Genomic DNA, 55,367 nt, shown 5'->3' on the forward strand with positions numbered 1-55,367 from the left:
CGGGACCTCCAGGGGCCTCGACCCCGCGACGCCGCAGGCGGCGCAATCGAACACGGCGCAATCAAACACAACGTTCGATAATGGTGGCGTTGGCGGTGCCGCCGCCCTCGCAGATGGTGAGCAGGCCGTAGCGGCCGTTGATCCGCTCCAGTTCGTTCAGCAGGGTGGCGAAGAGTTTCGCGCCGGTCGCGCCGAGCGGATGTCCCAGCGCGATCGCGCCGCCGTTCACGTTCACCTTCTCCGGGTCGGCGCCGGTCTCCTTCAACCAGGCCAGCACCACGGGGGCGAAGGCCTCGTTGATCTCGACCACGTCGATATCGTCGATGGTCAGGCCGGTCTTCTCCAGCGCCCACCGGGTGGCGGGAATGGGTGCGGTGAGCATGTACAGCGGGTCGGCGCCGCGGGCGCTGACGTGGACGATGCGGGCGCGCGGGGTGAGACCGTATTCCTGGACCGCCCAGTCCGAGGCGAGCAGGGTGGCGCTGGCGCCGTCGGAGATCTGCGAGGCGACCGCGGCGGTCAGCGGGCTGCCCTCCGCCAGCGCGGGCAGCGAGGCCATCTTCTCCAGGCTGGTCTCGCGCGGACCCTGGTCGATCCAGAAATCCCCCACCGGCACGATCTCGTTGTCGAACCGGCCCGCTTTGATGGCGGCGCGGGCGCGATCGTGGCTGCGCAGCGCCCACTGCTCCATATCCTCGCGGGTGATCCCCCACTTCTCGGCGATCAGCTGCGCGCCGCGGAACTGCGAGACCTCGCCGGTGCCGTAGCGGTGATCCCAGCCGCCTGCGCCGACGAACGGCGAATCGAAGCCGTACTCCTTACCGGCGATCATGGCCGCGGAGATCGGGATGGCGCTCATGTTCTGCACGCCGCCGGCCACGATGACCTCGGCGGTGCCGCTCATGATGGCCTGGGCGCCGAAGTTGATGGCCTGCTGGCTGGACCCGCACTGCCGGTCCACGGTGACGCCGGGGACCTCTTCCGGATATCCGGCGGTCAGCCACATCGTCCGGCCGATATTGCCGGCCTGCGGACCGACATTGTCCACGCAGCCGACAATCACATCGTCGACCCGGGCGGGGTCGATCGAATTGCGGCCGAGCAGGCCCTGCAACGCGGCCGCGCCGAGATCGGCCGGATGGACCTCCGCCAGCGCACCACCGCGCTTCCCGACCGGGGTGCGCACCGCATCGATCACATACGCCTCACGCAACGGTGCGTAGGGGCGGCGGGCAGCTGTTGCCATGGGATTTCTCCTAATCGGTGTGGCCCGGCACGGTGAGCCCGTCGAGCACGATGGTGAGGTACTGCTTGGCGAGCGTGTCGACGGTGAGCGACCCGCCGCCGGGCCGGTACCAGCGGACGGCCACCCAGACCGTGTCGCGCAGGAAGCGGTAGGCCAGGTCGATATCGAGTTCGGGACGGAAGCTGCCGTCGGCGACGCCGCTGGTGAGGACGCGGCGCCAGAGCTCGCGGAATTCGCGGTTGTAGTCGTCGATGTAGGCGAAACGTTCGGCGGCCCGAAGGCGTTTGGCCTCGGACTGGTAGATGGCGACCGCCGCATGGGATCGGTCGAATGCCTCGTAGGAGGCCAGCACCAGGGCTTCCAGCGTGGCACGCGAATTCAGCCCGGCGGCGACGATCTCGCGGTAGCGTCCGAACAGTTCGTCGAGGAATCCGCGCAGGATCTCGTCCACCATCCCCTCTTTCGAGGAGAAGTGGTGGTACAGGCTGCCGGAGAGGATGCCCGCCGCGTCGGCGATATCACGCACCGTGGTGGCGCGCACGCCCCGTTCGGCGAACAGTTCTGCCGCCATATCGAGTAGTTCGGTTCGCCGGGCCGATTTCGAGGGGTCGGGTGCGGTCACCCCGCCATGATACAACCAAGCATTTGCTTGGTCCATGGGCGGTGTGTGACCGGCGGGCCCGAGGTTTCCGGCTCCCCCCTCCCTGTCGGAGCCGGACCCCTCGGGCCCGCGTCGCGGAAGAGGTACGAACTTCGCACTGCTTCCGATCAATTGGACGGCCGATATCCGGAACCGGTTCCGCCGCATACCGAATTCCGGCAACCGAATCGGAGAACCGCCGATCGCCGCGAGACGGGCGGCAGCGGGCCCGGGCCCGGCACATACCGGAGGGCGCGCCGGTTCCGTCGGTATATTCGGCGGATGACGACGCCGTTCCCGCAGCGCCAGTGGGGTTCCCCGGAGAGCCCGCTGGCCCGTGCGGCAGACAGGTTCGCCGGCACGAAGTTCGGCTCCCGGGTGGTCCGGGCACTCACCCCGCTGGACCGGCGGGTACTCGAACGCACCGCCGCCCGCTACACCGTGCTCGGGCCGATCGGGGCACCGGTGATCCTGTTGACCACCACGGGTCGCCGATCGGGACAGCCGCGCACCCAGCCGCTGCTGTGCGTGCACGACGGTGCCACGCTCTACGTCATCGGCAGCAACTTCGGTGGCGCCCGCCACCCGGCCTGGACCGCCAACCTCCTCGCCGAGCCGAGCGCGACCGTGGCCATCGCGGGAGAACGCATTCCGGTCAGCGCCACCCGGGTCGAGGGCATGGCGGCGGAATCTATTTTCCAGCGTTTCGTCGAGATCACCGGCGCCTACGCCGCCTACCGGCACCGCACCGACCGCGAACTGCGTATCTTCGCGCTCACCCGCGCCTGACCCGCTTCTCCCGGACTCCGTCGTGCACGCGAACCCACTGCGGGCACAGCACCGCGTCCGGGAGTACCGAACCCGGCACACGAACCGCCGACCGGCGCGGGCGCGATCAGCAGCCGACACCGCAGTGGCCACCGCGAGGGCCTCCGGCGACGGCGCGCGCATGGGTTCTCCTCAGGCGCGCTGGCTGCTGATCGAGACCACCTCGCCGGTGAGGTAGGTGGTGTAGTCGCTGGCGAGCATCGCGATGGTGGCCGCGACCTCCCACGGTTCGGCCGCCCGGCCGAAGGCCTCGCGCTCGGAGAGCCGGTCGAGCAGTTCGCTGGAGCTGGTCTTGTCGAGGAAGGCGTGCCGGGCGATGCTCGGCGAGACCGCGTTGATCCGGACCCCCAGCTCGGCCGCCTCGACCGCGCTGCACCTGGTCAGCGCCATCACCCCGGCCTTCGCGGCGGCGTAGTGCGCCTGACCGTACTGAGCCCGCCAACCGAGCACGCTCGCGTTGTTGACGATCACGCCGCCGTGTTTCGCGTCACGGAAGTAGTTCAGCGCGGCCCGGGTGCAGCGGAAGGTGCCGTTGAGGGTGATGTCGAGGACGCGGTCCCACTGTTCGTCGGTCATATCGACCACCGGAGTCTCCCCGCCGAGGCCGGCGTTGTTGACGAAGATATCGACGCCGCCCAGCGCCGCGGCCGCCCCACGGACCAGTTCGTCGACCTGTTCGGTGCTGGTGACATCACAGACGATCGCGGCGACCTTGCGGTCGGTGAACTCCGCGGACAGTTCGGCACGCGTGGCCTCCAGCCGCCGTTCGTGCCAATCCGAGACCACCACATCGGCGCCTTCGGCGAGCAGCCGGCGAGCCGTCGCGGACCCGATCCCGGTACCGGCGGCCGCGGTGACCACGGCCCGGCGGCCGGTGAGCAGGTTGTGCGCCGGAGTCTGCGGGGGCGCGACCGACAGCGGCCCGCTCACTGCCGGGCCTCACGGGGAAGACCGAGCACCCGCTCGGAGATGATGTTGCGCTGCACTTCGTTCGAACCTCCGTAGATCGTGTCGGCGCGGGTGAACAGATACAGCCGCTGCCATTCGTCGAGATCGCCGTCCGCGGCGACGAGTCCGGCGGCGCCGCGCACCGCCATGGCGAGTTCGCCGAGCCCGCGATGCCAGTTGGCCCAGAGCAGTTTGCCCACCGAGGCCTGGCCGCCGTCGTCGGCGGTCTCGGCCATGGTGCGCAGGGCGTGGGCGCGCAGCACCCGCAGCCCCACCCAGGCACGATCTATCTTGTCCGCCAGCAGCGGGTCGTCGAGGGCGCCGGACTCGCGGGCCAGGTTCTCGATCGCCGCGAGTTCCCGGGCGAAGCGGATCTGCTGGCCGAGCGTGGAGATACCGCGTTCGACGTTCAGCGTGCCCATCGCGACCCGCCAGCCGTCGCCCGGTTCGCCCACGACCAGATCGGCGTCGGTGCGCGCGTTGTCGAAGAACACCTCGTTGAATTCGGAGGTGCCGGTGAGCTGCACGATCGGCCGGACCTCGATACCGGGCTGATCCATCGGCACCAGCAGATACGAAAGGCCTTTGTGGCGTTTCGAGCCCGGTTCGGTGCGGCAGACCGCGAAGCACCAGTCGGCCACATGCGCCAGCGAGGTCCAGATCTTCTGCCCGTTGATCGACCACTGGTCGCCGTCCAGGCGCGCGGAGGTGGAGACGGCGGCGAGATCGGAGCCGGCGCCCGGTTCCGAGTAGCCCTGGCACCACAGTTCGGTGACGGTGCGGATCCCCGGCAGGAAACGGTCGCGCTGGGCGTCGGTCCCGAAGGCCAGCAGGGTCGGGCCGAGCAGTTCCTCACCCACATGGGAGACCCGCGCGGGCGCGTTCGCCCTCGCGTACTCCTCGTGGAAGATGATCTGCTGCGCGACACTCGCGTCGCGCCCGCCGTACTCCACCGGCCAGCCCAGACAGGTCCAGCCGGCGGCGGCCAGCGCGCGGTCCCATTCCAGGCGTTCGTCGAAGGCCTCGTGTTCGCGGCCGGGTCCGCCCAGCCCGCGCAGTTCCCGGAATTCACCGCTGAGCTGCTCGTCGAGCCAGCTCCGCACCTGCTCGGCGAATTCGCCGTCGCGCAGGGCGGCCACGCTGGTCCGTTCGGCCGTAGGCCGCGCTCCGGCGGCGTGTTCGGCCGATTGCCGTCCGCCGTCGCGACCGGTACCGGATTCTGAGGTCTGGATAGCACCCACGCCGGTAGGATAACCTACCAAGCACTTGCTTTGTAGACCGCAACTCGCAGACCGCGCACCGCCCACGGCCGCACGACATCGAGGACACCCGTGACACCCCCTGCGCACACCCCACCGACGGATCGGACCACTCCCCTGGCCCTGCACGCCGCCGCCCAGAACTACGGCGCCGCGCCCGCGCTGGCCGACGGACCGGTCCGCCTCGACTGGACCCAACTGCTCGAACAGGTCCAGGACGTGGCACGCGCCCTGCTCGCCCGCGGCATCCGGACCGGGGACCGCGTGGGCATCTGGTCGCCCAACACCCACCACTGGGTGATCGCCGCGCTCGGCGCCCACTACGCCGGCGCGACGCTGGTCCCGCTCAACACCCGCTACGTCGCCGACGAGGTGGCCGATGTGCTGCGGCGGGTCGACGCCAAGGGCCTGTTCATCGCGGGCACCTTCCTCAACCGCGACCGGCTCGCCGAGTTGCGCGCGGCCGCGCCGGACCTGCGGATCGGCACCGTGATCGTGCTCCCGGTGGAAGGCACCGAAGAGCCGGTGCGGGACGCGCTGAACTGGTCCGAGCTGGCCGCGGCCGGCGCCGGAGTCAGCCGCGAGCAGGCGCGCGAGCGGGCGGAATCGATCAGCCCCGACGATCTGTCCGACATCCTGTTCACCTCCGGAACCACCGGCCGCAGCAAAGGTGTCCTGATCGCGCACCGGCAGACACTGTCCGCGGTCCGCGGCTGGACCGAATGTTCGACGCTTAACAGCGACGACAACTATCTGATCGTCAACCCTTTCTTCCACAGCTTCGGCTACAAGGCCGGAATCATCGCCTGCCTGCTCACCGGCGCGACCATGGTCACGCAGATCGTTTTCGACGTACCGACCACCATGCGGCTCATCGATCAGGAACAGATCACCGTCCTGCCCGGCCCACCCACCATCTACCAGTCGATCCTGGATTTCCCGGACCGCGGCGAGTACCGGCTGGCGAGCCTGCGCGTGGCCGTCACGGGCGCGGCGCCGGTACCGGTGGTCCTGGTGGAGCGCATGCGCCGGGAACTGGATTTCGATGTGGTGCTCACCGCGTACGGGCTCTCGGAATCCACCGGGTTCGCCACCATGTGCCGGGTCGACGACGACGCCGAGACCATCTCCGCCACCAGCGGCCGGCCCATGGCCGGATTCGAACTGAAACTCAGCGACGCGGGCGAGGTCCTGCTCCGCGGACCCAACGTCATGCTCGGTTATCTGGACGATCCGGAAAGCACCGCCGAAACGATCGACGCGGACGGCTGGTTGCACACCGGCGATATCGGCGTGATCGACGACCGCGGCTATCTGAAGATCACCGACCGGCTCAAGGACATGTACGTCAGCGGTGGATTCAATGTGTATCCCGCCGAGATCGAACAGTCCCTGGCCGGATTGGACGGTGTCGCCGTCGTCGCGGTGATCGGCGTGCCCGATACCCGGATGGGTGAGGTGGGCAAGGCCTATATCGTCCGGAAACCGGGTGCCGCGCTCAGCGAGGACCAGGTGTTCTCCTATGCCACCAGGGTGCTGGCCAATTTCAAGGTCCCGCGATTCGTCGAATTCCGCGACGAATTGCCCTACAACGCCAGCGGCAAGGTGCTCAAACGTCAGCTACGTGAGGAGAATTCGTAATGTCGGACGGCCCTGCCGCGAACCCAGCGAACGGTGACGGGAGCATTCCCTACGAACCCGATGTGGTGACCTACGAACGCCGCGGCGCGATCGCGGTGGTCACCTTGAACCGGCCCGGCTACCGCAACGCCCAGAACTCGGTGATGACCTACGCGATCGACGCCGCGTTCGAGCAGGCGGTGGAGGACCCCGAGGTCAAGGTCATCGTGCTGGCTGGCAACGGGAAGCACTTCAGCGCCGGCCACGACCTGGGCACCCCCGGACGCGACCATCATGTGAAGTACCCGAACAAGGCCGCGCTGTGGTGGGACCATATCGACCGCCCCGGCGGTGATCAGCGCTTCGCCCGCGAGATGGAGGTGTATCTGGGGATGTGCCGCCGCTGGCGGGAGATCCCCAAACCGACCATCGCCATGGTGCAGGGCGCCTGTATCGCGGGCGGCCTGATGCTGGCCTGGGTCTGCGATCTGATCATCGCCTCCGACGACGCGTTCTTCTCCGACCCCGTGGTGCGCATGGGGATTCCGGGTGTCGAATATTTCGCCCATCCGTGGGTGATGGGTCCCCGGGCCGCCAAGGAATTCCTGTACACCGGTGACCGGTTCGATGCCACGCAGGCCAAGGAGTGGGGCATGGTCAACCGGGTCGTGCCGCGCGCCGACCTGGAATCGGAGACCATGGCGCTGGCCGAGAAGATCTCCGCCATGCCGCAGTTCGGGCTGGCGTTGACGAAGAAAGCGGTCAACCAGTCCGAGGACCTCATGGGAATGCGCGCCGGAATGGATTCGGTGTTCGGACTCCACCATTTCGCGCACGCGCACAACGCCGAGGTCGGCACGGATTCCCTGGGCGGCATGAACGCCAGAACGATGAAAGCGCAGGCGAGCACAGCCGACGCGAAGAACACGGACGGGAAAGATTGAATGGATCTCGATCTCGACGAAGGCACCCGGGAATTCCAGCGGGAGGTCCGCGAATTCCTGGCCGCGAACGTGCCCGCGGAACCGCTGCCGTCCATGGACACCGAGGCCGGTTTCGCAGCCCATCGCGCCTGGGAAGGCACCCTGGCCGAGGCCCGGCTGTCGGTGGTGTCGTGGCCGCGCGAGTTCGGTGGGCGGGACGCGTCGCTGCTGGAATGGGTGCTCTTCGAGCAGGAGTACTACGCGGCGGGCGCCCCGGGCCGGGTGAGTCAGAACGGTATCTTCCTGCTGGCCCCCACCCTGTTCGAGCACGGCACCCCCGAGCAGTTGGAGCGGATCATGCCGCGGATGGCCCGCGGCGACGATATCTGGGCCCAGGCCTGGTCGGAGCCGGAGGCCGGTAGCGATCTGGCCGGTATCCGCTCCACCGCCCGGCGCACCGAGGGCGGCTGGGTGCTCAGCGGCCAGAAGACCTGGAGTTCCCGGGCGGCTTTCGCCGACCGGGCATTCGGCCTGTTCCGCAGCGACCCCGCCGCCGAGCGGCACCGCGGCCTCACCTACCTGATGTTCCCGCTCGACGCCGACGGCGTCACCGTCCGCCCGATCCCCCAGCTCGACGGGGAGCCCGGTTTCGCGGAAATCTTCCTCGACGATGTCTTCGTTCCCGACAGCGATGTGATCGGCGCCCCCAACGAGGGCTGGCGGGTCGCCATGAGCACCTCCAGCAACGAGCGCGGTCTCTCGCTGCGCAGCCCCGGCCGGTTCAGCGCGACGGCGCAACGGTTGATCGACCTGTGGACCGAACGCGGCGATACCGGCACCGCGGCCCGCGACGCGGTGGTGGACGCCTGGCTCGGGAGTGAGGCCTACCGGCTGCACACCTTCGGGACGGTCACACGGCTCGACGAGGGCGGCAAGCTCGGCGCCGAATCGTCGATCACCAAGGTCTTCTGGTCCGAACTCGATATCGCCATGCACGAAACCGCACTGGACCTGCTCGGACCCGAAGCCGAGCAGGCGAGCCGCTGGACCGACGGCTACCTGTTCTCGCTGTCGGGCCCGATCTACGCCGGCACCAACGAGATCCAACGCAACATCATCGCCGAGCGGCTCCTCGGCCTACCGAGGGGAAGCAACCGATGAAATTCGCGCTCAGCCCGGAGCATCAGGACTTCGGTGCCAGTATCCGCAAACTGTTCGAGTCCGGTTCCACGGCCGCCGCGGTGCGGGCGTGGAGCGCCGGTGATCCGGCGCCCGGCCGGGCACTGATCGAACAGCTGGCCGCCGCGGGAGCGTTCGGCCTGACCATCACCGAGGAGTTCGGCGGTCTCGACGCCGAACCACTGGACCAGGTGGTGGCCTTCGTCGAGATCGGCCGGGCCGCGGCACCGGGGCCGCTGGTGGAGTCGGCGGCTGCCGTCCCCGCGCTGCTCCAAACGCTCGCCGGCACGGACCCGGAACCGGCCCGGCGCTGGTTGCCGGGAATCTCCGAGGGCACGGTGTCGGCCACCGTCGCCTTCACCGGTACGGGTGGCCGGGCGATCGCCGTGGACGCCGACCGGGTCGATCTCGTACTGGTGGCCGACGGCGACCGGATAAGCACCGGGCGGGTCGGCGCGGCGGTTCGCTCGGTGGACCCCGCACGCCGGCTGTTCGCGGTCGAGGCCGATGAACTCCTCGCCGAGGGACCGCGGGCCGCGGAACCCGTCGCGGCCGCCTTCGACGCCGGCACCCTGGCCAACGCGGCCCAGCTGCTCGGTGCGGGCAAGGCGCTGCTCGACGCGTCGACCGACTACGTGAAGCAACGCAAACAGTTCGGTCGCCCGATCGGTGAATTCCAGGCCGTCAAACAGAAACTGGCCGATGTCCTCATCGGCCTCGACCTCGCCGAACCGCTGCTGCACCGGGCCGCGCTGACCACCGCGACGGCCAACCGGGCCCGCGACACCTCCGCCGCGGCCGTCGCCTGCGCCGACGCCGCCTACCGGGCGGCCCGCGCCGCCCTGCAGGTGCACGGGGCAATCGGCTACACCGCGGAATACGACCTGTCGCTGTGGCTGACCCGGGTCACCGCATTGCGCACCGCCTGGGGCACCCCGGATCTGCACCGCGGCCGGATCGCCGAGGCGCTGCGCACCGGGCCCGCCGCGGATCCGGCCGGCGCGCTCACCTGACCGGAGAACCGGCAGGCAGCGGCGAGAACGCCACGGTTGCACTGCCGGTATCCGTCCGAAACCACGGGAGAATAGATGATCAGCGAGGAACAGCAGGAGTTGGTGGCGGCGGTCCGGGGACTGCTGGCCAAACGTGACGCGCGAGCCGGTGTCCGTAAGGCCATGGACACCGACCTGGGCTACGACCCGCAGCTGTGGGCGCAGCTGTGCGAACAGGTCGGCGTGGCCGCGCTGGCCGTACCCGAGGAGTTCGGCGGGTTCGGCGCGGGCCTGGTCGAATCCCTGCTGGTGATCGGCGAACTCGGCCGGACACTCGCCGATGTGCCGATGCTGGGCTCGGCGGTACTGGGCGTGCAGGCGGTACTGCTCTCCGGTGACGACGAGGCCTGCGCGCGGCTGCTGCCCGAGGTCGCCGAGGGCCGCCGCACCCTCGCCGTCTGCTGGGCCTCGGCCCGTGGCTGGGACGATTTCGGGGTGCAGGCAGCGGGGGAAACCCTCGACGGTACGGCCCACTACGTGCTCGACGGCACCGTCGCCGACACTCTGATCGTGGTCACCGAAACCGGCCTCTTCGAGGTCGACCCGACCGCCGACGGTGTCGAGCGGCACCGGGTCGCCGCCATGGACCCCTCCCGTGCCCTGTCGGAGATCTCGTTCACCGCGACGCCTGCCCGCCGGCTGGGCGACGCGGACCCCGCCCCGATCATCGAACGTCTGCACCGCGTCGCGTGGGCCGCGGTCGCCGCCGAACAGGTCGGTGCGGCCGAATACTGCCTCGAGGCCACGGTCGAGTACACCAGGTCCCGGGTGCAATTCGGCCGGGCCATCGGCAGTTTCCAGGCCCTCAAGCACCGGATGGCCGATATGTACGTACTCGCCGAGTCGGCGAAATCGGCCGCCCTGGCCGCCGCCTTCGCGGTGGCCGAGGACGCGCCGTCGGCCGCCGAGGACGTCTGGGTCGCCCGTCGGCAGTGCTCCGAATCGTTCTCCACGATCGCCGCGGAAACCATCCAGCTGCACGGCGGTATCGCCATCACCTGGGAACACGACGCGCACCTGTACTTCAAGCGCGCCCACGGCGACGCCGAGCTCTTCGGCACCCCCCGCCGGCCGGCGGTCCGGAACTGACGACGGTTACCCCGCGGCTGCCCTTTCGGTTGCTTCCGCTATCCGCCCGAAGGCCTCCCCGGTGGACGTACCAGGAGCGGCGCAGTACCGTGGCCAGGGCGCCGAGCACCTGTGCCGACGGTCGCGGCCCGCGGGCCTGCTCCATCCGCACGTAGTACTCGACCGAGATACCGGCCAGCAGCGCGACTTCCTGCCGGCGCAGTCCCGGCGTACGCCGCCGGGCCGTCTCCGATAGACCGACATCGCGCGGACGGATCTCGCCGCGCCGGGCACGCAGGAACGCGGCGAGATCGGTGGCCTCGGTCATCGTTCCATTCTGATCCGTCCCACCGCGCCCAGCGTGGTACAGCCGATACCACTTTCGTCCGGGCCTCCCCCGCCCTGCGCGCCGATGACAACGTCGGCTCATGACGACGATCGCCTTGATCACCGGAGCCAACAAGGGCATCGGATTCGAAACCGCCCGGCAGCCGGCCGAGCGGGGAGCCACTGTATTGATCGGAGCCCGGGACCCCCACCGGGGCCGGGCCGCCACCGAGAAGCTGGCGGCCGAAGGTGCCGATACGCGGTTCATCCAGCTGGATGTGACCGATGCCGGATCGATCGCCGCGGCGGCGGACCGTATCGATTCGGAGTTCGGGCGTCTCGACATCCTGGTGAACAATGCCGGGATACCCGGCCGGCTCGACGGGGACGGCGCCCCTTCCTCGACTTCCCCGGACACCCTGCGGGAAGTCTTCGAGACCAATGTCTTCGCACCCGTAGCGGTCACCAATGCGGTGCTGCCGCTGCTGCGCCGGGCCGACGCTGCCCGGATCGTGAACACCTCGAGCGAGGTCGGGTCGATGACCATGGCCGCCGACCCGGCCGGGCCGCTGTGGCCGATGGCGGCCGTCACCTACCCCACTTCCAAGACCGCCCTGACCATGATCACCCTGATGTACGCGAAAGAACTGCGCGACACCGCCATCAAGGTGAACGCGGCGAATCCGGGCTATTGCGCCACCGATTTCAACGGCAACACCGGTTTCCGCACTGCCGCCCAGGGCGCCGAGCCGGTCGTGCACTTGGCGACGCTGCCCGCCGACGGTCCTACGGGACAGTTCTGGGGTTACCGCTGGGGTGCCGAGGACGGTGCCGAATACGGACCGCTGCCCTGGTGAGGTCCACGCGAAGGCGATGCCGTCACCACCGCCGCCACGGCGGACGGAAACCGCTCCGGTAGGCGCTCCTACCGGAGGGCGGCATCCATCCGCCTCATCGCGCGGTTCTGCCGCCGGGAAGCGGTAGCGAGTAACCATCGGAAAAAACAATTGCGCGGCGTGGGGAAGCCGTGCCAGAGTGACGGACAACAGCGAGTTGTGAGGGAGGTGGAGAACGTGACGGTCGCCCGGATTGCCGTGGCGCGGCGAACCGCACCGGTTCGTACCGCCCCGTCGTTCTCCCTTTCGAACTCCACTCGCTGAGCCCGGTCGGGCTCGGCGCCCGACGAAGGATCTCTTCCCAAATGGTCGACTTCGACCCACTCGTCCCTTTCGGCTGGACAGAAGCCGTAGCCGCGCAGTACCTCCCGCTCCTCGACCCCGATTGCGTACCCGCGCGCATCGTCCGAATGGATCGTGGCGAATGCGATGTGGTGACCCCGACCGGGCCGGCCCGGGCCACCTGCCCGCGCGCGGACTCACCGGTGAGCGGTCTGTGCACCGGCGACTGGGTGGGCCTGGACGCTCGTTCGCACGTCCGGGCACAGCTGCCCCGCCGTACCGCCATCACCCGTTCCGCCGCGTCCGGGCGCTCGGAGGCCCAGGTGCTGGCCGCCAATGTCGATACCGTGCTGATCTGCGCGCCCGCCGACGGCGACGTGGATCTGGGGCGAATCGAGCGGATGCTCGCCCTGGTCTGGGAGAGCGGCGCCCAGCCCGTGGTCGTGCTCACCAAGGCGGACACCGCCGAAGACATACCACTCGACGAGGTTCGTGCCGTGGCGCCGGGAGCGCCGGTGCTGGCGGTCAGCGCGACCACCGAACTCGGCCTCGATGTGCTGGTCGCGGTACTGAGCGGAACGGTGGCGCTGCTGGGACCGTCCGGCGCGGGTAAATCCACGCTGGCCAACGCACTGCTCGGCGCGGAGGTCTTCGCCACCGACACGGTGCGCGCGGCCGACAAGAAGGGCCGGCACACCACGGTGCACCGCGAGCTGCGGCCGCTGCCCACCGGCGGCACCCTCATCGACACTCCCGGGTTGCGGGGCGTCGGATTGTGGGACGCGGCCGAAGGCATCAGCCGGACCTTCAGCGATATCGAGCAGCTCGCCGCCGACTGCCGGTTCGCCGACTGCGCCCACGACGCCGAACCGGGTTGCGCGGTGCGCGCGGCCGTCGAATCCGGGGAAGTGCCGGAACGGCGGGTGCGCAGCTATCGCAAGCTGGGCAAGGAGAACGCCTGGATGGAAGCGCGATCGGACAAACGGCTCCAGGCCGAGCGCGACAAGGTCTGGCGGGGTCGCGCCAAGGAACAGCGGCGTATGTATCGCGAGCGCGGCTCCCGGCGCTGACCGCGCGGACAGGCGCCGTCCAAAGGACAGCGGCGGCCGCTTCAGTTCTTCTGAGCGGCCGCCGCGTACCGGAGGTCCGAGGACTCCGGCCACTTACTCCGGAACCTCGAGCAAGCCCTCGTCGACGGCCCATTTGATGGTCTTCTGCAAACGCTCACAGGTATCCGGCCGACCGGGCCCGTACCCCTTGGCGTTGAGTTCGGCGAAGACCGGACAGCGGGTGGCCGGGTTCTCGGCCCACTGCACCGAGGTCTGCCGGGAGCTGCTCTTACGGACCCGTACCTCGGCGTCGCAGGCCTGACACCGCAGCGGTGTCAGGCCGTCCTCCAGGTATCGCTGCTGGTCCACGACCGTCTGGGCCCGCACCGCGGCCTGCCGGGCGGGCTGGTCGGCGAAGTCGGGTGCTTTTGCCCAGCGGGTCATATCAGACTCCTGCCTCCGCTTGGTCGGCGTCCGCCGCGGCCGCCTCTTGTTCGCGTTTGCGCCGCAGGTTCTCTTCGACCTCGGCTTCCCATGCCTCGTTCGCCTTGGTGGTGTCGACCTCGAATTCGAACCGCTGGGTCATTTTCTCGGTCACATCGGCGACGTCGACATAGAACTGGTCGTACCAGCGCCGCAGCTGGTAGACCGGGCCGTCTTCTTCACAGAGCAGCGGATTCTCGACCTTGGACTTGTGCTTCCAGATCTCCACGTCCTGCAGGAAGCCGTCGCCGAAGAAATCGGCCATGGTCCGGGCGAGGTTCTGCGCGGTCTCGTCGTCGAGGCCCTTCGGCTTCTCGACGGTCAGCCCCCACTGCAGCATGAACGAATCCTGCGTCACCGGGTAATGGCAGTTGATCAGGTTGACCTTGATCTCGTAACCACCGTAGCTGTTGATCAGGGGGTTGATCATGTAGGAGGGGCCGAAGTACGACGCCTCCGATTTCAACAGCTGCTCGCCGGCGTATTTGGCCGCCATACCGACATCCGGGCGCCCCTTGGTCTCCAGGAACTGAGTGGCCACATGCCCCTCGAAAACGTTCTTGAAGTAGGTGGGGAACGCGAAGTGGATATAGAAGAAGTGGGCCATATCCACCACGTTGTCGATGATCTCGCGGCAATTCGCGCCCTCGATCAGCAACTGGTTCCAGGTCCACTGCGTCCAGCCGCTGTCGAGTTCCTCCACCGGGTTGCCGTCGGCATCGGTGTAGGGGCCCTCGATATGCGGGATGGTGACCTCGGGCGGCGGTTCGTTGCGCTCGTGGTCGTGCCAGACGAAGAGCTGACCGTTGCGCTCGAGGGTGGTCCAGCGACGAGTACGCGCCAGTGGCGGGACCCGCCGCGCGTAGGGGATGGACGTGCATTTGCCGCTCGCGCCCCAGCGCCAATCGTGGAACGGGCAGGCGACGTCGTCGCCCTTGATCTCACCCATGCTGAGATCACCGCCCATATGCCGGCAGTAGGCGTCGAGTACGTGCAATTCGTCGGCGCTGTCGGCCCAGATCACCAGTTTGGTGCCGAACGCTTGCACCGAATGCGGTTTGCCGTCCCGGAAATTCTGCGCCAGCCCCAGGCAATGCCATCCGCGCGCGTACCGGGTGGGAACCGAGCCGACGTCGAGCTCCCGCACCTTCGCACCGCCGCGCTGCGCCGGATCCGCCGCCGTGCGGGTCCCTCCGTGGTTACGCACGCTGCCTCCTCCGGGCCCATCGCTCGGCGACGGGGGGGTTACTGCCATCGCAATTCCTCCTCCTGCTGTACTAGAACACGTTACAAAACTGCCGTCCCGAACGCCAGCGATTCGCGCCACATCCAGCACATGTCGCATATTCGCAGCACACCGACACCGGTTCTCGACACGAACAAGAACCTGTTCTAGTCTCAGAGGTAAATTCTGCGCCGAGCAGATGACTACGGGTTAGCAAACGACCAGGCAGGAGCAGGGGCCGGAGATGACGCGAGAAGTGACGATGCGGGTCGAAGCGCTATTGCCCACGCTGCGCGCCCGCGCGCAAGAGGCGGAAGACCTTCGGCAGATTCCCGAGGAATCGATCAAGGACCTGCAGGAAGCCGGTTTCTTCCGGTTGCTGCAGCCGAAACAGTGGGGCGGGCACGCCGCGGACCCGGTCGTCTTCTACGACACGGTCCGCAAGATCGCCAGCGCCTGCGGCTCCACCGGCTGGGTCGCCGGGATCATCGGCGTGCACAACTGGCATCTGGCGCTGTTCGGCCAGGACGCGCAGGAAGAGGTGTGGGGCGAGAACACCGATGTGCGGATCTCCTCCTCCTACGCGCCCATGGGCGCCGGCACCGTGGTCGACGGCGGCTACCGGGTCAGCGGCTCGTGGGCCTGGTCCTCGGGCTCCGGGCACGCCGACTGGACCTTCGTCGGCGGACCGGTGATCAAGAACGGCAAACCCGTCGATTTCGGCAGCTTCCTGATCCCCCGCTCCGAATACGAGATCGACGACGTCTGGAACGTGGTCGGCCTGCGCGGCACCGGTTCGAACACCCTCGTGGTGAAAGACGTTTTCGTACCCACCCACCGGTTCCTCAGCTACAAGACCATGAACGACCTGAAATCGCCCGGCCTGGAACGCAATACCGACCCGGTGTACAAGATGCCTTGGGGCACCATCCACCCCACCACCATCTCCGCGCCGATCGTCGGTATGGCCTACGGCGCCTACGAGGCCCACGTCGAGCACCAGGGCAAGCGGCTGCGCGCCGCCTACGCCGGCGAGAAGGCCAAGGAAGATCCCTTCACGAAGGTCCGGATCGCCGAGGCCTCCAGCGATATCGATGCCGCCTGGCGACAGCTGTCGGGCAATGTGGCCGAGGAATACGCGCTGCTGCTCGAGGGCAAGGAGATCCCGTTCGACCTGCGCGTACGCGCCCGGCGCGACCAGGTCCGCGCGACCGGCCGGGCCATCGCCTCGATCGACAAACTGTTCGAGAGCTCGGGCGCCACCGCTCTGGTGAACGGCACCCCGCTGCAGCGGTTCTGGCGCGACGCCCACGCCGGGCGCGTGCACGCCTCCAACGATCCCGAGCGCGCCTACGTCATGTACGGCACGCACGAATTCGGGCTGCCGGTTTCCGACGGGATGGTGTGATGACCTCGACCGCCGAACTCACCTACGAATCCACCTCGCGATTCGCCCAGGTTCGTCCGGATCTGAAACTGCACTACCACGAGGCCGGCGTCGGTAACGGCCCCACCATCGTGCTGCTGCACGGCGGTGGGCCGGGCGCGTCCTCGTGGTCGAACTTCTCCCGCAACATCCCGGTGCTGGCCCGCGACTTCCACGTGATAGCGGTCGACCAGCCCGGGTACGGGCGGTCCGACAAGCCGACCGAGCATCCGCAGTACTTCGTACACAGTTCCTCGGCACTGAAGGATCTGCTCGACACCCTGGAGATCACCGGCCGGGTCCATCTGCTGGGCAATTCACTCGGCGGCGGCGCGGCGGTACGTTTCGCCCTGGACCATCCCGATCGCGCCGGCAAACTGGTCCTGATGGGGCCGGGCGGCCTGAGCACCAACCTCTTCGCCCCCGACCCCACCGAGGGCGTGCGACTGCTGTCGAAGTTCACCTACGAGCCGACACGGGAAAACATCGAGGCGTTCCTGCGGATCATGGTGTTCGACCAATCGCTGGTTACCGACGAACTGATCGACGAACGCTTCACGGCAGCCAATACACCCGAATCGATCGCGGCGATGCGGGCGATGGGTAAATCGTTCGCGAGCGCCGATTTCGAGAAGGGCATGCTCTGGCGCGACGCCTACAAACTGCGTCAGCCGGCCCTGCTGATCTGGGGACGGGAGGACCGGGTGAACCCGCTCGACGGCGCGCTGGTGGCGCTCAAGAGCATCCCGCGCGCACAATTGCACGTATTCGGCGGATGCGGGCACTGGGCACAGCTGGAGAAGTTCGCCGAATTCAACCGGCTGGCCACCGATTTCCTGCTCGGCGTCAAGGAGATATGACGATGAGTATCAAGGCACTCGGCTACATGCGCATCGAGGCCACCGATATGGCGGCCTGGCGGGAGTACGGCCTGAAGGTGCTCGGCATGATGGAGGGCGACGGGAACAACCCCGATGCGCTCTATCTCCGGATGGACGATTTCGCCGCCCGCTTGGTGATCGTGCCCGGCGAGCGGGACCGCCTGCTCGTCTCGGGCTGGGAGGTCACCGACGGCCCTGCGCTGCAACGGCTCCGGGAGACGCTGGAGAAGAACGGCGTCGACTTCGAAGAAGGCACCAAGGAGGAACTCGCCGAGCGCCGGGTCGAAGGGATGATCCGCTTCCGGGATCCTTCCGACAACACCCTCGAGGCGTTCTACGGCGCGCAGTACCTCGGCCGGCGGTTCGTCAGCCCGTACGGCCACAAATTCGTCACCGCCGAACAGGGCCTGGGCCATGTCGTTCTGACCTGCCACGATGATGCCGCGGCACAGGCGTTCTATCAGGACGTACTCGGATTCCGGCTGCGCGATTCGATGCGTTTGCCGCCGCAGCTGGTGGGTCGGCCGGAGGACGGGGACCCGGCCTGGCTGCGGTTCTACGGGTGCAATCCGCGACACCACGCGCTCGCCTTCCTGCCGCTGCCCAACCCGACCGGCATCGTCCACCTCATGGTCGAGGTGGAGAACTCCGACGATGTCGGCCTGTGCCTGGACCGGGCCATGCGCAAGAAGGTGAAGATGTCGGCCACCCTGGGCCGGCACATCAACGACAAGATGCTGTCGTTCTATATGAAGACTCCCGGTGGGTTCGACGTCGAATTCGGCTGCGAAGGCCTGGAAGTCGACGACCACAGCTGGATCGCCCGGGAATCCACCGCGGTGAGCCTGTGGGGCCACGATTTCTCCGTGGGTTTCAAGTGATCTCCGGCCGGACCCGGTGCGATACTCGCATCGGGTTCGGCTGAATACCGGCGGCCCGTCCGCCGGCAGCTCCATGAACGAGGCGAGGACGGTATGAACGTGACGGCACCAGCGGATCCGGCCGACGGCGCAGGCGAAGCGGCCACGGAGCAGGCCCCCATCGACCCCCGGCAGTTCCGCAACATCCTCGGGCAGTTCTGCACCGGCATCACGGTCATCACCACGTTCACCGACGACGAAACCCCGATCGGTTTCGCGTGCCAGTCCTTCGCCGCACTCTCCCTGGAACCACCCCTGGTGCTGTTCTGCCCGACCAAGGGTTCGCGGTCCTGGGCAGCCATCGAGGCCAACGGCCGATTCTGCGTGAACGTACTCGCCGAGGAACAGCAACCGGTCTGCGCGAAATTCGGCTCCCGCGAACCGGACAAGTTCGCCGGAACCGACTGGCACACCTCCGACCTCGGACTGCCCCGGCTGGACAACTCGCTGGCCACCATCGAATGCCGGGTGGACAGCGTGGTCGACGGCGGCGACCACTTCATCGTCATCGGCCGTGTCCTGGCCATGTCGGAGACCCCCGCCGCGACCAACGGCCGTCCGCTGCTGTTCTACCGGGGTCAGTACACCGCCATCGAACCGGAGAAGACCACCCCCGCCCCCTGGCGCGCCGACCTGGACCACTTCCTCACCACCACGACCCTGGACACCTGGTTGTAGGGCAGCCGAGCCGCATGATATCAATATCAGGCGAATGCGATATCATCTGAGGTGTCCCGGTACCAGGAGGTGACACGCCCCATGGCACGAACTGTCATCGATGTAGACGACGAGAAGTTGGCCGCCGCGGCCGAGATTTTCGGTACGACGACCAAAGTCGCGACCGTGAATGCTGCCCTCGAGGACGCGATCAAGCGCCGCCGGCGACAGTCTTTCCTCGACTGGATCGGCGCAGGCGGCCTCCCGGACCTGACCGGTCCAGTCGATCCGCCGGCCGGCCAGGGTGCGGCCTGAAGGTGCCCACCCGATACCTCATCGACAAGTCGGCGTTCGCTCGCTACCCGAAGCCTGCCGTCCGCGCGGTTATCGACCCGCTGCACAATGCCGGCCTCTTGTCCATCTGCGGGGCGGTCGAGCTGGAGATATTGCACTCGGCCAGGTCGAAGACCGACGCCCAGCGGATTCGCGAGGAATTGCGCGGTTTCGACTGGTTACCGACCCCCGACGAAGCTTGGGATCGCGCCGTCGAGATTCAGAGCCTGCTGATAGAGGGCGGAAATTGGCGCGCGCTGTCGGTTGCCGACCTTGTCGTTGCCGCCGTCGCCGAACGGCACCACACCACCGTGCTGCACTACGACGGCGACTACGACATGATCGCCGCGGTCACGGGGCAACCCACGCGATGGGTGGTCCGGCCGGGAACAGCAGATTGACACGGTTCGATCGCGCAACCTCTGTACGTGCCTCAGCATAAAAACAAGCTGCAGCAGCTCGGGCCGGCTCGTCATCGCCCGCCATCGCCGGGAGGCACCGCCTTGCGGCGCCCCTCACCGGCCACCCGCGCCCATCAACCCACCGCCGGAGCCCGCGCGAGACCGCACAAGCCGAACTCCTGGGCCCTACTCGCGGTGCCCGGCCAGTTCCTCGGTGAGCCGCTCAAATCCCTCCCCCGCCCGGCCGTCGGCGATCTGCCGGTCGATGAGGTTCTTGATCGGCCCGACGATGTCCAGGGCGACGCCCGCGTCACGGCTGGCGCGGACGATAGCGTCGAAGGCCGGCTTGTGGACCTTCATGGACTGAATCGACTGGGTGTAGTCGCCACTGTCGATCACCCCGGCGTAGGCCGGGAGCGACTGCGCCATGGCAGTGACATACGCGGTCGCCCGGGGAGCGAAGTCGGTGGCGCTGATACCAGCCGTGCGCACCATGGCGGCCCCGTGGAAGAAGCCGGTGAACATCGCGTACATACCGGCCAGCAGGGCGAAATCGTAGAGCGCCGCGGTTCCGGCGTCGGCGCCGAAGTAGTCCGCCGCAGCCAGTTTCTCCAGGTCCGAACGGAACCGCTGGAAAACCGATTCCGAGCCACTGTAGAGGATGGAGGCGCCCGGCCCCCCGATCATCGGCGGTATCGCCATGATGCCGCCGTCGAGGAAGTCGATATCGTGTCCGGCCGCCCAGCGGGCGAGTTCCCGGGAATCCTCTGGAGCGGTGCTGGTCAGGTTGATCAGCGCCTTACCGCGCAACCGATCGGCTACCGGATCGAGCACCTCGTGCACGGACGCGTGATCGCCGAGGACGGCGACGACCACATCGGCGGAATCGATCGCCGACGCGGTATCGGGGCTGCTCACGGCGCCCAGGCCCACCAACTCTGCGTCCTTCCCCGGTGTGCGGTTCCACACGGTGGTGGGATTGCCGCCCTTTACCAGGGTGGCGGCGATGGCCCGGCCCATCGGTCCGAGCCCGAGCACGGCCACGGTTGTCTGTTCGTTTGCGGTCATATCTGCCGACTCCTTGCTGAGGTGAATGGTCATGTGCACGGCGCGCCGTGACCAACGATCGTCAACACCGGACGTCGGGGCAAGTACCTACAATTCGGTGGGGTACCTACTAAAAAGTGTGTGAACAGGTAGCGAGGTCGAAATGGGTGAAAAAAGGTTCGGGCCGTATTTCTGCGGTATCGACGCCGCCATGGATGTGATCAGCGGTAAATGGAAAGGACTGATCCTCTGGGAACTGGACAACTACAGCGTACGGCGGTTCGGTGAGCTACACCGTGGGCTACCCGGGGTGTCCGAGAAGATGCTCATCCAGCAGCTACGTGAGCTCGAGGAAGACGGGCTGATCGACCGGAAGGCATACCCGGAGGTCCCGCCTCGGGTCGAATACCGTCTCACCGACCTGGGCCGCTCCCTCAATACCGCGCTCGAACCGCTCGGTGCGTGGGGACGGGACCGCGTCGAGCGCATCGGCGCCGCGCGCGTCCATCCGCAGCCGACCGCTGCCCCGGCGGTACTCGGTGGCACCACCCTTCGTCAGGACGCCGCCGCGAAATAGGCCGTCCGTACGTCCACGATCGTCGGCGGGGGTAGTTCGGGTGAGCCCGCGCCGAGCTCACCCAGCCGGATATGCCAGGTGGGGGCCGAGGTATCGATGGCACTCCGCGCGTCGGACGGCTGCAGGACGACTTCGGCGCCGTCGGTGCACGAGTAGGCGCCCACCAGGCCGTCGGACCGGCCGCCCCACGCCCCGCCCACCCGGATACGGCATCGGCGGCCGTCGGCCAATTCGAGCGCCCACGGTTCGGAATCGGCGACTTTCCCTATCGGTTCGAGTCGAGGCTCCACGCTGTACCAGCGCAGTTCACGATTCCAGGGATCATCGGCGCACAGCAGTTCGGTTCCGCCGGCCGCGGCCCAGCAGATATCGGCGGCGTCGGCCGAGGCACCGCAGTGGTAGATACCCGGGCTGGTCGCGGAACGACTGGATATGGCTTTGCCGCAGTCGAGTCGGCCGGCGGGGGCAGTACCGGATACGTCGAAACCGTCGGTCGGCCGGCCGGCGGCGTCTACGGCGACCAGGGAAACCACCGTGGTGGGCGGCGGGTCCGGTGGCTGCTCCGCCTCGGTTGCCGCGGCGGTGGACGATTGCGCCGGCCCCACAGGTACGGCCGAGGAGACCACCGAGCCGGGGTCGCCGCCGCTCGGTGCCGCGCAGCCGCTCAGCGCCGCCACCAGCAGCGAAGTGAAAACCGGAACCGACCGTACCCACACCGCGAACGCCATGAGTCACCACCTGGCTTGGGGACAGTGGCCCGAGTGTAGCCGGGACGGACGCGAAGTCGTCAGATTCGGCCACATGCGTTTGCCGCTCCTGGCCTCCGGCCTGGTCGAACACGTACGCACCGGCGCGCCGCTCAACGCGATACGTGACGTGCACCGCAACCCAGTCGTTATGCGCGTACTCCGACTGGCCGAAGAACTCGGTCCTGGGCGGATGCGGCCGACCGGATCACCGGCCTCGGCCAGGTCGCCTTGCTGACCGGCGACTTCGTGCGCGCCCCGAACTCCGCCGGAGGGCGCGGACACCGCCCGCCGAGCACGGCTACTCGGCGGGCGAGATCCACGCCGAGGTCGGCCTCGCCTCAGGCGCTCAGGATTCGGCCCGGCGGCGCGATGACCAGGCCCCCGGCGACTTCGGGTTGGATGGACACGCTCTGGTGCTCCCGGGCGCCGTGGTGGATACCCCTAAGCTGTGGGGCCCGAGTTGTCTGTGGCTCGTTCGTCCCCGGTCCAGTCGGTGTTGAAGCCGTTCAGATGCGGGTGGTACATCTCGTCGCCCGAGTGCTGAGTGAATTCGACCTTCACCCACAGCGCGTCGAGTTCGAACATCTCCACACACGCGTCGATCAATTCCTGTGCCAGGCGGGCCCGGGTATGCACGGGCCGGCCGCGCCGGATATCGCACATGATGAGAGCCGAGGGTGTCGGGGTCCCACCCTCGTGGCATCGCCACACGCTGCCCTCGCCGAGATCGTGCACGGAGACCGTGAGGAGGTCCATGCCGACCTGCATGATGTCGGCGTAGATTTCGCCGACACGCCGCGCGAGCTCTTGTTTGGTTTCCGGACGGCTGGTCAGTGGCAGGTCGATTTGGATGGATGGCATGGGGATCCCCTTTCACGAGCGTCGGTGCTGTGGCGGGCCAGCAGTGGGTTCAGTACGCACCGCGGTCTCTATGCCCTGGGCGGCGGCGAACATGCGGTGCTCGTTGCCCGCCGAGGTGACGAGCTGTATCCCGACCGGCAGCCCGTCACATCGGCCCGCCGGTACGCTGACCGCGGGTAGACCGGCCATATTCCACGGGCTCGTCAGTGACAGCAGCGCCGAGCGCACTTCGAGTTCGGCGCCGTCGAGGTGGACTCGGCGGGCGCCGAGATGTGGTGCCACCATCGGGACGGTGGGAAGCGCGAGCAGGTCGAAGGTTCTCAGCAGATCGCCTACGATCACACAGAGTTTCTTGCGCTCTTCGTGTGCCTGTTCGTAGTCGGCGATCGATATTTTTTCGCCGTTCTCCAGCCGCGCCAGGACCTCGGGATCGATCAGCTCACTGTCTTTGTCCAGGTGATGGCGGTGCACCTCGTATGCCTCTTTGCTCTGCAGGGTGGTGAACACATCGAAGAGGGCACGGTGGTGTTCCCATCCCGGCAATCCGGGCACCGCGTCGATGATGAAACCAGCGCGCATCAGGACATCGAACGCCAGTTCTTCGATGCGCGGGTCGCATACTGCGATATCGCCGGTCTGAATCCAGCCGACCGAAATCGGGCCTGCGTCGCGCGGAAGCGGGTTCGTCGGTTGGCCGGCGAGTGCCTGATAGCTCAACAGTGCGTCTTCGACCGAGTTGGCGAATACGCCGACATGATCGAGTGTGGGTGCCAGCGGATATACACCCGAACTGGGGATGGCGTCGTATGCCGGTTTGAACCCGACGGCTCCGCACAGGGCGGCAGGCACCCGAACCGAGCCGGCGGTGTCGGTGCCCAGCGATATCGGGACCATTCCGGAGGCCACTGCCACGGCGCTGCCGCCGCTGCTGCCGCCCGATATCCGGAGAGGGTCGTGAGGGTTTCGTGACGGACCGTGCAAGGAACGGTCGCCGGTGGCACCGTAGGCGAATTCGTGCAGTGTGGTTTTTCCGACGATGACCGCGCCGTGGTTGCGTAGGCGGGTGACCACTTCGGCGTCGCGGGTGGCATTGCCCCCGAACGATGTGGCCGATCCGCACGTGGTGGGTAGCCCGGCCATGTCGATGAGATCCTTGACAGCGACAGGTATGCCGTGAAGTGGGCCTCGGTCGATGCCCGCCAGAAGATCCAGGTCGGCGCGCTGGGCCGCCCGGTATGCCCCTGCCTCGTCGACGAGGGCGAAGGCGTTCAGCGTGGCGTTGCGGTCGCGAATCCGGCGCAACGCCTGCGCGGTCAACTCGATTGCCGTGATCTCTCGCCGCCGCAGGGCTCGTCCGAGATCGGTGATCGTGGAGTGCGATCCGAGTGTCTGGGTCATGAGGCAATTCCCGGTAGTAGGTCCAAAAACGGCACAATCAAAACGGTGGAGATGCTCATCGAGGCCACATTCCCGACGAAGGGATGAACGTCCACCGGCAGGCGGCGTGAGATCGCCGCAGCCAGCGGGGGACCTACCAGTGCTCCCGCGAGCGCACCCGCGACGATGGACTGAGCAGTGCCGCCGAAGGCCAGCACGGTGGCCGGCGCGACCGACACCACGGGCACGAAGGTCGGATAGAAGCCCAGCGCCTGCCACCTGTGCCGCCAGATCGCGACGCCGGTGAGCGCCGCGGCGGCTTGGCTGATGAGCACGGCCAGGAACAGGCCACTCCCGTAGGCGAGGGCTGACGGGTCTATCAGATAGGCAATGATCGCACCAGAAATCATTGCGGCACTGGCCCATTCGTTTCCGAAGAACTGCGCCTCACTGAAATCGGCCAGCGCCCGGCGCAGCACCCACGGGAGCGAGGTCGTCGTCACTCCTGTGCCGGTCAGGCCCTCGGCTGCACGAGCGTCCCGCCATCCGCCGGGTGTCGGCATCCACGGCAGGAACCGACAGAGCCGGAATGCCGCGAGAGCGCCGATCCCTATACCCGCCGTCGCACCGACCACAGGCGGGAGACCGAGGGGTTCACAGACATGAGCGACCACAAGAATCGACGCGGGAGGTGCCAGCAGGGCTCCCGCAACCGCCGCGGTCAGCCGGACCCGGAGCGCGGGTCCGTACAGGACAACCATCGCCGGGGCGGTGGCGACGAGTGGCACGAAGAGTGGTTGCCAGGTTCCGGGCCGCAGCGTCCACCCCCAGAGCAGGACACCCAATATCAAACTCAGCAGCGCGCTGCCCACCACCGCGGGCCAGATCCCCGTACCACAGGCCTGAACGAATCCGGCCCATTTTCGTGAGGTGCGCTGCGCGAGATGAGCGAACAAACCACCCAGGAGCAAGCCCAGGCCGGCGGCGGACACCGCATAGAACTGTGGCTCGCTCATCGAGGTGATCAGCCAGGAGGCCAGCCCCTGGACGTCGGCGTAAGCGCCGAACCATGCGTGACCCGCGGTGGGGTCGGCACCCGCGAGAACAGTTAGGGCCGCTGCCGCTACGAGAGCGGCGCAGCCGGCTGCCGAGGCGATGCGTGAAACGGGAACGCTCGCACCGTTGCGAAAGGCCGCCACGACGACATCACCGGGGCAGTGGTGCGCGGCCACGATAGCCGAGCATCTGGTCGTACAGATCGGTGCGGCGGTCGCGGTGTAGGTCGTTGAGCTGGTTCCAGATCGGCGCCGTCCGTGCCGCGGTCAGATCGACGTCGGCGTAGATGATGGTGTCCTCGTCCGGACCTGCGATCCGGTCGATCGGCCACCCGTTGGTGCCCGCGATGAGTGAGTTGCCCATGAACCCGGCGCCGCGCTCCTGGCCGATCCGGTCGGCGGTGGCGATGAACACGTTGTTCGCGTGCGCAGCCGTGATTGTCAGATACGCGGCCATACACACCCCGCTCGCATCGTAGAGGGGGGGCGGTGTCCATACCCAGCCGGTGGGAATGCAGATGATGTCTGCACCCATCTGCGCCACGATCCGTGCTGTCTCCGGGAACCAGATATCCCAGCACACCAGCAGACCGATCCGCCCGATGCGAGTGTCGAACACCGAGAAGCCCTCATCTCCCGGGGTGAACCACAGCTTCTCGGTGTTCCACAGATGTGTTTTGCGATAGCGGCCGATATACCCTTCGGGACCGACCAGCACCGCGGTGTCGAACAGCTTCTGCCCATCCCGCTCCACCACACACCCCACGATGTACGTATCGTGTTCAGCCGCCAGGCGGCTGAACATCTGGACGCTGGGGCCCTCCGGGACCGCTTCGGAGTGCGCGAAGGCTTCCTCGCGGGTTTCGAAGACATAGCCGGTGGTGGCGAGCTCGGGCAGGACGATGAGGCCGGCACCGGCCTCGGCGGCGGCCGTCAGCCGTGCTTCCACCGTCTCCGCGTTGGCTTCCAGGTTCTCGACACCCACGCGCGGCTCGAATTGCACCACTGCGACCCGGACCGGGCTGACACCGCTGTTGTGGTCGGTGTCTTGCTGTTCGGTCATGACCTTCTCCCTCTTGCTACATCGGCAATCTGGTTTCTATTTAAAACCATGTGAGGGGAATCATAAGGCGTTTGGTTTAAACTTGCAACCACCTACCGAAACGGTCACAGGACAGGAGAAAAAAATGCGCACACGGGGTGTGAGCCACCTACAGGCCGAGTGCCCGGTCGCCCGGACCGTGGACTTGATCGGGGATCGATGGTCTCTGCTCATCGTTCGTGACGCTTTCGACGGAATCCGCCGGTTCAGTGAGCTACAGCGCAACCTGGGGCTGGCGAAGAACATCCTGGCGGCCCGCCTCCGCGAACTCGTGGCGCAGGGCATCTTGGAGGTCGTCCCGGCAGCCGACGGATCCGCTTACCACGAATACACACTGACACCGAAGGGCCGCGAGCTGTTCAGCGTCATCGTGGCCCTCAGAAAGTGGGGAGAGACCCATCTCTTCGAGGAAGGCGAGCCCCACTCGACGCTTCTGGACACCGAAAACGAGCGCCCCGTCCGGCTCCATGTCACGGATACCACCGGTCGACCGATCAGCGCTGCCGACACCTTCGTGCGCAAAGTGAACGCGCAGTCGGCGTGAACTCGCCGCGCCGAAGCCGGCTCGATCGCGCACCGCACCGGGTGCCGGCCGACCGCCGCCCCCGCGCCGTAGGCCCGAGAAGGCCGACCACCAGAGCACAGGGCCGTATCCGCCCACGTCGGGCTTCCCGGTTCGCGAACCGAGCAGAGATGACCGACCTATCCCGGACCGAATGAGCCGTAGTCATAGGAGGAGCGAATGCGTCGAGGCGTCGCGTAAGGCGTGGGTTCACGCAGCCCCGTCGTCGTGAAACTCGCCCCCGCCCGCTCGATGACCTCGTCGAGCACCTCGCGGGAGCGGAGCAGATCGGCGACCATGCGGTCGATCCGTTCCCGTTCGACCCGCAGCTCGTTCACCAGCGCGGGGGTGGAGAATTCGTTGGCGCCGCCGTCGGTGTCCCGCATGCAGGGCAGGATCTCCACGATCTTCTTACTGCACAGTCCGGCCGCGAACAGCTCCTGGATGTGCACGACCCGGTCGACTGCGTGCTCCGGGTAGTCGCGATGTCCGCCGGGGGTACGGTCGGCGGTGAGCAACCGCTGCTCTTCGTAGTAGCGCAGTGATCGTTCGCTGACCCCGGTCCGCTGCGCCAGTTCCCCGATTCGCATGCTCACCTCGTATTTTCCTGTTCGGGCTTGAACTTCACATCAATGTCAGGTCTTACCGTCCAGGCATGACAACCACAGCGCCCCGTGATCTATTCGCTCCGGCCCGCCTCGCCGGCCTGGACCTACCGCACCGCCTGGTGATGGCCCCCTTGACGCGTAACCGCGCGGACGCGGACGGCACCCCGTCGGATCTGATGGCGACCTACTACGCCCAGCGGGCCGGCGCGGGCCTGATCATCGCCGAGGCCGCCACCCCGAACCAGGTGGGCCAGACCTACGCCAATATCCCCGGTATCCACCGCGCCGAGCACATCGCGGGCTGGCGCCGGGTCACCGGTGCTGTCCGGGCGGCCGGGGGTCATATGTTCCTGCAACTCCAGCACGGCGGCCGGGTCGGCCATCCCGACAACAGCGGCCTGGTCCCGGTCGCGCCCTCGCCGATCCCGCTGCCCGATACCGTGCACACCCCGTCGGGCCATCGGCCGGCCGTGACACCGCGCGAACTCACGATCGACGAGATCCACGGGACCGCCGCAGATTTCGCCACCGCCGCACGCAACGCCGTCGACGCCGGTTTCGCCGGGGTCGAGGTCCATAGCGCCAACGGCTACCTGCTGCACCAGTTCCTGGCCCGTAACACCAACCACCGCACCGACGAGTACGGCGGTCCGGTCGAGAATCGCATCCGGTTCACGGTCGAGGTCGTCGAGGCGGTGGCGGCGGCCATCGGCCCGGAGCGGGTGGGGCTGCGCATCTCACCGGCCAATCCCGTCAACGGCATAGCGGAGGGCGATACCGAGGCCATCTATCCGGCGCTGGTCACCGCGGTAGCCGAGCTGGGCCTGGCCTACCTGCATATCGTCCGAGTCGACGCGGACGATCCACTGCTGCGGCAGCTCCGGGAGCTGTGGCCCGGCAGTCTCGTCGCCAACCCCGCGGGTGACGCCCGCGACTCCGCCACCATCATCGACGGGGCCGGGCGCCTGCTCGCCGCCGGAGCCGACCACATCGCCCTGGGCCGTGCCTTCCTGGCCAACCCCGACCTGGTGGAACGCCTGCGCACCGGCGCGCCGCTCAACCCGATCCGCGACGCGCACCTCATGTACGTGGGCGGGGCCGAGGGCTACACGGACTATCCGACACTCGCGGCGACCGCATGAACCCCGGTTTCCGGCACCGCGCCGGGCAACTCCACAACCGACATCACCGAAAACCGCGTCGGACCCGAGCAGGTCGATACCTTCCGTCAGCATGAATTCTCGACAGATCGTTTCGAAATGGGGCCCGGCAACCTGTGCGGCGAAGCGTTCGGCCGAACGTGCCCATACTTGTTCGGCTTGGCCGCTCTCCAACCGCGGCCAGGCAGCAGCAGCCGGATACCGCTGGGCTCGGTCTTGCCATACGGACCCGGTCCCGTCAGAGATGTGCGACCGCCTCCCGGTACCGCCGCCCCAGGGTGCGGACATGCTCGACCAGTTCCGGGGGGCCGTCGATGCGGAAATCCATCATGAGCATGCTCAAGTAGATGGCGATCGTCTCCATCGCGTCCGCGCCGGTGAGCAGCAGGCACGAGTTCTCGTCGACCGGTACCACGACGCCGACCGCCGGATTGATCCGGGCGATAACGGTTTCCGCGGGTGCCAGCACCGTGACCCGGGCGTGCACGGCGTAGCCGGCGGAGGCCACCTCCCGGAGTACGAAGGCGACCAGGTCGCTCTCGGGTGGAGTCCGGGCGGCGAAGCGGCGGGTCCCCGCCACCACCCGGCGCCGGTTCGCCACCGGAAACGCGCGCCAGACGTGCGCGTCGAGGTCGTATCCGACCAGGTACCAGCGCCGCTGCCAGCTCACCAGCCGGTACGGCTCGACCCGCTGGTCGTCGAGTTCGAGTTCCCGGGCCGCACGGATCGCCGCCGCGATCGTCGCGAGGGTTTCCGCGGGGACCGGCGCGTCCGGTTCCCGGGAGCCGATCGTCGCCGGGCCGACCGCGGTGGTCTCGCGCAGTGCGTTGACGGTGCGCTGTAAACGCTTCGGCAGGATCCGTTCCAATTTGGCGAGGGTGCGTTTGACGCTGTGGTCTATATCGGCGATACCGGTGGACCCGTCCTCGGCGAGGCCCATGGCCAGGGCGACCGCGACCGCTTCGTCGTCGTCGAGCAGCAGCGGCGGCATGGTGGCGCCCTGACCGAGGCGGTAGCCGCCGACCGGGCCCCGGGTGGCGTGCACCGGGTAGCCGAGTTCGCGCAACCGGGCGATGTCCTGGCGCAGGGTGCGGTCGGTGACGCCGAGCCGTTGCGCCAGTTCGGGCCCGGTGTGTCCGCGGTCCTGGAGCAGCGACAGCAACCGGAGTACTCGGGTTGTGGTGGAGGTCACAAATTACTCGCTTCAGCGGCGTTCTTATCAGGAAGGAAATGAGCCTAATAGGGCCATAGTCTGAGTTCAACGCCGAAAACGACCGAGAGGCAGAACAATGGACACCACCACCGCACAGGACATCACCGCTCAGCTCGCCCCGATCTGGCGCCAGGTACTTACCTCCGCCCACGACGCGCTGCGTGAGGTGATCGCGCGAGTCGACTCCGATCAGTGGCAGCTGGCGACCCCGTGCGCGGACTGGAATGTCGCGCAGGTCGCCGAGCACGCCGCCGGGGATCAGCGGGCCTTCGCTGCCGCACTCGGCGTGGGCGCCGGCCCGGCCTACGACCCCTTCGCTCCCACCGGCACGATCGCCGACGGGCCCGTCGCCCTGGTCACCACCGCTCTCGAGGAGACGGCGACCGCCTGGTCCACCGTCACCGACGACACCGAGAACGTCCCCACCCCGCTCCCCTTCGGCCCGCTGCCCACTCCGGTGGCCGCGGTGCTGTGTGCCCTGGACGCGGCGATTCACGCCTGGGATATCGCGGTCGCCACCGGACAGGAATCGCCGCTGACCGACGAACTCTCGGCACCGATCCTCGCCGCGGCCCAGGGCCGGATCGAACCGCTGCGCGACTGGGGCGCCTACGGCCCGATCGTCGAAGGCGAGGGGTCCAGCACGGACCAGTTGCTGCGTTACCTGGGCCGCCGGCCGCGGAGCTGACAGTTGCGGGTTCAACCCGGGATCCGTCGCGCGGATCCCGGGTTACATCGGAATCCGACTGGAACTCCATCCAGGAGACGCACTACGTTCTGGCGGCACCTGGCGGAGCCCGGCTGCTCGAATCCGCGCGTCACAGGAACTGTTGACCTGCCCTGATCGGGATGCTGCTGACGAGTTCAACCAGGCTATGAGGGAAAGTCTGGTGGCTGGCCAAACCTGCGTGTTCGAGTTCGACGGACCGGAATCAAGCGCCGACCCAGCGGTAGCGGCGTTCGGGGCGGCCGGTGCCGCCGTAGCGCAACCGCACCTCCGCGCTGCCGGTTTCGGCGAAATGTTCCAGGTACCGGCGTGCGCTGACCCGGGATAGCGCGGTGGCGTCGGCGCATTCTCGAGCGGATAGATCGGAATCGTTTGCGCGCAGTACGGTTTCGACAAGTAGGGCAGTTTGTGCGGTCAGGCCCTTGGGAAGGGCGGGGGTGGTGCGGGGGCGGCCGGCGAAGGCTTGGTCGACGTCGGATTGGGCGGCGTGGGAGAGCTCACCGAGTTTGGTGTGCAGCGCGGCGAAGTGCTGGAGTTGGTCGTAGAGAGCACCGTAGGTGAAGGGTTTGATGAGGTAGTGGAGGACGCCGCCGCGCATGGCGGTGCGGATGGTGTTCACATCGTCGGCGGCGCTGATGATGATCACGTCGGTGGCTTCGGCGGTTTCCCGGATACCGCGCAAGACGGTGAGCCCGTCCAGATCGGGGAGATAGATGTCGAGCAAGACCAGGTCGGGTTGCAGGTCGCCGATCAGGCGGAGAGCCTCTGCGCCGCTGCGCGCGACGCCGGCGACGGTGAAACCCGGCGTTTTGCTGACGTATCCGCTGTGCACCTTGGCGACCATGAAGTCGTCGTCGACGACCAGGACCCGGATCATATGTGAATCCCCATGGGCAGGGTCGCGGTGAAGACCGCGCCGTCGGCGTTGTATACCGAGACGGTGCCGCCGCGCCGGACACAGGCCTGGCGGGTGATGGCCAGGCCGAGCCCGCGCTGACCGCCCGCCGCGGCTTTGGTGGTGAAGCCGTGGCGGAAGACCTCGCGGGCGAGTTCGGGGGCGACCCCAGGACCGGAATCCCGGACCATCACGTGCACAGCGGAATCCAGCACCCGAAGGTCGACTTCGATCCAGCCGGGACCGGAGAGCGCGTCGAGAGCGTTGTCGACCAGATTCCCGACCACGGTGACGATGTCGCCGGATAGTCCGGCGTCCACCTCCGGTAACGAGCTGGTGGTCGAAAGCCGCAGTCCTACACCCTGTTCGGCAGCCAAGCTGGACTTCGCGATGAGCAAGGCGGCCGCCGCGGGATCGGCGATCCGCGTGGTCACCTCGGCCTGGCATTGATCGCGGCTGGCGCTGACCCGCGTGATGTAGCGAGCGACCTCGTCGTACTCGCCGAGCTCGATCAACCCGGCAATGGTGTGCAGCCGGTTGCTGAACTCGTGTGCCTGCGCGCGCAAGGAATCAGCGGTATTGCGATTTTCGGTGAGCTGATCCTGCAACCGTACCAGCTCGGTCCGATCCCGCAGTGTCACAACGGCTCCCAGCGTGCGTTGATCCCACTGGATCGGAGTCCGGTTCATCACCAGTACTCTGCCGCGGCGCAGGCCGATCAGGTCGGTGCCCTCGGCTCTGCCGGTGAACACATCGACCAGGCGTTCATTGAGCCCCAGCTCGTACACGCTGCGGCCGGCCACATCACCGAGGGCCAGTAGATCTTTGGCTTGATCGTTGACGAGGGTGACCCGGTACTGCTGATCCAAACCGACCACCCCCTCGTGGACACCGTGCAACATGGCCTCGCGATGTTCGACGAGCGCCGCGATCTCGGCGGGCTCCAACCCGAAGGTCTGCCGCTTCAGCCACCAGGACAGCGACAGCGACCCGGCGATCCCGACCCCGGTGGCGATCCCGAGCAGGCCGAGCAGCCCGGGAAAGGATCCGGTGAGGACCTGCCAGATCGCGGGCTGCTTCTTTTTCGCCGCGACATAGCCGACGAACTGGTGATCGCCCTGACCGATCACCGGCACATGCGCGATCACCGCACCGTCGATCTCGCCCACCCAGGCCCCGCCCTCGCCGACTGTGGAGCCGGCCAGCCGCAGCGGCTTGTTGATCTCCGACGGGTCCTGCGATGTGAGGACCTTGCCGTCGGCCCGCGCAATGACGACCTCATCGGCGCCGGAGGCGACCTGCGCGGAGGCCGCGAACGGTGCCAGCCGCAGATGCTGCTTCGGGTCGGCCAGCAGCACCCGCAGGCTCGGGTTTGCGGCGACGTCCTCGGCGATGCCGAGCATCCGCCGCGACTCGGTATTGCGGAACGTCTCGCTCACTTGCACGACCACCACCGCGGCGATCGCGGCGAGCAGCACGAACACGATCAGCAACTGCAGGGCAAGCAACTGCCGTGCCAGTGAGCCTCTCTTGCCCACGCCTACCTCCTGTGAAACTCGCCCGCCGCCAGTGTCGCCGCAAACCAGCCAAAATAGGTCGTGTTCGGCGTGAACACTATGACCACAACATACGTTGTGGACGCAAAGCAGACAGAACGACGTGGGCCAGCTCACAATTCCTTCCGATTCAATGATGATAGATGAGGAGCTCCCGTGAAAACTCGGAAGTTGCTGACGGCCTTCGTCGGTGTCTTCGCGGCCGTCGCCCTGACCGCCTGCAATGGCGCGGGCGGTTCGGTCGACAAGCTGTCCGGAGTCCGGATCATGGTCCCGAACTCGCCCGGCGGCGGCTACGACATCACTGCCCGCACCTCGGCGAAAGCCATGGAAGACGCCGGTATCGCCCGCTCGGTCGAGGTCTTCAACCTGCCCGGCGCCGGCGGCACCGTAGGCCTGGGCCGGCTGGTCGGGGAGAAGGGCAACGGCAAACTGGTCATGCAGATGGGCCTGGGCGTCGTGGGCAGCGTGTACACGAACAAGTCGCCCTCCAAGCTGACCGACACCACGCCGATCGCGCGGCTCATCGACGAGCCCGACATCATCGTGGTCTCCAAGAACTCCAAGTACACCTCCATCGACGAGCTGGTCGCGGAGTGGAAGGCGAACCCGGGCGCGGTCCCGGTCGGCGGCGGTTCCTCGCCCGGCGGTCCGGATCACCTGGCGCCCATGCTGGTCGCCAAGGCCATCGGCATCGAACCGAAGGCGGTCAACTACGTCCCGTTCGACGGCGGCGGTGAGCTGCTCGCCTCGGTACTCGGCAACAAGATCGCCTTCGGCGTCTCGGGCGTGGGCGAATACCTGGACCAGATCCAGGCCGGTGAACTACGCGTCCTCGCGGTGACCGGCCCCGAACGCATCGACGGCGTAACCGCGCCGACCTTGAAAGAGTCCGGCATCGATGTGGAGTTCACCAACTGGCGTGGCGTGGTAGCACCGCCCGGCATCAGCGACGAACAGCGCCAGGCCCTGATCGACGCGTACACCGAGATGCACGATTCCGCGGAATGGAAGGAAGCGGTCCGCGCCAACGGCTGGGGCGACGCGTTCCTGTCCGGCGCGGAGTTCGGCACCTTCATCCAGCAGCAGACCGACCAGTGCGGCGCCGTGCTGAAGGATCTGGGGCTGGCATGAGTTCGGCAGCCCCGGAGCCGGGCAATTCGGATGCGCGCGTCGGCGGGCCGCAGCGCAGCGTCCCGGAACCGCGCCCCGGTGTAGCCGGCTGGTTCCAAGACCGCTCCGAACTGGTCGTCTCTGTACTGCTCGCCGGTGCGGGCGCCGTGGTGATCATCGACGCCATGCGGATGTCGACCGGCTTCACCCAGCGCGGCCCGGTCGGGCCGACGGCGATGCCGCTGGTGGTCGGCGCATTGCTGGTGCTCGTCGCGGTCGCGCTGGCCGTCGATGTGCTGCGGGGTGGCCGCGGTGACGCCGAAGGCGGCGAGGACGTGGACCTGTCCACCCCGCCCGAATGGCGGACCGTCGCCCTGCTGGTCGGGGTGTTCGTCGCCAACATCGTGCTGATCGACATCGTCGGGTTCCCGATCGCGGGCACTCTCCTGTTCTGGGGTGCAGCGTTCGCGCTGGGCAGCAGGCACTGGGTGCGCGACCCGCTCATCGCGGTGGCGCTGGCTCTGGTGACCTACGTGGTGTTCGGCGAATTGCTGGGCGTCACGTTGCCGGGCGGACCTTTGGAAGGAGTCCTCTGAAGTGGACGCGTTGACCAATTTGCTGGCGGGCTTCGGCACTGCTCTCACCCCTACGCACCTGTTGCTCGCCGCGGTGGGTGTGCTGCTGGGCACCGCGATCGGTGTGCTGCCCGGTATCGGGCCGGCGATGGCGGTGGCGTTGCTGCTTCCCCTCACCTACAGCGTGGAGCCGACCGGTGCGTTCATCATGTTCGCCGGTATCTACTACGGCGGCATGTTCGGCGGGTCTACCACCTCCATCCTGCTGAACACCCCGGGCGAAACCGCCGCGGTGGTCACCGCCATCGAAGGTCATCCGATGGCCAAACGGGGCCGGGGCGCGCAAGCGCTGGCGACCGCGGCGATCGGCCACTTCGTGGGAGGTATCGCCGGCACAGCACTGTTGGTGCTGACCGCGCCCCTGGTGGCGAAGTTCGCGGTGGATATCGGCGCACCCGACTACTTCGCGATCATGTTGCTGGCGTTCATCGCTGTCACCTCGGTGCTCGGCAGCTCGCGGGTACGCGGATTCGCGTCGCTCGGAATCGGTTTGACGCTCGGGCTGATCGGGCTGGACCCGATCACCGGCCAGCAGCGGCTGACCTTCGGGTCACTGCAACTGGCCGACGGCATCGATGTGATCATAGTCGCAGTAGGCCTTTTCGCGGTCGGCGAGGCCCTGTGGGTGGCCGCGAATCTGCGCCGCCGCCCGGGCACGGCGATTCCGGTGGGCCGAGCCTGGTTGAGCCGCACGGACTTCGACCGGTCCTGGAAGTCTTGGTTGCGCGGGCCTCTCATCGGATTCCCGTTCGGCGCGGTGCCGGCCGGTGGTGCGGAGATCCCGACCTTCCTGTCGTATGCGACCGAGAAGCGGCTCTCCAAGCACAAGGACGAGTGGGGCAAGGGGGCGATCGAAGGCGTTGCCGGCCCGGAGTCGACCGCGAGCGCATCGGCGGCGGGCACGCTGACCACCATGCTGACCCTCGGCCTGCCGACCACGGCGACCGCGGCGGTCATGCTGGCAGCGTTCCAGCAGTACGGAATCCAGCCAGGACCCCTTTTGTTCCAACGCGAGTCGGAGCTGGTGTGGACGCTCATCGCGAGCCTGTTCATCGGCACCGTCCTGCTGCTGGTGCTGAATCTGCCGCTGGCTCCGGTGTGGGCGAAGCTGTTGCGCATCCCGCGGCCGTACCTGTACGCGGGGATTCTGTTCTTCGCCAGCGTCGGCGCGTACGCGGTGTCCGGCGATGTAGTGGACCTCGTACTGCTCTTGGTGATCGGCGTAGTCGGTGTCATCATGCGCAGATTCGGGTTGCCGCTGCTGCCCGCGATCATCGGCGTCATCCTGGGGCCGAACGCGGAGATGCAGATGCGGCGGGCACTGCAGATCAGTGACGGTTCGCTGAGCGGACTGGTCGATACCTGGCTCGCCAGAATTGTTTACTCGATCATCGCGGTGATTCTGCTGTGGCCGATCATCGCGATGGTGGTCCGGAGGCTGCGTGGCGGTGGGGATTCCGCCGGCCCGGATGAGCCCGCGGAGGTCGAAGTGTCAGTGCAGGTATAACCATCGACCCGGCACGCTTCGGCCGGGACCCAGCGTGATGAGGGTCTGGGTCCCGGCCGAAGCGTGCCGGGATCACGAGACGTGGTCGAACGGGACAGGCGTTCGGGTGGTCCTGGAGGGGACTCAACGCAAACTTGTTAGAAGGCTGATGGTGCCGAGGATCTACGCTCCTCGTTCTGTCTGCGCTCCTCGCGCTCCTTCAGCGACAACGGTGTCTCCCGCCGCGCTCCGCCCCGCCCGCCGGCCGGAGAAAATGCAGTCCGACAGCGACAGCCCGCTGACGTAAGAGTTCACACAGATGCCCGCGGCCGTCCGGCCCGCCGCGTACAGGCCCCGGATCTCCGCGCCGTGGGTATCGCGCACGGCCCCGGTCTTCTCGTCGACCACCAGCCCTCCGACGGTGAACATCGGGCACGGATTGGTCAGGCTCGGTTCGATGGAGACGTTCAGCATCCAGTACGGGCCGGCCCCCACCGGGCGTACGTATTCGGCCGGTTTGCCCACCGGGTCGGGTGCGCCCGTCGCGTAGGCGCTGTTGTGCGCGGCGACGGTCTCCCGCAATCCTGCCGGATCGACACCCGCCGCGGCGGCGACCTCGTCGAGGGTTTTCCCGCGCTTCGCCTTCCGGCGCATCACCTCGAACTGCATCCGCTGGAACCAGGCGGCCTGTGGCCCGATCTGGGAGATGGCGGTACGCATGAGCGCGTCGTCGGCGAGCAGCCAGCCGATGCCCTCGTGCCGGTTGATCAGGGCGTCGCCGACCGCCGCGCCGTAGCGGGTCTCGTCGATGACCCGCTGCCCTTTTCCGTCGACCAGCAGTGCGCCGGCGAACGAACTCGGCGGCAGCAGGAATCGCCACGCCGAGACATTGCCCATCCGGTCGGTCGCGGCACCCACGCTGCGGCCCAGTTCGATCCCGCTGCCGTCGTCGCCGGAGCTGCCCAGGGCCAGCCCGTTCTTGTAGGCGGGCGCATGGGCGTGCAGCATCTCGCGGTTGGCGATGAAACCGCCCGCGGTCAGCACCACGCCGCGCCGGGCCAGGATCCGGAGCGTGGTCGCATACCTGCGGTCCAGCCGGGCCAGCCGCTGTTCCAGCGCACGGCGCAAGGGCGGGTAGTAGATACCGGGTTTGGCGGCGATCGCCGCCAGCCGCGCGTAACGCGCCTTGATCCGCGCGGGGGCGTCGCGCAGGCTCCGGCATTCGACTCCGACGACCGCGCCGGTGTCGTCGGTGACCAGGGCGGTGGCGGTGGTGAGCGTTTCCACCCGCACTCCGCTTTGCTCCGCCGACCGGGCCAGCGGCGCGAACAACTTCTTCCCGGAGGTCCCCCATCCCTTCACCCGGTGGCCGCGCTGGGCGGGGGTGATATCGGCGAACGCCCCGGAGATCTCGCTGCCGGAGTAATAGAGGTAGTAGTCGTTGTTCGGATAGGAGGTCTTGTACGGGCACAGCGACGCCTCGAACGGCACCCCGTACCCGGTGAGCCAGTCGATCATGGCGGGACTGTCGTCGACGAAACGCCGCAGCGTCGCCGGTGAAACCGCGTCACCGACCTCGCGTTCGAGATAGGCGAGCATCAGTTCCGGGGTGTCCTCGACGCCACCCGCGCGCTGTACCCAGGTGCCGCCACCGGCGTAGATGATGCCACCGGACAGCGCGGTCGCACCCCCGCCGGTGAAACGGTCCAGCACGAGTACCTGCGCACCCTCCTCGGTGGCCTGCAGTGCCGTGGCGGCGCCGGCCGCGCCGTAACCGACGACCACCACGTCCGCGGTCAGGTCCCATTCGTGCGTCATCTATCAACTCCACCACAAACTGAAACGAGTTTCCCTGCTGTTTACGCCGCAGAACAAGTCTTCTGCCAGACAACATAGACCAACAGCGCCATCATTCTATAACGTGTTCTACATGAACGATCGGGAATACGATGTGGTGGTGGTCGGCAGCGGCGCCGCCGGGATGACCGCCGCCCTCACCGCCGCGCACAACGGGCTGAGTGTGGTGATCCTGGAGAAGGCGCCGTACTACGGCGGATCTACCGCGCGCTCGGGCGGCGGGGTGTGGATCCCCGGTAACAAGGCCCTGCGCGAGGCGGGTGGTCCCGACGACCGCGAGGAGGCGCGCAGGTACCTGCACAGCATCATCGGCGACGTGGTGCCCGCCGAGCGGATCGATACCTATATCGACCGCGGCGCCGAAGCCATGGATTTCGTCCTCGCGCACTCGCCGCTGAAGATGACCTGGGTCAAGGGCTACTCCGACTACTACCCCGAAGCCCCCGGCGGCCGGGCGGGCGGGCGGTCCTGTGAGCCGAAGCCGTTCAACGCCAAGATTCTCGGCGAGGAGCGGTTCAATATCCATCCGCCCTATTCCAAGGCTCCGCTGAACGTGGCGGTCACCCAGGCCGACTTCGTCCGGCTGAACCTGATCCGCCGCCATCCGAAGGGCATGCTGCGGGCCCTGCGCGTCGGGGCGCGCACCTACTGGGCGAAGTTCACCAACAAACATCTGATGGTGATGGGTCAGGCGGTCATCGCAGGTATGCGCAAGGGCCTGATGGACGCGAACGTGCCCCTGCTGCTCGACACCCCCATGACCAAACTGGTCGTCGAGAACGGCAGGGTCACCGGTGTGGAGGCCACCCACAAGGGTGAGACGGTCACCTTCACCGCGCGCCACGGCGTGGTGCTCGGCAGCGGCGGGTTCGAGCACAACGCCGAGATGCGGGCCAAGTACCAGCGCGAGCCGATCACCACTGAGTGGACAACCGGTGCCGCCACCAATACCGGCGATGGCATCGTGGCCGGTATGGACGCGGGCGCCGCTATCGGCTTCATGGAGGACGCCTGGTGGGGGCCCACCATCTTCAAGGGTGGCAAGCCCTGGTTCGCGCTGTCCGAGCGCAACCTGCCCGGTTCGATCATGATCAACCCGCGGGGTGAGCGGTTCGGCAACGAGTCCGCGCCCTACGTCGAGGCCGTGCACACCATGTACGGCGGTGAATACGGGCAGGGCGAGGGCCCGGGCGAGAACATCCCGACCTGGCTCGTGTTCGACCAGCGCTACCGCAACCGGTACATGTTCGCCAGCCTGCAGCCGGGCCTCAAGTTCCCCGCGCGCTGGATGGAGAACGACCTCATCGTCAAGGCCGCGACGCTGCCGGAACTGGCCGAGAAGATCGGCGTGCCCGCCGACAAACTGGCGGCCACGGTGGAGCGGTTCAACAAGTTCGCCGAAACCGGTAAGGATGAGGACTACGGGCGCGGCGACAGCCAGTACGACCGGTATTACGGCGACCCGACCGTGAAACCGAACCCGTGCCTCGCGGCCCTGGTCCAGGGCCCGTTCTACGCGGCCAAGATGGTGCCCGGCGATCTCGGCACCAAGGGCGGCCTGGTCGCCGATACCGCGGCGCGGGTCCTGCGTGAGGACGGCACCCCGATCGAAGGCCTGTACGCCTCCGGAAACGTATCGACCCCGGTCATGGGCCACACCTACGCGGGCCCCGGCGCCACCATCGGACCGGCGATCGCCTTCGGCTACCTCGCGGTCCACGACATCATCGCCCGCAAGAAGACCGCGGCCTGAGCCGATCCGAGGAGAATCTGTATGCCCATCGATCCGAAAGTCGCGCTCGGAGCGGAACTCCCGAGCAAGGAATTCTCCTGGACCGCCTCCGATGTCCAGCTCTACCACCTGGGCATCGGCGCCGGTCACCGGTGGACAGAGCCGGCCGAACTGCGCTACCTCGACGACCGGGAACCGCAGGTGCTGCCCACTTTCGCCACCGTCGCCCACACCCTGCGCGATACCGATCCCCCGAAGGTGAAGTTCCCCGGCGTCGATATCGACCTGGCCAAAGTGGTGCACGGCTCGCAGGAAGTGCAGGTGCACCGACCGCTGCCCGCCTCGGGTAAGGCGACCCGCACGGGCCGGATCAGCGAACTGTGGGACAAGGGCACCAACGCGGTGATCGTGCAGGAGTTCACCGTGACCGGTTCCGACGGCGAAGCGCTGTGGACCGAACGGTCCTCCATCTTCGCCCGCGGCGAAGGCGGATTCGGCGGTGAGCGCGGCCCGAGCAGCAAGGCCGGACTCCCCGACCGTGATCCGGATTTCGACGTCACCACCGCGACCCTGCCGCAGCAGGCCCTGCTCTACCGCCTCTGCGGCGACCGCAACCCGCTGCACTCCGATCCCGAATTCGCGAAGGGCGCGGGTTTCCCGGCGCCGATCCTGCACGGCCTGTGCACCTACGGGATCATCTGCAAAACGGCCACCGATACGGTGCTGGACTCCGTCGCCGGCCGGGTGACCGGGTTCAAGGCGCGGTTCGCCGGAGTGCTGTTCCCCGGGGAGACGCTGCGGTCGCGGATCTGGCGGGAGCCGGGGCAGCTGATCATCAGCGCCACCGCTGTCGAACGTGACGGCGCACCGGTGCTGGGAGACGTGGTGCTCGACTACGCCCGGTAAACCGTGTTCCGGGGAGCCGACCGGACGCGTGCAGCGGTGCGAGCACTCGTTCTCGTCCGGCAGTGGAACGGCTCGCCTGGACAAGCCGGCTTGCTCACCCACACAGGGTGTGGGTGAGCAAGCCGCGGACGCCACCGGCGTGGCCGATGAATCCCGCGCCGCACGGCAGCCAGGTGTACGCGATGCCGAGCCCGTAGTACATGCCGTCACTGGGCCGGCCTTCGACGACACCGCTCAGGTGCCGCCGCTCCTGCCGCCCATATCGACGCCGTCGAGCATTTGCCGCGGTTCGGATGGCGCGCGCACCACCCGGCCGGTCGGCTGCGCGATATAGAAGCGTTCAGGTCGGCGCCGGTGGCCGGCCGGCGCGCCCGCCGTCCACGGCAGTGACGGCTCGATATGCGTTGCGCCGGTAACGGCGCCGTCGATACGGAAGCCTTTATCAACCAGATGGTTGAATAATCTCGCCCATCACGCTATGGTCTTATTCAACCAAGAAGTTGAGGAGCCATTGTGGACGAGGACACCGAACAGCTCAACCGAGTGTTCGCGGCACTGGCCGACCCGACCCGGCGCAACCTCGTCGCCCGGCTCGCCGATGCCGACGCCTCCGTGGGCGAGCTGGCCGAACCGTACGACATGAGCCTTCAGGCAATCTCCAAGCACGTCAGAGTCCTGGAGGAAGCCGGTCTGGTCACCCGGAGCAGGGAGGCCCAGCGCCGACCCGTTCACCTGAACGCGGAGGTGTTCAGCCTGATGACGAAGTGGATCGAACGCTACCGATCGAAGGCCGAGGAGCGCTATCAACGCCTCGACGCCCTCCTGAACCGCATGACCGACACCAACGACTCCCGGAAGAAGGACGCATCATGACCACCACCGAGATCATCGCGGACGAGAAGGTCCCGACCATAGAGATCGTCCGGGAGTTCGACGCCACCCCGGAGCAGGTCTTCCGCACCCACGTCGACCCCGAGCTCTACGCGCAATGGGTCGGGCCGCGCGGCCTCACGACCCGGATCACCGCCTGGGACGCCCGCACCGGCGGCGCCTGGGCCTTCGCCAACGATCAGGACGGCGTCGAAGTCGCTGCTTTCTTCGGCAGCTTCCACGAGATCCGGCCCGACGAGCGCATCGTATGGACCTTCACCTACGCGGGTGAACCCGACGGCGTCGCATTGGAAAAGATCACCTTCGAACGCCTCCCGGGTGGACGCACCCGGCTGCGGGTCCTGAGCGTGGTCGAGAGTTTCGAGATTCGTGACGGCATGCTGGCCAGTGGAATGAATGTCGGGGTGGAAGAGGGCTACGCCAAGCTCGACGAACTGCTCGCGGAGCGTTCCTGATGGCAGCGGCGCCCACCGGCCCGGCCGATCGGCACGCATCCGACGCGGCGCGGTTCACCGAACTCGTCGAATCCGCCGGCCCCGGCGACTGGTCGCGCCCGACCCCGGTCGCGGAGTGGACGGCTCTGGATATCGTCGCGCACCTGGTCGAGTGGCCCCGGGGGCTGCTCGGCGGCGCCGATATCGACCTCTCGCCCTTGGACGTCGCCTCGGATCCGGTGGCCGCGTGGAAACGACACGTCACCGATATACAGGCAATACTCGACAATCCCGCGGGCCGGGTGCTGCACAACCCGCACTTCGGGCAACGCCCCGTGGACGAGGCCATCGACGAGTTCTACACCCCGGATATCTGGATGCATTCCTGGGATCTGGCCAAAGCCCTCGGCCGCGAACCGGACCTGGGCCAGGACCGTTGCGCGGCCGCCCTGGCCGATATGGAGTCCGTGGAGCAGATGCTGCGTGACAGCGGCCAGTTCGGGACCGCCGTCCCCGTCGCCCCGGACGCTTCTCCACAGGACCGGTTGATGGCATTCATCGGCCGGAACCCTGCCTGGACCGGGGCGTGATCCGGCGTTCCGGCCGAGCTATCCACCACCGCAACGGTCTACCGCGAACTGAGGAAGAACTGTCGCGGGCAGTCCGTGGCGAGTGGCCCACCGCGCAGCGCGGAATCGATCAGATCCTGGAAGGCCGCGTCCTGCGGTTCGTTGCGATGCGTGACATGACGGCCGGAACAGAACTGCTGGACACTCGCGTTCACCGCCCCCGGCAGGTGCAGGCGTTCGGGTCCCTCGTTCTCCGAGTAGAGGTGATAGGCCGGGAGACCGGGCGGCAGCGCCGGCGGAGTGTTCAGTTGCTGTAGGAACTCCGAGGCCGGGGCGATATCACGGCATCCGGGAAAGAGCGGTGCACAGAGAAACCCGAGCGGCTCACCGTAGTTCGGGGTGCCGAAGTCGAGATAGGTTCCCACCGAATCGCTTCCGCCGAGGAACTTCACATAGTGCCGCTGCGCCAGCCCGCCCATGGAGTGCCCGACCAGATCCACCCGCCGGGCACCCGTGGTCCGCCGGATCTCGGCGACCTTGCCGGCGACCACTGCCGCCGAATCCGCGATCCCCTCGGTCCCCGAGGAGCCGGCCGGCGCCGCCGGCAGCACCATGGAGTAGGCCCGGTAACCGCGGTCGGCCAGTTCCGCGCGCAGATCCTCCAGAATGCGCCGGTCGGCATCGAAACCACCGATGACCAGGACAGGATTCGCCGGCGCGGGCTCGGCACGGGCGAAGCCGAACGGCAGCGCCGCGGCTACGCAGCCCAGCGAGACGACAACGAATCGGGCGAGCACCGCGAGCACAGTTTTCATGAACCTGCTTTCCGGAGGCTGAGTGGCCGCTGCGCCGTCATCCCGGACCGCGAACGGCGTCGACCGACGGCCAGGATGCTAATGCGGTAGTCGCGCAGGTTTCGGGAGGCGCGACGGGGCTGTCTGTTCCGCCATCGCACCGAGCGCGCTCAGGCGGTGCCCGGCGATTCCGGCGTCCGGTGCCGAGTCAGGGATTCGCGCAGCGCTCGAGCGAACCAGGCGAACACCGGTCCCGGCTCCGGCGGTGCAGGCCGGCCGTTGACCGTGGATACCAACTTGCCCCGATCGTGTAGAGCGTCTCGTCGTCCATGGCATCAGCCTGCTGTCTCCCCCCCGGGGGAGAGACACAAGCCAATTCCCGGAGGCGGACGGCGAAGATATCGCGCGCATCAAATTCTGTCAGTAGACTGTCAAAAGGCAGCATACTGACATTTCAGGAGAAATCATGCGGACGATCGCCCTCGAGGAACATTTCGCGACCCCGGCGTTCTTGGCGGGTCCCGGACGCGCGATGGCCGAACAGGCGCGCGCAGCAGGAGTCGGACAACTCCCGGACATGCTGGCCGACCTCGGCGACGAGCGGATCGCGGCCATGGATCACGCCGGGATCGATGTGCAGGTGTTGTCGTTGACCGCCCCGGGTGTCGAACAATCCGACCCAGCCGAAGCTGTGGCACTCGCCCGAGACGCGAATGATCGGGTGGCCGAAGCCGTCCGACGGCACCCGGACCGATTCGCCGCGTTCGCGGCGCTGCCCACGTCGGCACCGGAACGCGCCGCCGACGAACTGTACCGGGTCGTGCACGAATACGGTTTCGTCGGCGCGATGATCAACGGGCACACCCAGGGCCGCTATCTGGACGACGAATTCTTCCGGCCGATCCTGGCGCGCGCCACCGAACTGGGGGTGCCGATCTACCTGCATCCGACGCCACCACCGCAGGCTGTGATCGAGGCGTCCTATCTCGGCAACTACCCGCCCGAGGTAGCGCAGGCCTTCGCGACCAGCGCCTGGGGATGGCATATCGAAACCGCGACCCACGTTCTGCGTATCGTGCTGAGCGGGGCGTTCGACCGCTTCCCCGAACTGCAAATGGTGGTCGGTCATATGGGAGAGGGACTGTCGTTCATGCTGCCCCGGTTCCAACAGGTCATGTCCCAGGTGGTGCGGCTGGAACGCCCGATCAGCGAATACTTCCGCACCAATCTCCACTACACGTTCGCGGCCTTCAACTGGACTCCCACCTTCTTGAATCTGCTGCTCGAGGTTGGTGTGGAACGGATCCTGTTCGCCACCGATCACCCGTACGGCTCCATGGACACGGCTCGCGCCTTCCTGGACCGGCTCCCGGTCGCCCCCGCCGATCGGGAACGTATCGCGCAGCACAATGCCGAACGCCTGCTGGGGCTGGTTCCGTGACCGGGTTGCGCGAGCGGAAAAAAGAGCGCACCCGGCTGGCGATCCAGGAGGAGGCGCTGCGGCTGTTCGCCCGCGACGGCTACGAGAACACAACGGTCAAACAGATCGCGGTGGCCGCGCAGGTTTCCGAGCGGACTTTCTTTCGGTACTTTCCCACCAAGGAAGACGTCGTGGCCTGGGACGCGCTCGATCTGTCGTTCGCCGAACGGTTCCGTGCGCAGCCGGCCACCCTCGGCGCGTTCGAAGCCGTACAGACGACGCTGAAGGACACCTTTACCGACCTCTCCCCCGCCGAACAACGTCGACTGCGGGAACGGCTGACACTGATGACGTCGGTGCCACCGCTGCGCGCCATGCTGCTCGACCAGTTGATCGGCACCGGGCAGGCGATCGCCCGCCTGGTCGCCGACCGCACCGGTACGGACCCCGGCGATCCCGCGGTCCGCGCCCTGGTCGGCGCGGTGGTCGGTGCGGCGTTCGCGGCGGTTCTCGCCGTATCGGAGCATCCGGACACCGATTTCGCCACGCTGCTCGGCGAAACTCTCGATCGGCTGCCGGCGATCGACACCGTCGGATAGCGAGCCGGGTCGTCCCGGCTCGGTAGTGTGCGGGGGTGACCGAGCCGAGCGCAGAAGAGGATTCGATATCACTCACTATGGCCCGCCCGTTCCTCGGCCGGACCGTCGACCTCACCTTCGATCGCCCGTACGGAAGCCGGCACCCGCGCTGTGGGTTCCTCTATACGGTGAACTACGGCTACGTCCCCGGCACCCTCGCGCCGGACGGGCAGGAATTGGACGCCTACTATCTCGGTCCGGACGAGCCGCTGGTCACCGCCCGGGGCAGGTGTATCGCGATTGTCCACCGGCTGTATGACGATGACGACAAACTGGTGGTCGTCCCGCCGGAAGGCCCGGATCTCGATGATGCGGCCATCGCGGTCGCGGTCGAGTTCCAGGAGACCCCCGGTGAGTACGTCGTCGTGCGACAGTGAACACGGGCCCGGTGGCCGGCGAGCCGGCACCGAGCACCCGCCGCTGCTCAGAGCAGAGAAAGCGGCGGGCACGGGGGCGGCGCCGGTAGCTTCGCGTTCGTGGAGATCGTGCCCGTATCACCCCGGCTGACGACACTGCGGTTCCCCGAGGTCAACGACCTCAATGTCTATGTGTGGGACGACCACGGGGAGATCACCTTGATCGATACCGGCCTACCCGGTTCTTTCACCGAGATCGTCGAAGGCCTCGGCGCACTCGGATTCGCGCCGGCGGCGGTGCGGCGGGTTGTCCTCACCCACGCACACGACGATCACATCGGCTCCGCGGCCGAGCTCGCCGCCCACGGTGCCGAGATCTGGGCCCACCACGCCGATGCCGACATCGTGCGCGGCAGGCGTCCGCAACCGGCGCCCGTACTGCGCGATTGGGAACGCCCCATCGCCGAAGCTCTCGAACCGGGCCCACCGCCCCGCCCGGCCCCGGTCCACCGCGAACTGCACGACGGCGACATTCTCGAATTCGGCGGCGGCGCGGAAGTAGTCGAGGTTCCGGGCCATACGGCGGGCAGCATCGCGCTGCACCTGCCACGCCATCGAGTGCTCTTCACCGGTGACACACTGGCGAACGTGCGGGGTGTCACCATGCCCGGAGTGTTCAACCTCGACAGCGCTGCCGTCGAGGCGGCGGCGTACCGGCTGGCCCGGTTCGACGCCGATACCGTCTGCGTGGGCCACGGCGAGGTGCTGACCGCCGGGCCGCTGCTCACCTGGCGGGCCGAACAGTCGGCTCACGGATCGCGACCGAACCCGTCGGAGCGACACTCACGGTGAGCCCGTGCGGCGTCCTCAGCGCAGCCGCTGGAAACCCGGCGAGGCCACGGCCAGACGTAGGACCTCGTCGTCTCGATGGGAAAGCGTGAGTTCGTACCAGTCCGAGGTGCGGGCCTCGCCGAAGATACCGTCGGCTCCAGTGGACGTGGTGACCTTCCAGCCCTGATGCTCCCAGATCCGCAGGATCAAAGGCAGATAGGCCTGCGGCCGGTCCGGTGGCGGTGGCTCGAGGAAATAGCGGGCTTCGAGCCGATCGACCTGGTAGACGTTTCCGGCGTCGTCGTCGCAGGGCAGGATCGTCTCCCCGTCCGGGCCGTCCTGGGGCCGGGCGGCGAGCTGGCCGCCGAGCGCGTCGAGCAGTTCGGTGACGATTTCGCGGATGCGGGCGCGAGCGGCGTCCTCGGTGAGTTCGCGGTTCCACACGACCGCTCGTGCCGCTCGCACGGTCGGCAGGGCGGCGACCCGCTGCCGCAGTTCGTCCGGCGTGACCGACGCGACAGGTTCGGGTGGGAGGTCGCGTTCCAGCTGGAAACCGTAGCCCATCAGGTCGTCGAGGGTCCGGCCGAAATCCATGGGCCGCTCCATATCGCCGCCGTACTCCCAGCCGACCGTGTCACCGGGCAGATCCGGTGAGGCGAAGTAGTTGGTATCGCCCAGGCCCTTGGCGATCAACATCGCTCGGTCGCCCGGGATCCGTTCGTCGGTGTCCCAGTTCCGCACCGATTCGGCCAGGCCGAGCTCGTCATAGGTTTGCATATCGCGAGGACGGGTGAGGCCGAAGGAGATGCCGTCGAGGTCGGTGAATCCGGCATGGACCATGCCGAGGAAAACCCGTAGTGGCTCCGGCAGCGCATCCCAGTGGCGCGGCACATCGGCGCCGAATGTCGCCGGATCCCAGCCGATACGGAACTCGTGCGGCTGGAACGGTTTCCGCAGCGCATACAGCAATACCCAGTCGCCACGCAGCAGACAGACCCGCACATCGTCGAGACATTCGGCAAGCACCGCACCGAACCGGGGCACCAGCTCGAACATGTCGAGATTCCACAGAGCCACTGCGGCCGCACTCCGGACGCGGGGGTCGCGGGCACCGGCGATCGGGGCCCAGTGGGCGGGGACGTGCGCGGCAGCCGCGGTCCCCGGTTCGACGAGCAGCGCGGAGCCGGAGCCGAATTCCGCTACGACCCGCGCGAAGTCCACAGTGTCCACAGCACGCATTGAACCGCAGGAGTCCGACAGGTGCCGGTCGAACCTCGGTATTCACCGCCGGCCGTGCCACCATGTGGTGACCAGACCCGAAACAGGGAGGTGACGGCATTGCCCGGACGACAGGGAGACCGCACCGACGATCCGTTCGGCGGCAGGCGACCCACCAGCCACGAGCGCAGTGCCGGGCGGCCGTGGGACGCCTCCTACCAGGATGGTCCCGCCCCGTGGGATACCGGCCGCCCGCAACCGGCCGTGGTGCGCGTGGCCGCCGAGGGCGGTTTCACCGGATCGGTACTCGACGCGGGCTGCGGAACGGGGGAGAACGCGCTGCACATCGCCGAGCTGGGTCTGCCGGTACTCGGTGTCGACGTGGCGGAGACAGCCCTGGAAACTGCCCGGGAAAAGGCAGCCGGCCGGGGCCTCGAAGCCGACTTCCTCGCCGCCGACGCGCTCGAACTGGGCAAGATCGACCGCAGCTTCGACACTGTGCTGGACTGCGGGCTGTTCCACACCTTCGACGCGGAGGAGCGCCACCCGTACATCGCGAGCCTGGCATCGGTGACCGACCCCGGCGCGACGCTGTACGTGTTGTGTTTCAGTGACGAAGGTCCGGACCTCGGCCCGCATCCGCTGGGCCTCGAGGAACTGAACGCGGCTTTCACCCCCACCAGCGGCTGGAGCATCGCGGCCGTCGTACGGGACCGGATCGAAACCCGATTCCACGACCACGGCGCACCGGCCTGGTTGGCAACGATAGACCGCGTCTGAACGGAGGGCGGAGAAAGTATCGCGTTCCGCTCAGCGCCAGCAGGACGCAGGACCTCCCGAGCGGAATTCGCGCGATCAGGTCCCACGAGTACGCGGTCCCTCCACGGTGGAGCAAAACCATCGAGACTTCCGAGACTCTCAATCGCGCATTCGGCGAACTGCGATTGAGCATCGCCATCGCCTCGTCTACTTCAGGCGGCGCGATCACATCCGAATTGGCGTAGGCAATGGTCACATGTAGAACAGGCGGTTCAGCTGCGCACACGACTCGGAACCCGCGTCGCCGGTGCTCGCTCGCAACCTCGCCCGTATTTCAATGACCTTCGCCGCCCCGGCTTTCCGCTACCGCGTCGGTGTACAGCTCTGTGGTGAGGTGGTCGTCGGATACCCCGAGTGCGGAGAGGCTTTTCCGGAGATCGGACAGCGCGCTGTCCAGATCCTCATCGGCGTCGACGAGAGTTTCCAACTCCAAGAACGTACCGTCTATCTCCGGCACAGTTACCACTGTCGCGAGGACATTGCGGCCGTTCGTCATGAACCGATAGTTCTCACATTCTTTGGTGAAAGAGATCGACGGCCGGTAACCGAGACGGTAGAGGATCTGCTCAAGAACTTCGCGCCCTCCGATGTCTGTTTCGTACTCCGGTTTCGAGCCGGTCTCCAGATCTACCGCCGCTTCCTTGAAAGTAAGCAAATGACGGACCGATCCGCTGCCCCGCACGGTTCGCAGCCGTAATTCGCGGTCGCCAGCGTGCAGACTTCGGGCTCCATCGTCGAAGTAGGCATCATGGTAGGTAACCACCTCGGCCGCTGCCAGACCTGCCAGCTTCGCCCGCACCGAGTCCGGATCGGTCAGCCGAGCCTTGTATTCGGCCTCTATCACTCGTGATGCCATCTCAAACTATCCGTTCTCCGGAGGCGAACGCCTGTTCCATCGTCTGCACGAACGCCTGGTGCAGGACGCCGGGACCCTGGGGTTCGAGTCGATGTATCGGAGAGTTGTGCCCTTCGTGGTCAGTCGTGAACGCGGTGACGAACAGGACGTCGTCGACCCTGATGATTCGCCACACTGGGATTGGTCGTAGGTATAGACCTGGACGAATCGATCCTCCGATGACAGTTCGCTGATCCGCTTGATGGCAAGACGGATTCCGGCTGCAAAGGACTCAGGTGATTCGCCGATCTGTGCAGCGCGATGAGCAACTGCCATCGAATCCGGGTGCAACAGCATCACTCGCAACCGGGTTCCGGAGGGAATGACTTTACGCAGCAGCGAGTCGTTGAGACCGATTATCCCGAGGCCGCGCACAGCGAGAACATCGATATTGCCGGCCTGTTTCGCCAGTGCACGGACTTCCCCGGCCACATCACTCTGCTGCGCGTAGGTCTCGGCAACTGCATGCGGACTGTGGATCGCCTCGATACCGCTGTCCGACCGGCCCGGAGTTGCGAGTACAGGCAGCAATTCGCCGACCAGATCACTTCGGGTCTCCAGTGGTAGACGGGCCGCAGGATGAACCGGGTGCGAAGGAGCGGATGCCACCTGCCACTGCCCCGCTCGGTGAAGGTCCTGCGCCTGGTCACGAAGCCGGATCAATCCACCGTTCGCCCCGAGCGCGCCGTCTAGCGCAGAGATCAGCTCCCGCGACGGCAAGTTCGCGTCCTCCCACTCCGCCATCGAGACGTATTGCCTGGAGTAGCCGATTCTGCCGGCGAGTACTCGCTGGCTCATACCCGCTTCTGTTCTGAGTCTTTTGATCTCCCGAGCCAATTCATCGGCGAGAGCCGCCCGGCCCACAGCCGGTGCCACGCTGCGGGCGGTCATCGAATTCCCCTCCTGCTCAGGGGTTCATTCTGACCCAGGGCCCGGTATGGCAACCCGCCTTTCGGCGACTTGCTACCTTCCGTCCCGCCCGGGCTGCGAGTTCCCTCGAAACAGGCAAGACGCGAGACGAATCGAGTCCGAGGGGAGCCCCCATGAAAAAGCATCCGAACGCATCGAGTTCGGCCCTACCGATCAGAGGCCCGATCGGCAATCAGGCCATCGCGATCGCTCGGTCGCTCCGGCACGCTGAGCACGGCACCGATCGAGCACTGCTGGAACGGGTCGCTGCCGGGCTGCGCGCACTCGAGTACTCGGACGAGTTCCACCCGCAGCGCGATATCGATCGGATAATCGCCCGGTATCGGGCAGCCCACGGCCGTGCTCGCTGACGGCGGCCCGGTGTGGCCGCAATGTGCCGACCATGCGGTCCCGTGGATCACGGGCGGGCTGCTGGACTGGACGCACAGCACACGGCGCCATCGCCGGGTGCGATGCCCGGAATATCTCTTCTGCCTCAAAGGGGCACCGGTCGTGGACGGGCACATCGGTGAACACGAACGCAACGTCTCGGGTATCTGCCCGTGGATCGGCGTGCGGGTAGTGGATTCCCTGCCCGGTTGCGGGTGCGGGCCCACCATCACAACCAGGCAGTTGCGGATCGTCCTGCGCGTGGACTACCGGCCGAACGGAGTGATCCGCTCGGTCGGTTGCCCGGGCAGCGACTGCCGGGAAATCGTCCGCCTGGTGCAGGGCCGGATCGGCCCGCATGCCGGGCCGTGCCCGTGGGTGGGGGTCGAGGTGATCGATCGCGGCCTGCACCCGCCGATCCTGTGAATACTGTCCCGCCTACCAGGCATGGCATAATTTCGCTACTATTATGGCATGACGATGTTCCAGGTCAGCGATCTAGCGGGGGCCCGGCGCCGCGAGTTCCTCGACGAGGCGAAACGGTCGTCGGCGTCGTTACGCGACACCGACGGGTCGGTGCTCGTAATGTTCGAAGCCCAGCGCATCGCCGCGCTCAGGGAAGCCGCTGCCACCATTACTCAGCTGTTCTCCGCCGAGGCGGTGCTGGCGCGAACCGATGTCCCCACCCCGGTGGAACTGGGCGGACTGGCCTGGCTGGCGGAATTCGATTCCGACGATCGAGCCGAAGCGCTCGCCGAGATCCGAAACGCCGTAGTGCTCACTGTGACTTCCGAGGATCCCAATCCACTCCGAGAAGTCCTCCACGCGTGGGCGACCACCGCCGCGGTGATGCGGGATCCACTGCGCCGAGCCGTGCACAGCGGGCCGGTCGGAGAGTTCGATTACGTCGAGGTCGACGCTCCGCAGCCGAGCGATGACGTCTGAACGCGACCCGCAGCCCGGGGCGTATCGGCCATTCGTAGCCGCCCGCGCGCCCGGCGGACGACCATCCACTGAACCCACCTACCGCGTCCTGGTGCACCGGCAGTACCTGGACGCCTGGAACAGCTTGGCCGACCGTGTGGGGATCACTTCGGCCCGGCAGTTCTGGGAACATGTCTCATCCACTCCAGGAACTCCACCGCCGGTCGGCACCTCGACCGTGCTTCGCGGTAAACACCACGGTCCGAAGTGGGAGGGCTACTCGCGCACCATCCACTACGAGATCAGTGGTGCGGGCCGTATCGACTACCAGTACTGCAACGCGACCACGGAAGGCAGCGAGGGCGATCCGCACCCCGTCGTGAAGATCATCACCATCGACCTCGGAAGCCATTGAGCCGACGTCGACGTTCTCCCGGGACGAAACCGCGCTCGGTGGGGCGATATCGAGTGGTGAGTCGCGGCTCCCACCCGCCGATACTGCGACCGGTGGGTGGGGACCGCTACCTGTCAGGCGCCTGGCTCAGCGGCGAACGCCGGCGACTCACTCGGCGCACCGAACCAGCCGGTCAGCGCCGCACGAAGCCCGTCCGCCGCGATATCGGCCGGCTCGCCGACCGCGGCGGCCCAGGCGATATGGGCGTCCGGACGGATCAGCAGCGCGGCGGCCGGAAGGTCGTCGGTGGTGACTGTCCGGATATCGACGCGGTCTCGCCACTCCCGGGCGACCTCACGTACTTCTGCTCGGTCGGCGAGATCGAGCAGGACCGGCCGTGCGGAGTGCAGCAGGTCGGCGACGGTGGTCGCGTCGCGGTCGGTGCGCAGGGCGAGGTCCGGGGCGAACGTACCGGTCAACGGGTGGTGGTTCGGGTTGGGTAGGTCGTAGCGTACATCGGTGCCCGCGATGAAACCGGCTACCCGGCGGGCGGACTGCTCGTCGGCGAGCAGCTCGGAGACCACTTCCCGCAGCGCGTCCGCGGCCGGGTCGAGTCCGCGCCGCAACGCCACCTGGGCACGGGTCTGCCGCAGGGCACGAGCTCCCGCGTAATGGCGTTCCTCGTGGTAGCTGTCGATCAGTCCGGGTGGGGCCCAGCCGTGGATGTCGGCGGCGAGTTTCCAGCCGAGGTTCACCGCGTCGAGCAGACCGGTGTTGAGCCCCGACCCGGTTGCGGGCAGCAGGTGGGCGGCGTCGCCCGCCACCAGGATCCGGCCGGCCCGATAGGTCTCGGCGTGGCGGTCCTTGAAGGTGAAACGCGCCAGCCGCAGCGGTTCGCCCCACGGGATCTCCGTGCCGAGCACGCGGCGCACGCTGTCCCGGAATTCGGCCAGGGACATCGGTTCGTCGTCGGCGATATCGGTGGACTCGTCCTCGGTGGTCGAGAACATCAGCATTTCCGGGGTCGGTGACCCGTATCCGAAGACACCGTGTGCGGTGCGGGTGAAACCGGTGGTGATCCGGCCCATTCCCGGAACTTCGAGATCGCCGTTGCCAAGGCGGGTCACCGAATCCGGCACGGTGACCTGACATATCCGGTTCACCTCGGGATAGGTGGTACCGGTGAACGCGATACCGGCCATCTCCCGGATGCGGCTGCGCCCGCCGTCACAGCCGACGAGATAGCGCGCGGTGATCCGGTACGGACCGTCCGGCCCGGACACCTCCGCCGTCACCGAGGTGTCGTCCTGACGCACGCCGACCACCTCGTGGCCGCGGCGGATATCCGCACCGAGCTCACCCACCCGCTCGGCGAGCAGCTCCTCCAGCCGCGTCTGCGGCAGTGGCAGCCCGCGCAACGGAGGGTCCACCATGCCGGTGAGGTCCACCTGCACACCGCCGAAGGGGTAGCGGGGCGGCGGGGCGGGGGCGGTCACGGCCGCTTCGACCCGCTCCAGCAGCCCGCGGTAGTGCAGCAGTTGCAGGATCTGCCCGCCCAGGCCCTGGGCCTTCTGGGTGGCCCGGGGCTGTGGGTACTTCTCCAGGAGCAGCGGGCGCACTCCCGCCAGGCTCAGTTCGGCGGCCAGCATCAGGCCGGTCGGGCCCGCGCCCACGATGACGACCTCGGCCTCCACCGCCCGCCGCTGCCCTGTGGCTCCGCTCTCGTATCCGTTCGCCGACGACCGCTCTCGCACCTCGTAACCTCTCTGTCCCACGCTTGTGGGCTCGGCCAGCGAGTATGCGGCACCACCCGGGCCTTGCCGCAAGCCCCCCGGTCGGCTATATCTTGAAAGGGGCGGGGGTCGCGATCACTTCATGAATCCGCGCGCGCTGTCGGCGTATCTTGCGTGCCCGCCCCGGGCTGCGCTGCTGTTGGAGGCCGCCGACGGGCTGTGGTGATGCTGTAGGTGAGGATCGACGACAACAGGATCACCAGCACCGGGGCGACCACCGGCGCCCATTCCAGTTCGACCGGCAGCAGGGCCGCCCCACCCGCCGCCGCGGTCCACAGGACCGCACCTACTACCGAGGGCAGGGTGGTCGGGACCACTCCGCGTGGCGCGGTCACGGTCGCGATGTTCAGCAGATAGGCGGTGGCCACCAGCCCTGCCGCGGCCGCCGCGACCAGGCCGGTGTCGGAGAGCGCGAGGACCCCGATCACCAGCAGAACCGCGCCGACCGCTCCCCAGCGCCACCACCAGCCGACCACCACCAGCACGATCGCGGCCGGAGCCGCCCACGGCTGGACCAGGGCGACCAGCAGCACCAGTAGCGTGCCGGACAGATGCGCGAGGAATTTGATCATCGGCGCACCCGGATCATCCGGCGGTGCCGGGGCAGCAGGCGCATGGTCTGGTCGAGGCGGGTATCAGCGGCCCACGGGACGACATCCACCCCGATCGTGCTCATATCGCGGTACATCGACATCCGCTCCAGCTGCCACATCTTCTCCATGGTGGGGTCCAGAGCGCCCGCGAAGGGGCTCCCGCGCAGCACATCCACCGCCACCACCACGTGGCCGCGCTTGCGCAGATCGATCAGTGCCAGCGCGAACTGGGTGTCCAGCAGGGTGGTGAACGCGACGATGACCGCCCCCAGCGGCACCGCCGCGTAGGGCGCGAGAGTACCGGTGGTGGGGATGAATTCGTCGCCGACATCGAGCACGGTGTCGACGATCCGGTAGAACTGCCGGCGCCCGATATCGGGGCGCAGCCAGCGTGGGGACTGTCCCAAACAGACGACCGCGGTGCGGTCCCCCGCCTGCAGCGTGGACTGGACGACCTGCGCGGCCCCCCGCACCGAGAGTTCCAGCGCGTCGCTGGCAGGGCCGGGCGCCTGCTGGGATGTGTCCACCAGGACGACCACGTCCGCCGAACGGTTGGTCAGGCGTTCGGTCACGTACAACCGGCCGCGACGGGCGCTGACCGGCCAGTTCACGGTGCGTAACTGATCGCCGGGGGCGTA

At 67.5% G+C, this 55,367-nt stretch carries 59 protein-coding genes and 1 pseudogene (1 of these 60 running past the window's edge); 35 read left to right on the plus strand and 25 right to left on the minus strand.

Translation table 11 applies throughout. The features are described 5' to 3' along the window. Nucleotides 1-61 precede the first annotated feature (61 nt). Together NF4_RS00815 and NF4_RS00820 are read right to left on the minus strand one after the other, a co-directional pair. Entirely contained in the window at nucleotides 62-1,213 is a 1,152-nt protein-coding gene (locus NF4_RS00815; RefSeq protein WP_063125441.1) for an acetyl-CoA C-acetyltransferase, read from the minus strand. 43 nt (nucleotides 1,214-1,256) lie between these two features. Further along, nucleotides 1,257-1,904 (minus strand): TetR/AcrR family transcriptional regulator, encoded by a 648-nt coding sequence (locus tag NF4_RS00820; protein ID WP_157119856.1) that lies wholly within the window; start codon nucleotides 1,902-1,904, stop codon nucleotides 1,257-1,259. Between the two features lie 264 nt (nucleotides 1,905-2,168). Between NF4_RS00820 and NF4_RS00825 the strand changes: the two genes are divergently transcribed. Beyond that, complete coding sequence (locus NF4_RS00825) at nucleotides 2,169-2,675, plus strand: nitroreductase/quinone reductase family protein (protein ID WP_063125442.1); 507 nt, start codon at nucleotides 2,169-2,171, stop codon at nucleotides 2,673-2,675. Between the two features lie 171 nt (nucleotides 2,676-2,846). Here the strand turns inward: NF4_RS00825 and NF4_RS00830 are convergent, their stop codons facing one another. Both NF4_RS00830 and NF4_RS00835 read right to left on the minus strand, forming a co-directional pair. Further along, nucleotides 2,847-3,644: an SDR family oxidoreductase gene (locus NF4_RS00830; RefSeq protein WP_063125382.1), complete on the minus strand. Its 798-nt coding sequence runs from the start codon at nucleotides 3,642-3,644 to the stop codon at nucleotides 2,847-2,849. Continuing rightward, the gene (locus NF4_RS00835) at nucleotides 3,641-4,801 is read right to left on the minus strand and encodes an acyl-CoA dehydrogenase family protein (protein ID WP_063125443.1); all 1,161 of its coding nucleotides are present in this window, start codon (nucleotides 4,799-4,801) and stop codon (nucleotides 3,641-3,643) included. The genes NF4_RS00830 and NF4_RS00835 overlap by 4 nt, the downstream gene beginning before the upstream one ends. A 192-nt stretch (nucleotides 4,802-4,993) precedes the next feature. On the opposite strand from NF4_RS00835, the gene NF4_RS00840 reads away from it, so the two are divergent. The 5 genes from NF4_RS00840 (at nucleotide 4,994) to NF4_RS00860 (ending at nucleotide 10,784) form a co-directional block, all read left to right on the plus strand. Beyond that, complete coding sequence (locus NF4_RS00840) at nucleotides 4,994-6,562, plus strand: FadD3 family acyl-CoA ligase (RefSeq protein WP_084532756.1); 1,569 nt, start codon at nucleotides 4,994-4,996, stop codon at nucleotides 6,560-6,562. Next, nucleotides 6,562-7,485 carry an enoyl-CoA hydratase gene (locus NF4_RS00845; RefSeq protein ID WP_063125383.1) on the plus strand — a complete coding sequence of 308 codons (924 nt, stop codon included), beginning with the start codon at nucleotides 6,562-6,564 and terminating at the stop codon, nucleotides 7,483-7,485. The genes NF4_RS00840 and NF4_RS00845 overlap by 1 nt, the downstream gene beginning before the upstream one ends. Next, nucleotides 7,486-8,625, plus strand: a complete 1,140-nt coding sequence (locus tag NF4_RS00850; protein WP_063125384.1) for an acyl-CoA dehydrogenase family protein — start codon at nucleotides 7,486-7,488, stop codon at nucleotides 8,623-8,625. Next, nucleotides 8,622-9,656: an acyl-CoA dehydrogenase family protein gene (locus NF4_RS00855; protein WP_063125385.1), complete on the plus strand. Its 1,035-nt coding sequence runs from the start codon at nucleotides 8,622-8,624 to the stop codon at nucleotides 9,654-9,656. Before NF4_RS00850 ends, NF4_RS00855 begins: the two co-directional genes overlap by 4 nt. Nucleotides 9,657-9,731: 75 nt before the next feature. Then, nucleotides 9,732-10,784 (plus strand): acyl-CoA dehydrogenase family protein, encoded by a 1,053-nt coding sequence (locus NF4_RS00860; RefSeq protein ID WP_063125386.1) that lies wholly within the window; start codon nucleotides 9,732-9,734, stop codon nucleotides 10,782-10,784. 79 nt (nucleotides 10,785-10,863) lie between these two features. Here the strand turns inward: NF4_RS00860 and NF4_RS38970 are convergent. Beyond that, nucleotides 10,864-11,091 (minus strand): annotated as a pseudogene (locus NF4_RS38970) (helix-turn-helix domain-containing protein); the annotation flags it as partial. A gap of 100 nt (nucleotides 11,092-11,191) precedes the next feature. On the opposite strand from NF4_RS38970, the gene NF4_RS00865 reads away from it, so the two are divergent. Beyond that, nucleotides 11,192-11,947, plus strand: a complete 756-nt coding sequence (locus NF4_RS00865; RefSeq protein ID WP_063125387.1) for an SDR family oxidoreductase — start codon at nucleotides 11,192-11,194, stop codon at nucleotides 11,945-11,947. Between the two features lie 344 nt (nucleotides 11,948-12,291). Continuing rightward, the gene (gene rsgA / locus NF4_RS00870; RefSeq protein WP_063125388.1) at nucleotides 12,292-13,338 is read left to right on the plus strand and encodes a ribosome small subunit-dependent GTPase A; all 1,047 of its coding nucleotides are present in this window, start codon (nucleotides 12,292-12,294) and stop codon (nucleotides 13,336-13,338) included. Between the two features lie 93 nt (nucleotides 13,339-13,431). Here rsgA and NF4_RS00875 read toward each other — a convergent pair whose 3' ends face one another. Next, nucleotides 13,432-13,761: a hypothetical protein gene (locus tag NF4_RS00875; protein WP_063125389.1), complete on the minus strand. Its 330-nt coding sequence runs from the start codon at nucleotides 13,759-13,761 to the stop codon at nucleotides 13,432-13,434. Between the two features lies 1 nt (nucleotide 13,762). Next, nucleotides 13,763-15,007, minus strand: a complete 1,245-nt coding sequence (locus NF4_RS00880; RefSeq protein WP_063125390.1) for a 3-ketosteroid-9-alpha-monooxygenase, oxygenase component — start codon at nucleotides 15,005-15,007, stop codon at nucleotides 13,763-13,765. Nucleotides 15,008-15,269: 262 nt separating this feature from the next. Here NF4_RS00880 and hsaA point away from each other — a divergent pair, with 262 nt between their 5' ends. From hsaA to NF4_RS00910, 6 genes are all read left to right on the plus strand, one after another. Next, complete coding sequence (hsaA, locus tag NF4_RS00885; protein ID WP_063125391.1) at nucleotides 15,270-16,433, plus strand: 3-hydroxy-9,10-secoandrosta-1,3,5(10)-triene-9,17-dione monooxygenase oxygenase subunit; 1,164 nt, start codon at nucleotides 15,270-15,272, stop codon at nucleotides 16,431-16,433. After that, nucleotides 16,433-17,311, plus strand: a complete 879-nt coding sequence (hsaD, locus tag NF4_RS00890) for a 4,5:9,10-diseco-3-hydroxy-5,9,17-trioxoandrosta-1(10),2-diene-4-oate hydrolase (RefSeq protein WP_063125392.1) — start codon at nucleotides 16,433-16,435, stop codon at nucleotides 17,309-17,311. The genes hsaA and hsaD overlap by 1 nt, the downstream gene beginning before the upstream one ends. 2 nt (nucleotides 17,312-17,313) lie before the next feature. Next, nucleotides 17,314-18,213, plus strand: coding sequence for an iron-dependent extradiol dioxygenase HsaC (hsaC, locus tag NF4_RS00895; protein ID WP_063125393.1), 900 nt, complete (start codon nucleotides 17,314-17,316; stop codon nucleotides 18,211-18,213). Between the two features lie 93 nt (nucleotides 18,214-18,306). Then, a complete protein-coding gene (gene hsaB, locus NF4_RS00900; RefSeq protein WP_063125394.1) occupies nucleotides 18,307-18,930 on the plus strand; it encodes a 3-hydroxy-9,10-secoandrosta-1,3,5(10)-triene-9,17-dione monooxygenase reductase subunit in 624 nt (207 codons plus the stop codon). Between the two features lie 81 nt (nucleotides 18,931-19,011). Continuing rightward, a complete protein-coding gene (locus tag NF4_RS00905; protein WP_030522953.1) occupies nucleotides 19,012-19,224 on the plus strand; it encodes a type II toxin-antitoxin system VapB family antitoxin in 213 nt (70 codons plus the stop codon). A gap of 2 nt (nucleotides 19,225-19,226) precedes the next feature. Next, on the plus strand, nucleotides 19,227-19,643 hold the full coding sequence (locus NF4_RS00910) for a PIN domain nuclease (RefSeq protein WP_063125395.1): 417 nt from the start codon (nucleotides 19,227-19,229) through the stop codon (nucleotides 19,641-19,643). Between the two features lie 186 nt (nucleotides 19,644-19,829). Here NF4_RS00910 and NF4_RS00915 read toward each other — a convergent pair whose 3' ends face one another. Beyond that, nucleotides 19,830-20,711: an NAD(P)-dependent oxidoreductase gene (locus NF4_RS00915; protein WP_063125445.1), complete on the minus strand. Its 882-nt coding sequence runs from the start codon at nucleotides 20,709-20,711 to the stop codon at nucleotides 19,830-19,832. A 142-nt stretch (nucleotides 20,712-20,853) separates the two neighbouring features. On the opposite strand from NF4_RS00915, the gene NF4_RS00920 reads away from it, so the two are divergent. Next, nucleotides 20,854-21,267, plus strand: coding sequence for a winged helix-turn-helix transcriptional regulator (locus NF4_RS00920; RefSeq protein ID WP_063125396.1), 414 nt, complete (start codon nucleotides 20,854-20,856; stop codon nucleotides 21,265-21,267). Here the strand turns inward: NF4_RS00920 and NF4_RS00925 are convergent. The 5 genes from NF4_RS00925 to NF4_RS00945 all read right to left on the minus strand — a co-directional run bounded on the left by NF4_RS00925 (nucleotide 21,246) and on the right by NF4_RS00945 (nucleotide 26,372). Further along, the gene (locus NF4_RS00925) at nucleotides 21,246-21,995 is read right to left on the minus strand and encodes a hypothetical protein (protein ID WP_063125397.1); all 750 of its coding nucleotides are present in this window, start codon (nucleotides 21,993-21,995) and stop codon (nucleotides 21,246-21,248) included. The two genes, NF4_RS00920 and NF4_RS00925, sit on opposite strands and share 22 nt — an antisense overlap. 462 nt (nucleotides 21,996-22,457) lie before the next feature. Next, entirely contained in the window at nucleotides 22,458-22,877 is a 420-nt protein-coding gene (locus tag NF4_RS00930) for a tautomerase family protein (protein ID WP_063125398.1), read from the minus strand. Between the two features lie 12 nt (nucleotides 22,878-22,889). Beyond that, nucleotides 22,890-24,275, minus strand: a complete 1,386-nt coding sequence (locus tag NF4_RS00935; protein ID WP_063125399.1) for an amidase — start codon at nucleotides 24,273-24,275, stop codon at nucleotides 22,890-22,892. After that, nucleotides 24,272-25,486, minus strand: coding sequence for a hypothetical protein (locus NF4_RS00940; RefSeq protein ID WP_063125400.1), 1,215 nt, complete (start codon nucleotides 25,484-25,486; stop codon nucleotides 24,272-24,274). The genes NF4_RS00935 and NF4_RS00940 overlap by 4 nt, the downstream gene beginning before the upstream one ends. Further along, nucleotides 25,461-26,372 carry a nitrilase family protein gene (locus NF4_RS00945; protein ID WP_063125401.1) on the minus strand — a complete coding sequence of 304 codons (912 nt, stop codon included), beginning with the start codon at nucleotides 26,370-26,372 and terminating at the stop codon, nucleotides 25,461-25,463. The genes NF4_RS00940 and NF4_RS00945 overlap by 26 nt, the downstream gene beginning before the upstream one ends. Nucleotides 26,373-26,496: 124 nt before the next feature. Here NF4_RS00945 and NF4_RS00950 point away from each other — a divergent pair, with 124 nt between their 5' ends. Next, a complete protein-coding gene (locus tag NF4_RS00950) occupies nucleotides 26,497-26,955 on the plus strand; it encodes a winged helix-turn-helix transcriptional regulator (RefSeq protein WP_063125402.1) in 459 nt (152 codons plus the stop codon). A 158-nt stretch (nucleotides 26,956-27,113) separates the two neighbouring features. On the opposite strand, the gene NF4_RS00955 is transcribed toward NF4_RS00950, so the two are convergent. Further along, a complete protein-coding gene (locus tag NF4_RS00955; protein ID WP_063125403.1) occupies nucleotides 27,114-27,563 on the minus strand; it encodes a MerR family transcriptional regulator in 450 nt (149 codons plus the stop codon). Nucleotides 27,564-27,628: 65 nt separating this feature from the next. On the opposite strand from NF4_RS00955, the gene NF4_RS00960 reads away from it, so the two are divergent. Next, complete coding sequence (locus NF4_RS00960; protein ID WP_063125404.1) at nucleotides 27,629-28,723, plus strand: alkene reductase; 1,095 nt, start codon at nucleotides 27,629-27,631, stop codon at nucleotides 28,721-28,723. Nucleotides 28,724-28,979: 256 nt separating this feature from the next. Here the strand turns inward: NF4_RS00960 and NF4_RS00965 are convergent, their stop codons facing one another. After that, nucleotides 28,980-29,933 carry a helix-turn-helix transcriptional regulator gene (locus tag NF4_RS00965; RefSeq protein ID WP_063125405.1) on the minus strand — a complete coding sequence of 318 codons (954 nt, stop codon included), beginning with the start codon at nucleotides 29,931-29,933 and terminating at the stop codon, nucleotides 28,980-28,982. Between the two features lie 97 nt (nucleotides 29,934-30,030). Here NF4_RS00965 and NF4_RS00970 point away from each other — a divergent pair, with 97 nt between their 5' ends. Then, nucleotides 30,031-30,642 carry a TIGR03086 family metal-binding protein gene (locus tag NF4_RS00970; RefSeq protein ID WP_063125406.1) on the plus strand — a complete coding sequence of 204 codons (612 nt, stop codon included), beginning with the start codon at nucleotides 30,031-30,033 and terminating at the stop codon, nucleotides 30,640-30,642. A gap of 244 nt (nucleotides 30,643-30,886) precedes the next feature. Here NF4_RS00970 and NF4_RS00975 read toward each other — a convergent pair whose 3' ends face one another. Both NF4_RS00975 and NF4_RS00980 read right to left on the minus strand, forming a co-directional pair. Beyond that, nucleotides 30,887-31,558, minus strand: a complete 672-nt coding sequence (locus NF4_RS00975; protein ID WP_063125407.1) for a response regulator — start codon at nucleotides 31,556-31,558, stop codon at nucleotides 30,887-30,889. Beyond that, complete coding sequence (locus NF4_RS00980) at nucleotides 31,555-33,249, minus strand: sensor histidine kinase (RefSeq protein ID WP_198165183.1); 1,695 nt, start codon at nucleotides 33,247-33,249, stop codon at nucleotides 31,555-31,557. The genes NF4_RS00975 and NF4_RS00980 overlap by 4 nt, the downstream gene beginning before the upstream one ends. Nucleotides 33,250-33,288: 39 nt before the next feature. Here NF4_RS00980 and NF4_RS00985 point away from each other — a divergent pair, with 39 nt between their 5' ends. The 3 genes from NF4_RS00985 to NF4_RS00995 are packed head-to-tail and all read left to right on the plus strand — an operon-like array spanning nucleotide 33,289 to nucleotide 36,387. Beyond that, a complete protein-coding gene (locus NF4_RS00985) occupies nucleotides 33,289-34,266 on the plus strand; it encodes a Bug family tripartite tricarboxylate transporter substrate binding protein (RefSeq protein ID WP_157119858.1) in 978 nt (325 codons plus the stop codon). Then, nucleotides 34,263-34,841: a tripartite tricarboxylate transporter TctB family protein gene (locus NF4_RS00990; RefSeq protein WP_063125409.1), complete on the plus strand. Its 579-nt coding sequence runs from the start codon at nucleotides 34,263-34,265 to the stop codon at nucleotides 34,839-34,841. Before NF4_RS00985 ends, NF4_RS00990 begins: the two co-directional genes overlap by 4 nt. Before the next feature lies 1 nt (nucleotide 34,842). Further along, the gene (locus tag NF4_RS00995) at nucleotides 34,843-36,387 is read left to right on the plus strand and encodes a tripartite tricarboxylate transporter permease (protein ID WP_063125410.1); all 1,545 of its coding nucleotides are present in this window, start codon (nucleotides 34,843-34,845) and stop codon (nucleotides 36,385-36,387) included. Between the two features lie 162 nt (nucleotides 36,388-36,549). Here the strand turns inward: NF4_RS00995 and NF4_RS01000 are convergent, their stop codons facing one another. Continuing rightward, nucleotides 36,550-38,184 (minus strand): FAD-binding protein, encoded by a 1,635-nt coding sequence (locus NF4_RS01000; protein ID WP_063125411.1) that lies wholly within the window; start codon nucleotides 38,182-38,184, stop codon nucleotides 36,550-36,552. A gap of 103 nt (nucleotides 38,185-38,287) precedes the next feature. Between NF4_RS01000 and kstD the strand changes: the two genes are divergently transcribed. The 5 genes from kstD (at nucleotide 38,288) to NF4_RS01025 (ending at nucleotide 42,776) form a co-directional block, all read left to right on the plus strand. Then, complete coding sequence (gene kstD / locus NF4_RS01005; RefSeq protein WP_063125412.1) at nucleotides 38,288-39,976, plus strand: 3-oxosteroid 1-dehydrogenase; 1,689 nt, start codon at nucleotides 38,288-38,290, stop codon at nucleotides 39,974-39,976. Between the two features lie 21 nt (nucleotides 39,977-39,997). Continuing rightward, nucleotides 39,998-40,861 (plus strand): enoyl-CoA hydratase ChsH3, encoded by an 864-nt coding sequence (chsH3, locus tag NF4_RS01010; protein WP_063125413.1) that lies wholly within the window; start codon nucleotides 39,998-40,000, stop codon nucleotides 40,859-40,861. 513 nt (nucleotides 40,862-41,374) lie between these two features. Further along, the gene (locus NF4_RS01015) at nucleotides 41,375-41,734 is read left to right on the plus strand and encodes an ArsR/SmtB family transcription factor (RefSeq protein WP_063125414.1); all 360 of its coding nucleotides are present in this window, start codon (nucleotides 41,375-41,377) and stop codon (nucleotides 41,732-41,734) included. Then, nucleotides 41,731-42,207 carry an SRPBCC family protein gene (locus NF4_RS01020; protein WP_063125415.1) on the plus strand — a complete coding sequence of 159 codons (477 nt, stop codon included), beginning with the start codon at nucleotides 41,731-41,733 and terminating at the stop codon, nucleotides 42,205-42,207. The genes NF4_RS01015 and NF4_RS01020 overlap by 4 nt, the downstream gene beginning before the upstream one ends. Further along, entirely contained in the window at nucleotides 42,207-42,776 is a 570-nt protein-coding gene (locus NF4_RS01025; protein ID WP_063125416.1) for a TIGR03086 family metal-binding protein, read from the plus strand. Before NF4_RS01020 ends, NF4_RS01025 begins: the two co-directional genes overlap by 1 nt. A 38-nt stretch (nucleotides 42,777-42,814) precedes the next feature. On the opposite strand, the gene NF4_RS01030 is transcribed toward NF4_RS01025, so the two are convergent. Then, nucleotides 42,815-43,570: an esterase/lipase family protein gene (locus tag NF4_RS01030; RefSeq protein ID WP_232330258.1), complete on the minus strand. Its 756-nt coding sequence runs from the start codon at nucleotides 43,568-43,570 to the stop codon at nucleotides 42,815-42,817. A gap of 445 nt (nucleotides 43,571-44,015) precedes the next feature. On the opposite strand from NF4_RS01030, the gene NF4_RS01035 reads away from it, so the two are divergent. From NF4_RS01035 to NF4_RS01050, 4 genes are all read left to right on the plus strand, one after another. Further along, nucleotides 44,016-44,990 carry an amidohydrolase family protein gene (locus tag NF4_RS01035; protein WP_063125417.1) on the plus strand — a complete coding sequence of 325 codons (975 nt, stop codon included), beginning with the start codon at nucleotides 44,016-44,018 and terminating at the stop codon, nucleotides 44,988-44,990. Nucleotides 44,991-44,995: 5 nt separating this feature from the next. Continuing rightward, nucleotides 44,996-45,568: an acyl-CoA-like ligand-binding transcription factor gene (locus tag NF4_RS01040; RefSeq protein WP_232330259.1), complete on the plus strand. Its 573-nt coding sequence runs from the start codon at nucleotides 44,996-44,998 to the stop codon at nucleotides 45,566-45,568. A gap of 35 nt (nucleotides 45,569-45,603) precedes the next feature. Further along, nucleotides 45,604-45,984: an inorganic diphosphatase gene (locus NF4_RS01045; protein ID WP_198165184.1), complete on the plus strand. Its 381-nt coding sequence runs from the start codon at nucleotides 45,604-45,606 to the stop codon at nucleotides 45,982-45,984. Nucleotides 45,985-46,083: 99 nt separating this feature from the next. Next, entirely contained in the window at nucleotides 46,084-46,815 is a 732-nt protein-coding gene (locus tag NF4_RS01050) for an MBL fold metallo-hydrolase (protein WP_063125420.1), read from the plus strand. 15 nt (nucleotides 46,816-46,830) lie between these two features. Here the strand turns inward: NF4_RS01050 and NF4_RS01055 are convergent, their stop codons facing one another. Continuing rightward, nucleotides 46,831-48,024 (minus strand): hypothetical protein, encoded by a 1,194-nt coding sequence (locus tag NF4_RS01055; RefSeq protein WP_157119862.1) that lies wholly within the window; start codon nucleotides 48,022-48,024, stop codon nucleotides 46,831-46,833. Nucleotides 48,025-48,132: 108 nt separating this feature from the next. Between NF4_RS01055 and NF4_RS01060 the strand changes: the two genes are divergently transcribed. Further along, entirely contained in the window at nucleotides 48,133-48,792 is a 660-nt protein-coding gene (locus tag NF4_RS01060) for a class I SAM-dependent methyltransferase (RefSeq protein ID WP_063125448.1), read from the plus strand. A 313-nt stretch (nucleotides 48,793-49,105) separates the two neighbouring features. On the opposite strand, the gene cyaB is transcribed toward NF4_RS01060, so the two are convergent. Further along, complete coding sequence (cyaB, locus tag NF4_RS01065; protein ID WP_063125422.1) at nucleotides 49,106-49,687, minus strand: class IV adenylate cyclase; 582 nt, start codon at nucleotides 49,685-49,687, stop codon at nucleotides 49,106-49,108. 6 nt (nucleotides 49,688-49,693) lie between these two features. Further along, the gene (locus tag NF4_RS36190) at nucleotides 49,694-50,617 is read right to left on the minus strand and encodes a helix-turn-helix transcriptional regulator (protein WP_084532760.1); all 924 of its coding nucleotides are present in this window, start codon (nucleotides 50,615-50,617) and stop codon (nucleotides 49,694-49,696) included. Between the two features lie 152 nt (nucleotides 50,618-50,769). On the opposite strand from NF4_RS36190, the gene NF4_RS01075 reads away from it, so the two are divergent. The 4 genes from NF4_RS01075 (at nucleotide 50,770) to NF4_RS01090 (ending at nucleotide 52,364) form a co-directional block, all read left to right on the plus strand. After that, nucleotides 50,770-51,006, plus strand: coding sequence for a hypothetical protein (locus NF4_RS01075; protein ID WP_063125424.1), 237 nt, complete (start codon nucleotides 50,770-50,772; stop codon nucleotides 51,004-51,006). Between the two features lie 142 nt (nucleotides 51,007-51,148). Next, nucleotides 51,149-51,451 (plus strand): hypothetical protein, encoded by a 303-nt coding sequence (locus NF4_RS01080; RefSeq protein ID WP_157119863.1) that lies wholly within the window; start codon nucleotides 51,149-51,151, stop codon nucleotides 51,449-51,451. 48 nt (nucleotides 51,452-51,499) lie between these two features. Beyond that, nucleotides 51,500-51,970, plus strand: coding sequence for a hypothetical protein (locus NF4_RS01085; RefSeq protein ID WP_063125426.1), 471 nt, complete (start codon nucleotides 51,500-51,502; stop codon nucleotides 51,968-51,970). Beyond that, the gene (locus NF4_RS01090; RefSeq protein ID WP_157119865.1) at nucleotides 51,960-52,364 is read left to right on the plus strand and encodes a hypothetical protein; all 405 of its coding nucleotides are present in this window, start codon (nucleotides 51,960-51,962) and stop codon (nucleotides 52,362-52,364) included. Before NF4_RS01085 ends, NF4_RS01090 begins: the two co-directional genes overlap by 11 nt. Before the next feature lie 113 nt (nucleotides 52,365-52,477). Here NF4_RS01090 and NF4_RS01095 read toward each other — a convergent pair whose 3' ends face one another. From NF4_RS01095 to NF4_RS01105, 3 genes are all read right to left on the minus strand, one after another. Next, nucleotides 52,478-54,097, minus strand: a complete 1,620-nt coding sequence (locus NF4_RS01095) for an FAD-dependent monooxygenase (protein ID WP_157119867.1) — start codon at nucleotides 54,095-54,097, stop codon at nucleotides 52,478-52,480. Between the two features lie 119 nt (nucleotides 54,098-54,216). Next, nucleotides 54,217-54,708, minus strand: coding sequence for a hypothetical protein (locus tag NF4_RS01100; RefSeq protein ID WP_063125428.1), 492 nt, complete (start codon nucleotides 54,706-54,708; stop codon nucleotides 54,217-54,219). After that, nucleotides 54,705-55,367, minus strand: partial view of a DUF58 domain-containing protein gene (locus NF4_RS01105; protein WP_063125429.1) — the 3' portion only. Its footprint extends 612 nt past the window's final position; the window shows 663 of its 1,275 coding nt (coding positions 613-1,275); its start codon lies beyond the right edge, outside the window — the gene reads right to left on this strand; its stop codon occupies nucleotides 54,705-54,707. Before NF4_RS01105 ends, NF4_RS01100 begins: the two co-directional genes overlap by 4 nt.

Source organism: Nocardia fusca NBRC 14340 (assembly GCF_001618425.1).
In the GTDB taxonomy this organism is placed as follows: domain Bacteria; phylum Actinomycetota; class Actinomycetes; order Mycobacteriales; family Mycobacteriaceae; genus Nocardia; species Nocardia fusca.

Bases quoted from the DNA above. Each gene is read 5' to 3' on its own strand.
- NF4_RS01030 (WP_232330258.1), bottom strand. From the start codon at position 43,570: ATGAAAACTGTGCTCGCGGTGCTCGCCCGATTCGTTGTCGTCTCGCTG.
- NF4_RS01075 (WP_063125424.1), top strand. From the start codon at position 50,770: ATGAAAAAGCATCCGAACGCATCGAGTTCGGCCCTACCGATCAGAGGC.
- hsaA (WP_063125391.1), top strand. From the start codon at position 15,270: ATGACGCGAGAAGTGACGATGCGGGTCGAAGCGCTATTGCCCACGCTG.
- NF4_RS00820 (WP_157119856.1), bottom strand. From the start codon at position 1,904: ATGGACCAAGCAAATGCTTGGTTGTATCATGGCGGGGTGACCGCACCC.
- hsaD (WP_063125392.1), top strand. From the start codon at position 16,433: ATGACCTCGACCGCCGAACTCACCTACGAATCCACCTCGCGATTCGCC.
- NF4_RS00935 (WP_063125399.1), bottom strand. From the start codon at position 24,275: ATGACCCAGACACTCGGATCGCACTCCACGATCACCGATCTCGGACGA.
- NF4_RS00865 (WP_063125387.1), top strand. From the start codon at position 11,192: ATGACGACGATCGCCTTGATCACCGGAGCCAACAAGGGCATCGGATTC.
- hsaB (WP_063125394.1), top strand. From the start codon at position 18,307: ATGAACGTGACGGCACCAGCGGATCCGGCCGACGGCGCAGGCGAAGCG.
- NF4_RS00945 (WP_063125401.1), bottom strand. From the start codon at position 26,372: ATGACCGAACAGCAAGACACCGACCACAACAGCGGTGTCAGCCCGGTC.
- NF4_RS00990 (WP_063125409.1), top strand. From the start codon at position 34,263: ATGAGTTCGGCAGCCCCGGAGCCGGGCAATTCGGATGCGCGCGTCGGC.
- NF4_RS01000 (WP_063125411.1), bottom strand. From the start codon at position 38,184: ATGACGCACGAATGGGACCTGACCGCGGACGTGGTGGTCGTCGGTTAC.
- NF4_RS00860 (WP_063125386.1), top strand. From the start codon at position 9,732: ATGATCAGCGAGGAACAGCAGGAGTTGGTGGCGGCGGTCCGGGGACTG.
- rsgA (WP_063125388.1), top strand. From the start codon at position 12,292: ATGGTCGACTTCGACCCACTCGTCCCTTTCGGCTGGACAGAAGCCGTA.
- NF4_RS00925 (WP_063125397.1), bottom strand. From the start codon at position 21,995: ATGGCGTTCGCGGTGTGGGTACGGTCGGTTCCGGTTTTCACTTCGCTG.
- NF4_RS01085 (WP_063125426.1), top strand. From the start codon at position 51,500: ATGACGATGTTCCAGGTCAGCGATCTAGCGGGGGCCCGGCGCCGCGAG.
- NF4_RS00950 (WP_063125402.1), top strand. From the start codon at position 26,497: ATGCGCACACGGGGTGTGAGCCACCTACAGGCCGAGTGCCCGGTCGCC.
- NF4_RS01020 (WP_063125415.1), top strand. From the start codon at position 41,731: ATGACCACCACCGAGATCATCGCGGACGAGAAGGTCCCGACCATAGAG.
- cyaB (WP_063125422.1), bottom strand. From the start codon at position 49,687: ATGGCATCACGAGTGATAGAGGCCGAATACAAGGCTCGGCTGACCGAT.
- NF4_RS00845 (WP_063125383.1), top strand. From the start codon at position 6,562: ATGTCGGACGGCCCTGCCGCGAACCCAGCGAACGGTGACGGGAGCATT.
- NF4_RS00825 (WP_063125442.1), top strand. From the start codon at position 2,169: ATGACGACGCCGTTCCCGCAGCGCCAGTGGGGTTCCCCGGAGAGCCCG.
- NF4_RS00975 (WP_063125407.1), bottom strand. From the start codon at position 31,558: ATGATCCGGGTCCTGGTCGTCGACGACGACTTCATGGTCGCCAAGGTG.
- NF4_RS00930 (WP_063125398.1), bottom strand. From the start codon at position 22,877: ATGCCATCCATCCAAATCGACCTGCCACTGACCAGCCGTCCGGAAACC.
- chsH3 (WP_063125413.1), top strand. From the start codon at position 39,998: ATGCCCATCGATCCGAAAGTCGCGCTCGGAGCGGAACTCCCGAGCAAG.
- NF4_RS00955 (WP_063125403.1), bottom strand. From the start codon at position 27,563: ATGCGAATCGGGGAACTGGCGCAGCGGACCGGGGTCAGCGAACGATCA.
- NF4_RS01100 (WP_063125428.1), bottom strand. From the start codon at position 54,708: ATGATCAAATTCCTCGCGCATCTGTCCGGCACGCTACTGGTGCTGCTG.
- NF4_RS00920 (WP_063125396.1), top strand. From the start codon at position 20,854: ATGGGTGAAAAAAGGTTCGGGCCGTATTTCTGCGGTATCGACGCCGCC.
- hsaC (WP_063125393.1), top strand. From the start codon at position 17,314: ATGAGTATCAAGGCACTCGGCTACATGCGCATCGAGGCCACCGATATG.
- NF4_RS00905 (WP_030522953.1), top strand. From the start codon at position 19,012: ATGGCACGAACTGTCATCGATGTAGACGACGAGAAGTTGGCCGCCGCG.
- NF4_RS00970 (WP_063125406.1), top strand. From the start codon at position 30,031: ATGGACACCACCACCGCACAGGACATCACCGCTCAGCTCGCCCCGATC.
- NF4_RS01035 (WP_063125417.1), top strand. From the start codon at position 44,016: ATGCGGACGATCGCCCTCGAGGAACATTTCGCGACCCCGGCGTTCTTG.
- NF4_RS00855 (WP_063125385.1), top strand. From the start codon at position 8,622: ATGAAATTCGCGCTCAGCCCGGAGCATCAGGACTTCGGTGCCAGTATC.
- NF4_RS01025 (WP_063125416.1), top strand. From the start codon at position 42,207: ATGGCAGCGGCGCCCACCGGCCCGGCCGATCGGCACGCATCCGACGCG.
- NF4_RS00960 (WP_063125404.1), top strand. From the start codon at position 27,629: ATGACAACCACAGCGCCCCGTGATCTATTCGCTCCGGCCCGCCTCGCC.
- NF4_RS00915 (WP_063125445.1), bottom strand. From the start codon at position 20,711: ATGACCGCAAACGAACAGACAACCGTGGCCGTGCTCGGGCTCGGACCG.
- NF4_RS36190 (WP_084532760.1), bottom strand. From the start codon at position 50,617: ATGACCGCCCGCAGCGTGGCACCGGCTGTGGGCCGGGCGGCTCTCGCC.
- NF4_RS00850 (WP_063125384.1), top strand. From the start codon at position 7,486: ATGGATCTCGATCTCGACGAAGGCACCCGGGAATTCCAGCGGGAGGTC.
- NF4_RS01090 (WP_157119865.1), top strand. From the start codon at position 51,960: ATGACGTCTGAACGCGACCCGCAGCCCGGGGCGTATCGGCCATTCGTA.
- NF4_RS00875 (WP_063125389.1), bottom strand. From the start codon at position 13,761: ATGACCCGCTGGGCAAAAGCACCCGACTTCGCCGACCAGCCCGCCCGG.